Origin of the sequence: Levilactobacillus spicheri DSM 15429 (assembly GCF_001435095.1) — a bacterium.
GTDB lineage: Bacteria > Bacillota > Bacilli > Lactobacillales > Lactobacillaceae > Levilactobacillus > Levilactobacillus spicheri.
Map to the genome: position 1 here is coordinate 172,490 of NZ_AZFC01000035.1, position 57,671 is coordinate 230,160.

The following is a 57,671-nucleotide window of genomic DNA, read 5'->3' on the forward strand; positions in this document are numbered from 1 at the left end:
TCAGCCAGATCATGGCGATCAGGAGGAACGTACCGAAGACGTGGCCACTCGGAAAGCTATAGCCGTTGTCGGCTGCCAGGTGCGCCGTGGGCCGCGCGCGCTGCACCACGTTCTTGACGACGGCCGCCAAGACGTCCCCGCCGGCCAGGGTCGCCAGGCACCAGAGCGCGGGAATCTTGAACTTGAAGCCCCACAGCAGAAACGCCAGGATAAAGGTCCACACGATGATGAGCTTGGGCTCCATCAACGTGGTGATTCCCTGGTACATCAGCGTTTTCCACCCCGGTTGATTCTTCTGGATCACGTCCACGATCGACGAATCCAGAAAGGCCACATACGCATTTTGCGCTTTGACGTAGAACGCTAAAATCAAAAAGAGAATCGTGGTGAGACCGAACTTCCAGGGCCGGTCCCGATCCCGATTAAAAAGCATCATGATAGTTGTTTCCTTTCATCTTCTCTATGTCTTTAAAACTCCTCGGAATTGAGTATACCACCCCACCGCCAAATTTCTAAGGGCTCAACCGTTAACAATTTGCTAAATATGGCGGTGATGACGCCAAACCCGTTGCCGTAATCGGTTGACCAGTTCCGATAGTAAGAAACCAAACGCGATGGCCCCGGAGATCATCACGACCTGCAGGAGAAAGCTCAGCGCCAGGTTGTTCTGCCCCAGCGCGAAGTTTTTGATCATCTCGTAGGCCTGACCCCCGGGAACCAGGGGCACCAGGGCCGGGATGTTGAACAGAATCATCGGCATCTTCTTCCAGCGCGCGGCCTGAAGCGAGGCGACCCCGATCAAGACGGCGCCCAGCAGGTTGCCGATCACGTAACCGCCCCCCCACAGGACCGTGAAGCGGTAGACCAGGTATCCCAGGACCCCAATCCAGCCACCCATGTTGAGGGCCCGCCGCGGGATGTTCAGTAAAATGCCAAAGGCAATCGTGGCCACGTAGGTGCCGGCCACTTCAATGATAAATTCCAGTACGGACATCGGCAACGTCCCTCCCTAAAGAAATTGTAGGACCATCGCGATCCCGAAACCAATGGCCGCGGCACTGACCAGGGCCTCGATGCCCCGGGCCGGACCGCTGACCAGGTTGCCCGCCAGAATGTCGCGCACCGAATTGGTGATGGGCACCCCGGGAACCAGGGGCATCACGCTGCCGATGATGATGTCATCAACGTTGTTCCCCAGACCCAGGTGGTGACTGAGCACCGCCAGGACCCCGATGACGGCCGAGGCCGCAAATTCGGATAAGAAGCGGATGCGGATGTACTTGCTAAGGGCGTAGTACACCAGCCAGCCCAACATCCCCACCAGACAGGTAATCCAGAAGTCCGGCAGGTTGTGGCGAAAGACCACCTCGAGGGGGCCGCTGACCAACGCCGCGGCGAGTAGTTGGACCCAGAACGGAAAGTACTTGCTGACCGCGTCCAGGTGGTCGAGCCGGTCGGCGAACTCCTGCAGGGTGATGGCCTGTTCGGCAAACTTCCGGGACAGGTCGTTGACCACGGCGATTTTCTCCAGGTCGAAGGTCCGCCGCTTGACCGGCTGGATCTGCGCCCCCACCTCGCCGTTGATGGCCATTAGGATCCCGGTGATCATCACGAAGAGCTGACTGGTCTGGGCCCCCGCGTTGGTCGCGATACGGGTCATGGTATCCTCGACCCGTTCGATTTCCGACCCGTTCTCAATCATGATGCGCCCGGCGGTTAACGCCGTATGTAAGATGAGCTGGTCGCGCTCCTTTGACGATGGCATAGTTGGCCCCTCCTGTTCATAACATCAGTTACGCGTCGTACTGGTTGAAATTGGTGGTAGCTGGCGATTGCTTCCTGATTAGCGAGTACGCTGCATAACATATTTAATTTATTATACGCCGGGACCGGGCTGGGGAAAATAACGAATCGGTTAAAATCTCCACTTATCCACCCGCCACTGCTCACTCGCCCCATCAAAAAAGGAGCTCGGCCAGGTGCACCGAACTCCCAACCACCCAACCGGTGGCGTTATTTCACAAAAATATAGTGGGCCGCTTTATAACTCACAATCAACTGCGAGTCGTCGGTCAGGTTCTGGACCGTGACCGGACCTTCGAACGGATCATGCTTGAGAATCGTTAATTGGTCCCCAATGTCCAGCTTCAGATCACCCAGATAGGTCAGCAGGTCATGGTTATCGATAAACCGATCGACCGTGACCGTCTCGCCGTCCTTCGCGTCGTTCAAGACCGTGTGGCTATCCTCGTGGTAGTGCCCTTCCCGGTCGGGGATGACCCCACCGTGCGGACAGTGGGTCGGATGCCCCAGCATGTCGTCCAGCGCGTCGATCAGCTTGGGGCTGGTCACGTGTTCCAGGACCTCGGCTTCATCGTGCACGTCGGGGAGCGCGTAGCCAAGCTTTTCAATCAAAAAGTCTTCCCAGATCCGGTGCTTCCGGACCAGGTCTTCGGCCAAGCGAATGCCCTTCTTCGTCAGGGAAATCCCGGCGTAGGGGGTGTGTTCCGCAAGCCCTTCGGCGGCCATCTTATTGACCATTTCGGTCACCGATCCCGCCGCAATGTTTAAACTGATGGCAATCTGCTTGTTCGACACCTTTTTTTGCCGACCACCCAGTTCAAAAATAATCTTTAAATAATCCTCCTTCATCGGAGTCATACTTTGTTCACCTCATCTAAGACCTGTTTGCAACCAACGAGCTGGTAACGAGCTCAATCGTGACGCCAATCATTTTGCTTAAAGAAGAGGGCCTCATCCTTGCCCCGGTGGCACTCCGCCTGAATCGTCACGTGATTCACGTTGTACTTGTGGCACAACAAGGCTTCAATCTGCCGGTAGACCGGTTCCACCTGACTGAGCGGCAAATCATCCATGTTCACGTGGACCGAAAAGACCAGATTGTTCTCATCAATCTGCCAGGCGTGCAGATGGTGCACGCCCTTGATCTTCGGCAACGCACAGATGTCCTGGGCGATCGCGTCATAGTCCAGCTGCGGCGCCCCCTCCATCAAGATGCCGAAGGTCTGCTTCACAATGGGCCACGATTCGAACACGATGTACACTGCCACCAGAATCGTAATCAACGGATCGACCCAGCTGATGTGCCAGAAGGTAATCAGCACGGCCCCGATGATCACCCCAATCGAGGCCAACGCATCACTCAGTAGATGCAGGTACGTTGCCCGAATATTGAGGTTGTGCTTCGAGCCCCGGTTCAACAGAATGGTCGACAGGAGGTTCGCCACAAAGCTCACCACCGCCACGACCAACATGATATCCCCTTTAACCGGTTCCGGATGCAGCAAACGCCGCACCGCCTCGAAGGCCAAGCCAGCCGAAATCAGAATCAAAACGCCGGCATTCAACAACGCCGTCAGAATCTCGACCCGCCGATAACCAAAGGTGTTCTTCCGCGTCTGCCGGCGCGCCCCAATGCGGTGCGCCACGTAACTCAAAATAACGGATAAGGCATCTCCTAAATTATGGAAGGCGTCGGATAATAGTGAAAGGCTCCCCGATAACAGGCCACCCAGTAACTCGAACACGGTAATCACCACGTTCAAGATCGTTACTAATAGAAAGCGGCCCCCTGCCAAACTTTTTTTCTCCATCAATCTCGCCCCCGTTACCAAACATAGGTCTATTATGACAGAGTTTGGCGGGAAAGGAAAGTCAGGTTTAGGCCACCACAACTTTAAGACCCAGAATACCTTAAAAAAGCGACACGCCCGTTCACAGGAGTATCGCTTTTCTTCATTAATATAGTCACTTATTATGCTGGCGTGGTCTGCACCAAGTGCTCCACCTTCACGTGCGCGGTCACCCGTTCGTACGCGTAGTCCTTGACTCCCATCAATTCGGCGCCCATGTCGGACAAGTCAATCTTGCCGGTCTCGGTAAACCCGTTCTTCTTGATGATGTGTTGCATCGCCATGTTGTTCGGGTGGGTATCGATGCGGATACTCTCGATGTTTTCCGCCTGGTCGATCTGGGCGAACAGCCGTTGGAACAGCTCACCGGCTAATCCGCGACCATGATGGTGTGCCGACACGGCGACCCGATGAATCGCCAAGTACGGTGCCTGTTTGGTCAGCCACTGGCCCTCAATCTGCTTGTAGGTTGGGTCAACGCCGGGAATAATCGCCGCCGTCCCCAAGATTTCATGGTTCTCTTCCAGCACGACCGTCCATCCCTGATGAATATCGTCAACTAAGACCGCCGTGTTCGGGTACGTCCCTTGCCACTGGTCAATGGATTGGGCCGCCAGGAGTTCCCGGCCATCCCGAATAATTGCTTCAATTTGTGGTAAATCCGCCATAGTAGCTTGTCGTAACAGCATGTGTCACACCATCCTTCTTGTTTTTGAATTAAACGATTTTGTTATCTTAACACGTTCGATTCAAAAAACAACCCACCCGATTCACTTTTTTTAAGTTAGTGGTCCTCTTAGGCGTTCAAGCCAAGCCCCGCAAGGAATGCGGGCTCTCAGAGATTTCTCATTTTAAACCGTTCTCAGCATTTTAGCGTCAAAAAGAGCCCCCACCGAAGAACCTTCTAAACTTCGGTAGGGGCCTATAGGAGCGGTCCGGGGCGAGTTGAAAATCGCGTATTCACTAAATTTTCAAAAACACGTCGTTTCAGTTACGATCGCTTACGCCAGCCTGTGACTGGCGTAGTCCAAGCGCAAGTATACGCGCTACTACTATGGTTATTCGCCTAATTTCACAACACGTCAAACAACATGATTGACTGTCAATCCAGCCAGAAGATCGATTGACACCGAAGGTCTTGACTGCCCCGGAGCAAAATCCTCCTACAAGTTTAGACTACCATTCTCGTTGCCGATAAACAACGAAAAGGCCCTTTACTCTGCGGGCCCCAGCCGAAAATGCCATTGGTCGGCGCGGCGGTACGCAATCAGGTGCTGACTGGGATCGGGATCAAAGACGCCCAGGTCGATGGTCGCCTCGTGCTGGTCATCATCCACGGTGATGGCGTTGAAGCGTTCCTCAAAAAACGAGCGCAGGGCCTCCGCATAGACGCCCCGCTTCCGCGCCCGGGCCACGGCACTGACCAGCGTGTACCCCTCATCCAGGAGCATCTTGATCTGCTTGACCTGCAGGGCCGTCTTATAGGTAAACTTCCGGTTGCCTCCGTCCGCCAACTCCGACGTTTGGATGTACCCCTTCCGTTCCCAATACCGTAACTGGCTCTGGGAGACCCCGGTCACCCGGGCCACGTCCCCGATGCCCAGAACCATCTCGTCTAGAGGCATTTTCTTCATAAACTTGGCAAAATTTTCCTTTAACACGTATCTGACCTCCTCATTCACCAAAAACCCGGGATTTCCCCAATGAAAGCGTTTGTGAATTTTGTAAAATTATTTTATCTGTGTGTTCACTTTTCTCTAAACAGTATATATTTTCTAAAACGGATGTCAAGCTAGTTGACAAAGGACCCAAATCTGCGTATATTGATTCCAGAAATAATTTTTAGAATAAAAGAGGGAATTAGAATTGGGACAAGCAATTGATACCAACGGGAAATCCTATAATCGGAGTTTACTCGTTGTACTACTCTTAATCGGATCGTTCTGTACGGTCCTGAACCAAACCATCTTGTCGACCGCCTTTCCAACCTTAATGAAGGCGTTCGATGTGTCCACGTCAACCGTTCAATGGTTGACGACCGGCTTCCTGCTGGTCAACGGGATCATGATTCCCATTAGTGCCTGGCTGATCAACACGATCAGTTCCAAGTGGCTCTACATCGGGGCCATGTCCATCTTCTTGGCCGGTACCATCATCTGCTGGACGGCCCTGAACTTCCCGATGCTGTTAATCGGACGGTTGATCCAGGCCGTCGGTGTCGGGGTCTCCATGCCGTTACTGCAGACCATGATGCTGACCATCTTCCCCGCGAACAAACGGGGAACCGCCATGGGGTTAGCCGGGATCGTCATCGGCCTGGCCCCCGCCATTGGCCCGACCCTGTCCGGGTGGGTCATCGACAACTGGACCTGGCGGGACCTCTTCGGGATGATCATCCCAATCGTCGCCGTCGTGATCATCGCCAGCTTCTGGATCATGCGTAGCGTGCTGGAAACCGAAAAGTCACCATTGGATATCTGGTCCGTCCTGTTATCCACGGTCGGCTTCGGGAGCATGCTCTACGGCTTCTCCTCCGTCGGTGACGACGGCTGGGGCAGCGCCAAGGTCCTGACCACCTTAATCGTGGGGGCCATCTTCGTGGGCCTGTTCATCTGGCGTCAGCTGGTCATGGACGATCCATTCCTGAACTTCCGCGTTTACAAGTCCAAGGAGTTCACCGTGGCCGCCATCCTAAGTTCCGTGGTCATGATGGCCATGGTCGGGGTCGAAATGGTCATCCCGCTGTACCTGCAAATGGTCAAGGGCATGTCCGCTTTCCACTCCGGGTTAACCCTGTTAGCCGGCGCGCTGATGATGGGGGTCATGAGTCCGATTACCGGGCGGGCCTTCGACCGGTTCGGGGCTAAGCGGCTTTCCTTAATCGGGATGTTCCTCTTAACCGTTGGTACCCTGCCATTTGCCTGGATCACCAAGGATTCGGCCACCACGTACATCGTCATCCTGTACGCCATCCGGATGTTCGGGATCGCCATGGTCATGATGCCAGCGACGACGGCCGGGATGAACGCCCTGCCGATGAACCTGATCAGTCACGGGACCGCCGTCAACAACACCCAACGGCAAGTCGCCAGTTCGGTGGGAACGGCCATCATGGTCAGTGTCCTGACTAACGTGACCAAGAACGGGATGCCCGCTAAGCACATGTTGACCACGAACCCGTTGAGCTACGCCGACAAGGCCATCAACGCCACGTTATCGGGGTACCATGCCGCCTTCTGGATTGCCATTGGTTTCAGTGTCGTTGCGTTGATCGTGGCCATGTTCTTAAAGGGCAGCAACCACTCCACCCACGTCACTGACAGTCAATCCGCTACTCAAGGAGGTGCCGCAGAATGATTATTATCACGTTAATCCTGGCGGTCGTCCTCGCCTTCGTCTTCTACGTTTACCTGCACAACCGGGTCCTCAGCAACGTCTTGACCCTCCTGATGATCGTCGTCATGGGCATCAGCGGGGTGCTGATCGTTAAAAACGACCACGACCACTACGGGTTGCACAACGTTCGGACCACGACCACCCAAACCATCTACTCCGCTTCCCCGTCGAAGCAGTTACCCATGATGATCTACCAATCCATCGGAACGGCCGATCAACACCGGGTCTACGTTTACAAGACCAGCGCCAACGCCAAGAAGACGCAGCACACGGCGGCCAAGGTCACCACGACCAACACGGTCAAACGCACGACGGGTAAGAACCGTATCGTGACCACCAAGACCTACCGCGAATACCAGAACGGCGCTTACAAGTTCTGGTTCGGGTTGGCCGGCAACGGGCACCAATACGTGAAGGAACACAACACGATTTACCTGAACAAAAACTGGACGGTCCTGAGTACTCAACAGGCTAAGCAGCTGCAGAAGCTGGCAAGCTCCAAGACCTACCAGGCCAAGCAAAAGGCCGCTGCTAAAGCCTACATCCAAAAGCAGGTCATGGCGGCCATGACCAAGGACCCGACCATGAGTACGGCCCAACGCCAAAAGCTGATCAAGCAGGCCACCGCTGAGTACCAAGCCCAAGCGATGCAACAACTGATCAAGCAAGTCAAGCAAGCCAAGTAGAATAGAAGTTACCTAAACAGGGCCACCGGAGTTGAATCTTCCGGTGGCCCTGTTTGTTTGTCTAAAAAAATAGCGGAGGCCCCGGGCCTGCCGCTATCTCATCATCATCTTCAACTTTAGGCTAAACCTGCGTCATCTTAGCCTGTGCTTGGCGACAACGCGGCATTAAGCCGGATAAGTCACTCAAAGACGTTCCGTTGTCCTGAAAGCACTGAATCATGTCGATCCAGTACAGATCGGACTCATCGAATTCCGTGGTGGAGTGCCCGGCACCCAGTAAGCCGTTCTTGACGTATTCCTCCACACGTTGTTGGTCCACATGCGCTGACTGCGCCATTTCAGTTAAGTTCATCTTCATCGTCACTACCCCACTTTCTTCACTGCTTTTTTCTCAATGAGAGTATCATACAACCGCCATTTCAAAAAAGCAACCCTTTCTGAACGAGAGTTTTGACCATTATTTAATCGACCAATTGAATTGCCCCTTTACCCGGTTTTCGGCAAAGCGTACACTGGAAATTAATCATTTTTTCAGGAAGGAGTTCCCATTATGACCCCAGAATTAACCTTTCGGACCGGCCTCAAGGACGTGCTGCCCACGGTCTTCGGCTACATCGGCGTCGGGCTGGCCTTCGGCATCGTCGCCCACACCAGTCACCTCAGCCTGCTCATGGTCGCCGGCCTGTCGTTCGTGGTGTACGCCGGCTCCGCGCAGTTCATCATCACCAGTATGTTGCTGGCCGGCAACCCGCTTTCCGCCATCTTCTTTTCGACCTTTCTGGTCAACTCCCGGATGATCCTGATGAGCACCAGCCTGGCCCAATACTTCCGCCACGAGTCGCTGGGCAAGAACCTGCTGCTGGGAGCGTTGGTGACCGACGAGACCTTCGCGCTGGCCATGAATAAACAAAACGTCACCGGGGGCCGTCTCAGCTTTGCCTGGCAGAACGCCGCCAACCTGGTGGCCTACCTGGTCTGGGGCGTTTCGACCGTGGTCGGGGCCATCCTGGGCGGACTCATCGCCAATCCCGAGCAGTTCGGTTTCGACTTCGCCCTGACCGCCATGTTCATCGGCCTGGTCTACCTGCAACTGATCAGCGATAAGCACCTGGGCCTGACGCTACAGCTCCTGGTCATGGGCTTCGTGGCCCTACTCTATTATCTCACGTTACGGGTGCTCGACGCCAACTTAGCGCTCCTGGTCGCCACCATTGGCGGGTGTCTCTTCGGAATGGAGGTCAAGAAATGTCATTTACACTAACCGATCTGTGGGTCATTCTGGGCTGTGGGGCCGTCACCCTGCTCTCCCGGGTCTTCCCCTTCGCCCTGCTGAAGAAGTTTCAGCTGCCCGCGGGGGTCATCGACTTTCTGACCTTCGTGCCTATCGCCATCATGACCGCCCTGTGCTGCCAGAGCCTCCTGGTGGTGCACCCCGGCCACTGGGCGACCCTGAACCTGGCAAACTGCCTCGCGGCCATCCCCGCCACCTTAGCGGGCATCCTGACCAAAAGCCTGTTGGCCGTGGTGGTCGTCGGAATCATGGCCATGGCCCTGATTCGCTACTTCCAATGGGGGTAACTAACGTTCTGCTGGTTGAGTCTAATCAGTGGAAACTGGCGATTGCTTCCGCTCAGCTGGGCCGTGACGACCGTGGGCACGACTTCGAGCCACGGAAAATCACCGTGTCTTGAAGCTCGGCCTTGTGGTAAGCCAGCTGAGGGACGCTGACTAACCACAATTTCACGGTCTGGGCCCATCTGAGCTCCAGCAATCTTGACGCTGGTGGGTCTTCACCATCTACCCTTAACACCACCGCTACAAGTGACGTCTACGTGACCCCATCCAAAAGAAGCCTGACCAGACGTTTTCGCGTCCGGCCAGGCTTCTTTTGGGAGACAACTTAATGAATCAATTCCAATATCAAACTAAGCAAAGATTGTCCCAATCGTTTGTCTTGCCAACGGGCGGCGGATTATCATCCGTAAAATTCATCACCGTTGCCAGTTCTTCTTGTTTGTGATGGCCGTCATCCACTTGAGCGAAACAGAGGCGACTTGATGGTCGTGGTGAAATTGATGTTGGTCGGGGTTCTTTCCCGGCCTACATCAAGGCCGAGCTTCGGAGACTCGGGCTTTGAGGCTTCGAAGTCGTGCCCACCTCGACCATCTTGCTCGCCGGCGTGGCGCGCGGGTACCGACTATGCTGAAGAACGGCATGGGACACCTTGTTTCACTAATCGGCTTGATCCACCAAGCGCCAATCGCCTTCGTCGGCGCGGGAGATGTCGTTGAGGAACTTCAAGACCCGCTTCGCCCGGTTAGGCTGCTGGTCGTTCAACAGGTTCAGGCCGGCGCCGGTGATCATCGGCGCGCTCAACCGAAAGTCGGCCCCCGACTGGTCGCCCGTGGCGAAGGCCACGACGGTCTCGCCGGACTCAATCTGGGTCGTCAAAAAGAACATCGTAAACGCGTCATCGGCCGTCATGTAGGCGGGCATCGCCCAGATATCCGGGGCAATCTCCTGCATTTCGCCGTCCAGGAACTTGAATTCCTTGTGGTTGGCCTGCGTGACCGGTTGCTTGAGTACCAACATCATGTTGGCGAAGGCGGCATCGCCAAGTTGTAACTGATCCTTCATTGGTTAAAAATCCTCCTCAAAATACCTGATTGCTAGCCATTATACCGCGCCCGCAATCAAAAAGACACCAGCGAATCAACGCCGGTGCCCCCTAATCGTTGTTATTTGGTTGCCGAGACCGGTTGCCCGATCTCGAGTTGCATGTGGTCGTAAACGTGATCACCAATCATCTGGGTCCCGGTTACCTGGTACCCCATCCGATCGTACAACCGAAACGCCCCCGGGTTCTCCCGGTCAACGTTCAGGCCGATCACCGATTGCCGGTCACGCCGGGCATACAGCGGCAATGCTTGCAGCAATTGCCGCCCAATCCCGTGACCCTGATAGTTCGGGTCCACCGCAAGTGAATCGAGGTACCACTCGCCCGCGCTGGTCTCGGATTCCGCTTCGTACGGCTCATCAAAGGCCGCACTCTGCGCCGTCAGGTCTGCCATCACATCATCCACAATGTCTTCACGTTCCCCGGGATAGCCGAACGCTACCCCGACGACTTGGCCATTGGCCTCGGCCACCACCGTGGTTGCCGCCCCCGATAAATAAGTCGGGTTGCGGTATGCCGCCGTGATGACCTTCAGTAAGTCGGGCCCCGGAACATCCTCCAGGTCGGTCAACGCCATTTCATCGTAGATCAAGTTCATCAGTGGCGCTATCTGAGGGGCGTCCACCGGTCGAGCTTCTCGAATTATCACAAAAAATCCTCCATTTCTCTAGTTACATCACTAGATTAACGGAGGATGACTGAATTGTCAACGGATATGCCAAGCCGCGCTTAGTGCGCTAATCTACCGGCTGCTCGGTGACCAAAGACCAGGCCGACCAGAAACAGGGTACTAGCTGTTACCCAAGTACGCATCGTGGAACTCCCTTCATGTTACGGTGTCGGCGGCGTCTTCTGCTGGGCTGCACGCAGTTCGGCCAATTCGTGCCGAATCTCACCGAGGATCTCCAACTGGAAACGCTCAATTTCCATGGTATGGGGCACCTGGTTCTGCGCCAGGTGGTCCACCTTCGCGTGCAACAACCGCAGCTCATGTTCGGCCTTCAGGTTCACGTGGTAGTCGTTTTCGGCCATCATGCGGTCCCGGTCCGCCGAACGGTTCTGGCTCATCATGATGATGGGCGCCTGAATCGCCGCGACACAACTAAGTACTAAATTTAACAGAATGTAGGGGTAGTTGTCAAAGTTGACCCCGAATAGGTGCAGGCCGTTCACCAACATCCACCCTAAGAGAACGACCATGAAGATGAAAATAAAGCCCCAGGAACCCCCGAAGCGCGCCACGTCGTCCGAGACCTTCTGCCCAAACGTGAGGCTGTTGGTCAGGACCTCGTTGACGTCGATGATATCGTAATCGTCGCTTTGCAACGCCCGGGTCAATTTATGGTTGATTTTCTTAGTCTGCTTGAGGTCGGCATTGATCATCGCGTCGACCCGGTCTAGGCGGTACTTCAATAGATGGTGACCGCAGATGTAGTCGGTCGCCTGGGCCTGCGGGTAGTCCTGCTTGATGCGGTTCCGCAGGCTCGGGTCCAATTCGCTCAACTGCAGGCTCACCTCAAGCGAAATCGGCGCCCCGTCGACCAGGCACGTGAGTGGTTTTTCTTCAGACATCCTGATTGCCTCCTTGTTCCGTTGTCAGCGTGGTCACCAGCGCCTGCCAGTCCACGGGGACCGGACTGGTGAACTGCCGGTGCTCGTGGGTAAAGGGGTCCTCGAAGGCCAAGCTAGCCGCGTGTAACGCCTGCCGGTGCATCTCCCCTACGACCGGCCCCTGATACAGGGCGTCGCCGATCAGGGGGTGGCCCAGCCAGGCAAAGTGGGCGCGGATCTGGTGCGTGCGCCCCGTATGCAGCTGGACCCGGACCACCGTGGCGTTGGCAAACCGTTTTTCGACCCAGTACTCGGTCCGGGCGGGCTTACCACCCGGTGAGACCATCTGGTTATATCCCGCGGGGTCCGGCGCCAACGGTTGGTCGATCAGCCCGTGGTCCTGGGCCAACTGGCCGCTGACCACCGCCAGGTACCGTTTTTCGACCTGATGGGCCGCCTGTAGCTGACTGGCCAGGCTATTGGCCAGCCGGTGCCGGGCCACCCAGACCAGACCGCTGGTAAAGCGGTCGAGCCGGGTCACGATGTGGGGCACCTGATTCTCGGCGTGTTCGTCGATCAAATACCCCTTGATGCGGTTGACCAGCGTATCCGTCCGGTTCGCCGGGCCGGGCACCACGTTCAGGCCGGCGGGTTTGTTGATCACCAGCCAGTCCCGGTTGGTGAAGAGCACCTCGATGGGACCGTGACTAACGGCCACCGCCGGATCCGCCGTCTCGGGAGGCAGGGTCACACTGACCCGGTCCCCCACGTGGAGCGCCACGGCGGAGGTCTCGACGTGGCCGTTGACCCGAATCGTTCCCTGGTGTTTCAGGTCACTAAAGACCCGGTGGCTGACGCCCTGTTGCCCTAAAAACTTCTTTAAACTGGTTACCGGTGCGGTCACCGCCCAAGTTAACTCCATCTTGTTGCTTCCTTTCCGTTGCCCCCAGGGGGCGTTGTTCGTTTCCTTTGAAACGCGCTGTCTGCTTTTCGTTTGCGGGTGCGCCCCTCGCCAATCACGGGTCGGGACCCGGCGCACGGGCAAAACGAATTCCTCTACATTTTAACATATCGTTAAAACTGAATGGCCTATTTCCCACTTTCCCACCAAAACTGGTTATAATGGAAGAAATAAAGGGGGAGTTAGGATGTTAGCAAAGAACATGATGACGGGGACACTCATCGCGGTGATTGGTCTGTTCTTCTTGGGGTTCGTGATTGCCAAGTTACTGCCCAAAACCAAGCCGGACCACGATGGCCACGTCTTGGCCTGGATCTACCTGGCCGTCAGCGTCGGAATCATCTGCATGGGCGGCTGGATTTTCGTCTCATAATCGACCGTTCAAGGACGCGACCGTTAGTGGTTGCGTCCTTTTTTGATTGGTCCTTTTTGTGGCCATTTTCAAACCAGCCGTTGAAAAGCGCTCCACGCCGGCGAGCAAGCCGGCCGAGGTGGGCACGACTCCGAAGCCTAGAAGTGCACTAGTCTCCGGAGATCGGCCTTGATGTAAGCCGGCTGAGAAACGCCCGCTAACATCAATTTCACCACGGCCAGCAAGTCGCCTCTGTTTCGCTGACATCCTGCATCTCTCATCATCAACCAAACCAGCTGGCAACCGTTGTCGTTCCAGCACCCCAACAATCTCACTGAGCCATTAAATTCCGTCACATGAACGCCCACATTCTCAGTTAACTTAGGACAGATAGGCAAGATGGCAAGTGGTCGCATCCATAACCAGCCTCGTCACTCTCAGCCGAGAGGGAGGTCAGAATTGAGCTCAGTGGCCTCGTTTCTGTTATCCGGGTGACTTTTCCCGGATTACAGAAAGACCGAACTTTGAGATCTTCGCGGGTCGCAGCGAGGAGCTCAAAGTCGTGTCGGCCACGTTCCAGCCCAATTCTGGCCGACCGGTAGGCGCATCCCCTTGCTCGCCGGCGTGAAGCGCCCATTAACGGCCGTTGTCGCTTAATGAGCGTGCTTTTATGGCTCTAATAGACACAAAAATGGTGACTCCCCACTCACAGACGGGGAGTCACCATTTAATTAATTCAGCTTTATTACTTGATGAAGGCCTTGTTCATGTGCATCATCGTGGCGAAATCTTCCATTTGTTCTTCCGTTAAGGAGAAGGACAACATGGTGTGGTGGCCACCACCCGCTTGCATCCAAGCTAAGGCCCCGTTCTTCAAACCAACCTTTGGCGTCCAGAGTTGCTTAGCAACTGGCAGCTTAGGCGTTTCGGCTTCTGGCTTGTGCGCGTCAACGGCGTAGCTGATCATCTTGAAGTTGTCGCGGAAGTCGGAAACCGTGACGTCGATGGCGTCGCCTTCAGAACCGGTGAAGACCAACCGAGCTGGGTCGGCCTTGCCACCGATGTCCAATGGGTGCACTTCAACCCGTGGCTTGTCGCTGGCAATCGATGGGTCAACTTCCAACATGTGGGAGCCCAGGATGGCTTCGTGGCCCTTCCGCAGGTCCAACGTGTAGTCTTCCATGAAGGCCGTTTGCTTGTTGTGGGACATGATCTTCATGACCCGACCCAAGGCAGCGGTCTTCCAGTCACCTTCGGCACCGAAGCCGTAACCGTCACGAATCAAGAGTTGGGCGGCTAAACCAGGTAATTGTTCCATGCCGTAGAGGTCTTCGAAGTTGGTGGTGAAGGCCGTGTAACCGCCCTTTTCCAAGAACCGCTTGATCCCTAAGTATTGTTGTAATTGAACCCGGACGGAATGGGTGTACTTGTCGGCGTCGTTGTCGCCTTGAACCATTTCGTAACGGGATTCCAAGTCAGCGTATTCCTTGTCAACGTCGGCAGAGTCCACCGCGTTGATTTCCTTGACCAGGTCACCGATTCCGTAGTAGTCGACCGTCCAGCCCATTTGGATCTGTGCTTGGACCTTGTCGCCTTCCGTAACGGCCACGTTCCGCATGGTGTCACCGAAGCGCGCAACCTTGACCTTGAAGCTTTCGTTGTACGCAACCGCAACGTCTTCCCAACGTGCGATTTCTTCTTGCACGTCGTCATCGCCCCAGTAGCCGTAAACGATCTTGTTGTTCTTCTGTAACCGGGCGTTGATGTAGGCGTACTCACGGTCACCGTGCGCACTTTGGTTCAGGTTCATGTAATCAAAGTCGATGTCGGCGTACGGGATGTTGTTTAAGTATTGGGTTGCCAAGTGCAACAATGGCTTTTGCAGTAATTCCGTCCCGCGGATCCAGTTCTTGGCTGGGGAGAAGGTGTGCATCCAGGTGATGACCCCGGCAACCTTATCGTTGTAGTTGACTTCCTTCATGAACTTGGTGATGCCATCGGCCGTGGTCATGACGTCCTTGAAGACCACCTTGTAAGGTAGCTTGCCGCTAGCGTTTAACTTGTCGGCGATGTCTTGGGCGTCCTTGGCAACGGACTTTAATTGTTCTTCACCATATAAATGTTGACTCCCGGTAACAAACCAAAATTCGTAATCTGGTACTGATAACATAATCGAAACACTCCTTTTAATGTCGGTAATCTAATTAATCGTCTTCGCGCACCGCGTGGTCTTGCGACTTGGCGTTGTTTTGGCCGTAGTAGGCGTTGGCCCCGTGCTTCCGGTAATAGTGCTTATCCAGCAGGTATTGCGGTAACTCGGAGTTGGCCCGGGTCAGCTGCAGCGTGTGGTAATCCTCGCCGGCAACGACTTCCAGGACCTTGGCGTTGTAAACGGCCTTGGCCGGAGTAGGCCCCCAGGCAAATGGTCCGTGTTGGCTGACCAAAGCGGCCGGGGTGGCTTCGTAATCCAACCCGCGTTCCTGGAAGGTCTTCACGATGGTCTTCCCCGTGTTGCCTTCGTAGTCCTCTTCGATCTCTTCCTTCGTCAAGGCATCCGCAGCGGGCACATCCGTGAAGAAGGTGTCGGCGTGCGTGGTGTTCATGGCCGGAATGTCCATCTTGGCAGCGGCGAACGCCACGGCCCATGGTGAGTGGGTGTGCACGATGCCCCCGATGTTCGGAAAGGCGTTGTACAGCACGGTGTGGGTCGGCGTGTCACTGGACGGGTTCATGTTGCCCTCGACAACCTCGCCCTTCAGGTTCACGACCACCATGTCGCTGGGCTTCAGGTCGTTGTAATCGACCCCGGAAGGCTTGATGACGAAGAGCCCCTTGTCCCGGTCGATCCCGGAGACGTTCCCCCAGGTGAAGGTCACGAGGTCTAACTTGGGTAATTCCATGTTGGCATCGTAAACCTCTGCCTTTAATTTATCTAACATGTTCAAAAATCTCCTTTATTGATTAATCCGCTAACCGGTCCACGGCTTGACCTTCGATGGCCAGGCCCTGTTTGTAGTTGGCGATAAAGGCGTTTGAGCCCTTGACGCCGGCTGGATTTGGCTCCAGCGTCGTGCTCTCTGGATCGGCAAAAACTCGTTGATCCAGGAAGTCTTCCAACGTTTCGTTGGCGTTCTTGTTCAGCACGTAGAAGCCCAGAACGGCCATCCCCCACGGGCCACCCTCGCTGGCGGTACTCATGACGGTGATCGGCGTGTTCAACGAGTCGGCCAAGACCTGTTGCCCGACCTTAGGCGTCCGGAACAGGCCCCCCTGTGCGATCAGGGAATCCAAGTGGATGTGTTCCTCGTTGGCCAGGATGTCCATCCCAATCTTCAACGGGGCAAAGGCCGCGTAGAGCTGCGTCTTCACGAAGTTGGCCAGGTTGAAGTGACTGTTGGGCGTCCGGACGAATAATGGCCGGCCCGCCGTCATCTTGGTGATGTTTTCCCCGGACAGGTAGCTGTAGTTCAGCAGGCCCCCGGCGTCCGCATCGCCTTCCGTCGACTTATTGAACAAAGCCCCGTAGAGTTCGTCGGGCTTCAGGTCAACGCCGATCGTTTGCGCAAATTCCTTAAAGAGGTTGACCCACGCGTTGATATCGGACGAGCAGTTGTTGGTGTGGACCATGGCGACGGGTAACCCCGTCGGCGTGGTGACCAGGTCGATATCCCGGTGCACGGTCTTCATGGGTTGGTCCAAGACTACCATGGAGAAGGCCGAGGTCCCGGCGGAGATGTTCCCGGTCCGTTCGCGCACCGCGTTGGTGCCGACCATCCCGGTCCCGGCATCCCCTTCTGGCGGCGCCATAACGCTGCCAGCGGTCAGGTTGCCGTGCGGGTCCAAGAGCTTGGCCCCGTCCGTGGTCAGGTGTCCGGCTGGTTCGCCGGCCACTAAGACCTTCGGCAAGATGTCCTCGATGTTCCAGAGGTATTGCCGCACGGACTTGAGTCCCCGGAACTGGTCCAAGAAGTCCTGGTTGTAGGTCTTCGTGGCGCTGTCGATAGGGAAGATTCCGGACGCATCCCCGATACCGACGACCTTTTCACCGGACAGTTGCCAGTGAACGTAGCCGGCCAGCGTGGTCAGGAAGCTGACGTCCTTGACGTGATCTTCCTGGTTCAGGATGGCCTGGTACAAGTGCGCGATGCTCCAGCGTTGCGGAATGTTGAAGTCGAACAACTTGGTCAGGTCGTCAGCGGCCTGTTCCGTGATGTTGTTCCGCCAAGTTCTAAAGGGAACCAACAATTGGTCGTCCTTGTTGAAGGCCATGTAGCCGTGCATCATGGCACTGACTCCCACAGCCCCGATCTTGGTCAACGTGACGCCATATTTCGTTTGAACTTCGGCAGCCATGTCCTGGTAACTCGCTTGGATGCCGGCCCAGACCTTTTCCAATGAATAGGTCCAAACGCCGTCCTTCAGTTCGTTTTCCCAAACATAGCTTCCCGCAGCGATGGTTTTAAAATCAGGTGTTACCAAAACGGCCTTGATTCGCGTGGATCCTAACTCGATCCCCAGCGAGATGTTACCGCTTTCAACATCCTGAGCAATTTTTTCGGTGCTCATCTGCGTACCCTCCATATCACCTAGTCGTGATTTAAATATCTAACTCTCAATGACCTAAGTGTATATTTTTTATTCGCATAAATCAAGCCATTTTTATATTTGTACGTATTATTTTTCGATGAATTCGTTTGCTTATTTTAGCTGAATCCGCTGTCTTTCAACGATTAGTCACATCATTATCGCCGATTAATTTAAATATATAAGATAACTTAAAGGCCGATTCATAGGCCTTATCCCCTTAAATTCGGTGAAGCATTGCCAGCCACCACCCCCAATTATCCGTACAAATAAAAAGAACCCTTTCCTTGCGAAAAGAGTCCTGAATCCTTAATCTTTCGTCAAAAAGCCTTGTTCCGTATCGTAAATCACGGTCGGCGCGGTGGTCTGACAACTCTGGTGCCGATGAACGAACTTCACGGCGTGCGGGTATGGCGCCGCACTGGTGACCTCGTACCGGGTCGGCGACAGCTGATTGAGCCGGCCGTTCACAACGGCTAACTCGCCGGTCGCCGTCTCGTACAGGTACGCCGTCTGGCCAAAGCCAGTCAGGTATGCCGCTAGTTCCTCACCCATGTCCCAGTCGGCCTGGCCGGTATCCCCGTCCGGGAACAGGCGGCTATAGATGCCGCCATCCTGAGCAAAGGTTGACTGGCCAAAGCGGTTCCGGGACAGGTCCGGCCGGTTCAGGTTCGGCCCGGCGATGCTGTAGGTCGAGGCGGCCTCCCCCGCGGCCAACGGATTCGCGATGGTCGTGGCGTGACTGTCGTACATGTACAGCACCCCGACGAAGGCCCGGTAGGCCCCCAGTAACAGGTCGGTATCGTCCAAGACCTCGTAGGCGTCGAGGGCCGAGGCCGCAGTAATCCCGCCCCACAGCGAATGGATCATGTAGGACTGAGCCTCCCACCAGCGATCGGGTGCCTGGCTCCGGAAGTCGTTGCTGTAACCAATGTTGGCCTTCAACAACTCGGCATACCGCCGCGCTTCGTCCACGTACCCCGCGTTGGCCAGGGCCCCGGTGGCGGGACCAAAGCCGGCGTTGTCGTAGAAGTGCTCCGTAATCGCGGCCTGATAGTCGGCGCTGTGCGCGGCGACCCGTTTAGTCGCGTCCTGCCAGCACTGCTTGATCTGCTGATACTCATCGGTCAGTCCGTGCGTCTGTAAGGCCCGCAACAGGTCGTTGATGTAGAGGAAGTAGACCCCTAACATGTGAGCCTCTTCCTTGGCCCGGGGCGAGTCGTGCAGGGCGGCGTTGACCCGCAGGTTAAAGACCTGTGCGGCCCACTTCAGGTAGGTGGCCGGGGTGTTCAACGCCAGCGTGTGCTCATCGAACTGGGCCAGGAGGTAATACACGTGGCCGATGTACTCGAAGTCCATGTCCCGGTAAAAGTCGCCGTACAGGTTGACCGGGTGTCGGAAGTCGCCATCGGTGAACCACTTGGTCTTCACGTAGTTTACGGCGCTGGCCTCGACCTTTTGGACCTGTTCCGGCGTCTTGGCCGTGCGGTTCAACAGGTTAGCCTGCAGGATCAGGCTCAGCTTCCCCAGAGATTCCCCCTGGTTTGAGATGGGCGTGAAGGCGTCCTGCGGCGTCTGGTCCTTGCCGTTATAGGCGTGGGTCGTCAACCAGTCGACCCGGGTCTCAATCAGGTCGCGGACCGAGTCCATCACGTTAAAGACGACCAGGTCGGTCCGACCATCGGTTAGCTCGAGGCGCAGGCAGTGTTCCCCCACCCCACTGATCAGGGTCTTGAGGATGCTGTCACGATAATCATCCGTGACGTCCCGGCGGACCAGTTCCCCGTTGGCCTGGTGCTCCAGTACCAACCGTTCTAAGTGGTGTCCCGTTGGCAGCTGAATGGTGATATTGGTCATTTGACCGGTAAAGAGCAGCGGGTCGTAGCTGATCTGCGGGTGACCGTTCGTCCCGGCGACCCGTTGGAAGTCCGTCGGGGTCGTAAAGGCCTGGAGGGCAAACGCCCAGTGGACCGTCTCCTGCGCGGCCACCGTCAGGGGTGCCGCCTCGTAGATCCAGTCGTTCTTCGGCGCCATCCCCGGCGCGTATCCCCCGGCGAGGATCAGCTGATGGAACAGCAGGCCGTCCAACGACGGCGAGACGTTCTCGAAGAAGCGGTTGGTCCATTCGTTATAGGTGCCGACCGACTGCAGGTGGCCCGCCGTCTGGTACAGCCCCAGGTTCGGCCCCTGGTTGTCCCGGCGGACCCCCGCCAGCTTCGTGAAGTTGGCCGAGATGCTGGGGAAGACCGCGGCCGAATCGGCCATGTTGCGGTGAACGTTCTTGTCCCGAAACATCACGTAGGCCAAGGACGCCCAGACACCCAGGTTGGTGATGGTCACGGCATGCTGCTGGGGATTGCGAAGATCAACGTCCCAGGTGACCTGGTCAGCGACCAACCGGTACGTTTCCGTCAGTGTCAGGTCGGCGACGGTGTAGGTCACCGTCACCCGGTCCGCCGTTTCAGCGACCGTCGGGGTCACGTCGGCACTGCGGTAGGTCTGGCCATCGACGGTCAGGGTAAACTCCCCAAAGAGCTTATCCTGGTCGGCGTACCCGACCTGTTCCAGGTAAGCCGGGTCGACCACCCAGTTCATCCGGTGATCATCCGCGAGATTTTGTAGGTTCACGATGTCCCCGCGACGATTGACATCGAGTTTAAATGCTGTTGATTCCAATTACGTCAACTCCTCATGGTTGGTGGCAATCTGTCGGGCCTGCGCCTGGCGGTACTGCGTCGGCGCCAAGCCAGTGTATTGTTTGAAGACCGTCGAGAAATAGTAAATGTTCTGAAAGCCCACGGCCGCGGCGATTTCGGTTTCCGTCATGGCCGTGTTCAGCAGCCGCTTACTGGCCTCTTCCATCCGGTACTGCCGCAGATATTCGGTCGGCGTCAGGCCGGTCGTGGCCTTCAGGGTGCGAATCAGGTGGTTCGGGTGGAAGTGGAACTCCCGACTCAACGTGGCACTGGTGATCTTTTCGTTAAAGTGATCCCGCAGGTACCGCTGAAGCTGGTTCGACAGTTGGACCATGGCCGATTCCTGCTGCGACTGGACCTGAATCTCCTGCAGAATATCGATGAACAGCTGCTGCGCCTGCCAGAAGCCGTACGACTCGGTGGCCTCACTGTTCTTGAAGATCTGCCGGGTCATCTGGGCCAGGCGGTGGGGATGCTGAATCTTGGCGTGTTTTGCCAGATACAACGTCTCGACCGGCGTGTAGTGGTGCAGCGTCGGCACGTTGATCACTGAGCCCATCGACACCAGGTTCGGCGCCTGCTCCCACCGACCGGTCACGTAGAAGTGCAACCAGTAGTAGGCCGTGTCTTCGGTCATGACGTGCCAAGAATAGTGGTGATGCAGGGGTTGGAGGATGAACATCTCCCCGGCCTTGACCGTGTAATTGTGACCGTCCTCGGCAATGTACAGTTGTCCCTTTTCCATCAACATCAGGATAAAGAACTGCAAGTTGTTCCGATTCGGATGACGATCACCCGCATGAAAGGTCACGTACCCGCCTTCGATAAACGTTGGAAGTGGTAAACACGAGATTGAGAGGTATTCCGGTTGTGACATCCACTCATCCCCCTATTCTTTCAAGAATTAGTCAGCGACTTCTTCCCGGTTGGCAGCCAAGGTTGCCCGAATTTCCGTTTCCTTCTTTTCGTAACGACCGTAGAAGATCATGATGGCGGCACCAATCACGAAGAAGATGGCTGGTAAGTAGCTAATGCAGAAGCGAATGGCGCTTAAGGCGGCGTCGGTCTGGGTCGCACCGGCTTTGTACCCGGCATTGCTCAGAATCATGGATGGCGCCCAACCACCGAAGCCGGACCCCATCTTGATGGCGAACGAACTCCCGATGGCGGTCAAGAACCCACTGGCCCGGATGCCGTTCTTCCATTCCCCGTAATCAACGGTGTCGGATAACATGGCAAACGGCATGGAAACGGAGATCCCGGTCCCGACGGAGGCAATGGCCCAGGCAACCCCTAAGGCGACCAGGGACTTGCCGGTAAAGGAAATCATGACCTGTCCCACGGCGGCCAGGCACAGCCCGAACATCAAGACGTGGGTCTTAGTAAACTTCTTAACGAGGAATGGAATCAACAACATCCCGATGATCTGGAACATCACCAGCCCGTTCAGAACGGAGGCAAAGCCCTTCACGCCCAGGTTGTACTGCGTGTAGTACACGACCACGGCGGACCGGGACGCGTTTCCTAACCAGTAGAAGATGAAGGCGATGACCAGGATGAACCACGGCCAGTTGCTCTTAGCGGCCCGGATACTGTCCATGATCGGTAAGGATTTCTGACGTTCGGTGTTGATTTCCTTGGTGTCGAAGAAGGCGAACATCAACAGGGCTAACCCGACGATGGCCAGGGCAATCGCCGTGTTCCGCCAACCAGCGGTTTCGTTGTTGCCACCCAAGACGGCGACGAAGGTCAACGTGAAGCTGGCGGTGATGAAGTACCCAATGTTCCCCCCGATCATCCGGACACTGTTTAACTTGATCCGTTCGTCGGAATCATTACTCAGGTTCGGCAGGATCGAACTAATCGGCGTCCCGACCCCGGTATAGGAAATCCCGAAGAGCAGGTACGTGACTAACGCCCACCAGAACTTGCCGCTCTGGCTCAGGTCCGGACTCAGAAACATCAGAACGAAGAAGATGGCGAACGGAAAGGCCATCCACAGGAAGTACGGGCGACTCTGCCCCCACCGCGTGTGGGTGTGGTCGATGATGAACCCCCAGACGGGCGCATCGAAGGCATCCAGTACCCGGGCGGCCAGCAGGATGGTCCCGGCAGCGGCCACCGTCAGTCCGAAGACGTCGGTGTAGTAGTACAGAATAAAGGTCGTGACCGTCGTGTACAGTAAGTTCCCGGCGGTATCGGTGCTGGCGAAGGCGAGCATCCGGTGAAACGGCACTTTTTCGTCAGATTTAATTGCTTCAGCCATTTGACTTTTCACAATAAGTTCCTCCTCAAAATATGATATTTATAAAAACAGACTCCAAGGAAGGTTTGACCCGGTAAATTTGAAACCGATTACATTTAAGATAGCGAAAACTCGTGACTAGGTCAAATCGTTCTTACACCCGCTTTTATCTGCCCTTAATTTACCTTGAATTGAAACCGTTGCCAATCTGATTGTTAATCATGTGTTTATAAAATCTCACACTCACTGGTTAGACCATTTATCCATTTGTTCACGAAATCACTTGTGGTTCTAGGGACGTACGCGCCCCGATCCGCTCGGGGGCAGCCAAAAAAATTCCGCCCAATCAATCGACTGGACGGAACCCTTGGTTAAGTGACCTAATTTTTTTGAATGGCGGAGTGACGTTTGACGATCTCCGGCTCGTAGGTGATGGACTCGACCTTCTCGCGGTTCAGCAACTTGATCAGCATGCCCGCCGCGTCGGCGCCCATCCGTTCCTTCTCGTGGTTGACCGTGGTCAGGCTCGGTGTGAAGTACTCACCCATCTTGTAGTTATCGAAGCCCACGACCGAGATGTCATCCGGCACCCGCAGCTGTTGCGATTTCAAAAAGTCGATGACCTCGATGGCCAGTTGATCGTTGTAACAGGCAATTGCGGTCGGCGCATCGGCCTGCTTCAGGTAGCTGGTGATGCGTTCGAAGAGCTTCTGGGAGTCTTCGCCGGACTGGTACATGATGATGTTACTCATGTAGGACAGTTCCGGCCGTTGCTGGTAGGCCCGTACGAACCCGTTCATCCGGTTGACCCCCTGGATATCGTCGACCTGGAAGATCCCCAGGATACTCTGGTGACCCAGGTCGAACAGATAATCGACCAAGTTCTGTTCGGAAATCAGGTCGTTGGTGTCCACGTAGGGGAAATCATAGGACGGATAGTGTGCGTTGATGAACAACGTCGGCAACTCATCGTCCCGAATTTCCTGATACAGATCCTGATTAGGATTGGGCAAAGCACTTTGGGTCGGTTCGATGATCAAACCGGCCACCTTGCTGTCCAGCATGCTGATCAGGCTCTTGCGCTCCTTGGCGTGGGTGTTGTGGGTGTTGCTCAGCAGGATTGAGTACCCTGCCTGGGACAACACCTGGTCAATCCCCGAGATAATGTTGGGAAAGATGTAGTCGGCGATGTGAGTGGTGATGACCCCAATCAGCTTGGTATCCGTCGGGGTCGACCAATCCTTGTGCCAATCCTGAACGAACATCCCGCCCCCTTGAATCCGGTAGATGAAGTGGTCGCTCTCGAGGTCACCGACCGCCCGCCGTACCGTATAACGGCTGACCGCATACTGTTGCATGAGTTCGGACTCCGTCGGTAACTTATCGTTGACCTTGAACTTCCCGGAAATGATGTCTTCTTTTAACCCGTCTTTAACTTTTTGATATTTATTCTCCATAGCGTGCACCTCATTAGTTGCTTTTAAGTCTACCGGTTTTATTGACCCATTTCAAATAAATATTCTTATAGTTAAAATTGGTCACATAATTATCTCATCATTTTTCGATAAATCATTCGATGAAAATAGCGCCACGCCAATTCCTGGCCGGCGCCACTCGTTTAGTAAATTTATCGAAAAATGATGCTTAATACTTAAGCGTTAGAACGTTCCACGAATAAGCCGCCAGCGTAGCCGATTGCTGAGCCTGTCCCGCCGCAATATCGAAGTCACTGACCGCTTTCAGTGTCAGCGTATCAGGACGTTCCCGCGTATTCTGGTCGTCCAACTGGCCCGTTAATTGCTGCTGAGTCCCTTGCCGAACCGCTTGTGGCAGGTCAATCGTGACGGATTGCGGCTTAGCGCCGCGGTTCACCGCGTAGACCACGTAAGCCGTGCCCGTATCCAGAACAACTTGGTCGACCACCGGGACATCCTGATAACGTGGCGTCGAATATTGTTCACCATCAGAAAGTGTCGACGCCAATACCTTAGACCGGTCGGAGAGGTTTGCAATCAGGGATTGAATGACATAGTACGTTGGGTTCGCCCAAGCGTGACCCCCCTCATCCGTCAAGATCAGCGGAATCGTGTTAACGAGCAATGCCTGACAGGACAGCTTGACCCGATCCCCATGACGCAAGATTGCCAAAGCCATGGAGCCAAATAACAAGGTATCTGCTAAATTAAAGTAGCACCAATCAACCGGGTTGTGCTGTGACCACGGTTGCGTTGGTTTCAGCGACGGTCGATGAACGTTCCATTCATCGAAGGAAATCTTCATGACCTTGTCGCTTCGCTTTAACGCCTTAACGGCATCCGCAATCGTTTCAATTTCATCAATTTGCTTATCGAACTCCCGTGAGCGTGCCAAGTACGTTGGCAAGTCATCCTCATCACGCCGGTCATCCTGATCCAACGTTTCCGATTGCCCACGGTCTACATAATCGTGCATGGCAATGTAGTCCACGTTTTCGTAGGCTTCCATTAACACCTTAAAGTCCCAAGAAGGATAGGTATTTAACCGGGGCGTCGAACTTCCCACGAGAATCGTCTGAATGGATGGATCCATCAGCTTCATGGCCTTCGAGGTTTCGTTGGCAAGTGCACCATAGGCTTCCGGTGTCTTCTTGGCCACTTGCCATGGGCCATCCAGTTCATTTCCAAGGCACCAATACTTCACGTGATAGGGCTCCGCATGACCATTTTTCCGTCGTAAATTGGCCCAATCAGTGTCTAACTGGCCATTCACGTACTCTAATTCGTGGAGCGCATCGTCAATCCCACGAGTTCCTAAGTTCACCGTTAATATCGGATTATCAATTTGCGCCTGTTCACACCATTGAAAGAACTCATCTAACCCAAATTGATTGGTCTCTAGTGCCTGCCAGGCCAAGTTCATCCGTTTAGGCCGAGCCGCTTTCGGTCCAATGGTATCTTCCCAATGATAACTCGACGTATAGTTGCCACCGGGATAGCGAACCGTTTTTAAGCCTAGATTTTGAACGAGTTTCAACACGTCCCCGCGGAATCCTTCGGTGGTTGCTGTCGGGTGTTGGGGTTCATAAATCCCCGTATAGATAACGGTTCCCATGTGTTCCAAGAATGAGCCAAAAAGTTGTGGGCGAACATCGAAGTGCTGCTCTTGATAGATATGTAACGTCGTCATTCCGTTAAGTCCTCCTTAGTCAGTTGTTTATCTACATTTAAACTGAGACCGTTCCCCATTTTAGCCGGTATTTTCCGCGCTCAACCGCAGACGAACCTATCACCGTGGGCAAGCAACCTCAATTTATTCCAAAGTTTAACGCGTTTTGGTAGCGTTTTCAAACAAATAATTAAAAAGAACAATCATTTATTGAACAACTAACTATAGTAGGCAGATAATTCGATGTTCTGATTATAATTGCCAAATCCTTTACCGAAAATCGTGCAACCACCGGACTGCTGAGCGTCTTGTTTCACCTCAAACCGGACCGTCCAAACGTCTTCGTCGATTGGCAAATCGTTGAGACAAACGTTGGTAAAGGGTTGGCCATCTAAGTAAGTTCCGTGATCCGTTACCCGTAAAATTTTAAGAATACCGTACTGGTTCACGTTATCCGGCACCCAATCCGGTGTGTACTTTCCCCGAATATCCGAGAAATCGCCAGGACTCCGCCAGGTCCCCAGTTCATGCCCGTTGATGGAAAAGGTAATATCGGACGGCCACGTATTGTTGGAAAACGGAAATTCTGATCCGAGTTCCATCGATAGGTCTAACATCTCAAGTTGCTCGCGTTCCCCCACAAAGTTAGGCGTCTGGTATTCGACAAACCCCTTATTGAACCAAATCATACCGGCATTCATCCGGTCGGCAAACATAAAGTACTTGGGATTATCGACCTTGCCAATATAGCCCTCAGGCCCTGCCAAACCGCAGGATGGCTCGACATGATATTCCGTGTAGTGTCCCACGGGAATCATATTCTTATGAACCTTAAACTTGGGGTAGATTTGCCGGGGAAACTTAACGGCAATGGTATCAACCCGCAACGAAGAAACTTTTTTATGCCCTACTCGTTCACTCGTGATGAGTTCCGCCGCCTGGAGTTTATTAAGATGTTTCGTCACGATGGGACTACTTAGCTGGAGGGCTTCGGCCAATTCTTGGACGCTCATGGGCTCCTTAGACAACAGCCGGATGATGCGTAATCGTACCGAACTGGCCAGCGCTTCATAAACATTGAGCGAGTCGTCTGAAATATCTAGTTGCATTTTCACCATTCCTTCCCAACTTTAAATGGCTTACATTTACAAAATCATTAATCAAAGTATCGTATCGTACGATATCGTTTCGATACAGTTAATCATATCATTAATCCAGTCGTTTTTCTGGCTATTTTAAGTAAAAAGATTAACAAAAAGGTTGACAACGTTTTCATACGGTCGTATATTGCAATTGTACTTATTTATTAGGATTTATTGGAATTAGCAATTTTTAAGTCCTTACAAATTATTTTCATTTTTGACAAAGGAGAGACGACATTTATGGTACAAGCAACTGATTACGTCAACCCATTGATTGTCCAACGGGCTGACCCTTACATCTACAAACACACCGATGGTTACTACTACTTTACTGCCTCGGTCCCCGCTTACAACTTAATTGAGATTCGGCGGGCTAAAACCTTAAACGGCTTAGCCAACGCAGCTCCCCGGACCATCTGGCGCAAACATCCAGATGGTAGCGGTGCCATGAGTCAATTGATCTGGGCGCCCGAACTGCACTACATCGATGGCAAGTGGTTCATCTACTTTGCCGCTTCCCACACCAAGGAATTCGACCACAACGGAATGTTCCAACACCGGATGTACTGCATCGAGTGCGACAATCCTGATCCGATGCGTGACGAAGCAGACTGGATCGAACACGGGCAGATTGAAACACCGCTAGACACCTTCGCGTTGGATGCCACGGTCTTTGAGGCCCAAAACAAGTTATACTACGTTTGGGCCCAAAAGGATCCCGCTATCAAAGGGAACTCCAACATCTACATCGCCGAAATGGAAAACCCTTGGACGCTTAAGACCAAGCCGGTTATGTTGACCAAGCCAGAATACGATTGGGAAACCAAGATTTTCTGGGTCAACGAAGGTCCTGCCGTCTTACACCGGAACGGTCGCTTCTTCCTGACCTATTCTGCAAGCGCTACCGATGAGAACTACGCGATGGGGATGTTAACGGTCGACGAGAACGCTGACCTGTTGGACCCCGCTAACTGGAGCAAGTCCAAGACCCCCGTCTTCCAAAGCAACATGCCAATTCACCAATACGGTCCCGGTCACAACTCCTTTACGGTGGCCGAAGACGACAAGACCGACATCTTGGTCTACCACTGCCGGAACTACACCGACATCAAGGGTGACCCACTGTACGATCCAAACCGTCACACGATGGTTCAACCTTTCACCTGGAACGATGATGGCACGCCAAACTTTGGCAAACCAGTACCTTACAACTATAAATAATCGGCTTGGCAAGTCGAAATATCATATTGCATGATAGGAGAGATTAGAATTGAATACTGCAAAAACGGAGTCAAAGCACTTCTGGGGTTTCCCCGTCACCCACTTTAGTTACTTCTTTATCTGGGCGGTCGTTAACGGTTATCTGACGCTTTGGATGGAGCAAGTTGCTCACCTGAACGGAACCGAATCCGGGGCTGTCTTCTCCATGATGGCCGGGATTTCCTTGATCTTCCAACCCATCTTCGGGGTGGTTTCCGATAAGTTACTGTTCAAGAAGACCCTGATTTTAACCATTGCCATTGTCGGCATCTTCATCGGCCCGTACTTCCAGTGGGTCTTCATGCCAATCTTACACGTAAACGCCTTTCTGGTTGCCATCGTCACTGGGACTTTCCTGAGTTTCATCTTAAACGGTGGGGTTTCCGTTATTGAACAATACGTTCAACGGGCCAGTCTGGCGAACGGCTTCGAATACGCCCACTCTCGGGTTGGTGGTTCCGTTGCCGGGGTTGTCGCATCCTTAGTTGCCGGCCGGATCTTCCTCTGGAAGCCAAATTCCATTTTCTGGGCTTGCACGATTGCTGCCATTATCTTAACTGGTTTATTGATCTTCAGTGATAAGGTTGACCTGGACAACGCCGCCGCTGCCGGTGACACGTCCAACTCCCTGGACATGAAGACTGTGATGTCCGTGTTCAAGATCAAGAACTTATGGGTTTTGGCCATCTTCTACATGGGTGCTTCCGCACTGTTCGACGTGTTTGACCAACAATTCATCATCTTCTTCAAGACGTTCTTCGACACGGCTGCCCAAGGGACGTTGGTTTACAGTTACATGAGTTCCGCTCAAACCGCTATCGAATTCTGCCTGATGTTCCCAATGCCATGGATCATCAACAAGATTGGTTCACGGAACGGGTTACTGATTTATGGGTTCATCACCTGCATCCGGATCTTAGGGTCTGCTTTGTCCCCTAACTGGATCTGGGTTGTCGGCTTCCGTCTGTTAGCCGGACTCGAAATGCCACTGCTGTTGACTTCCATCATGAAGTACATCGCCGGGGCCTTCGATATTCGTCTGTACGCGACGGTTTACGCCCTCGCTTCGAACTTCGCTAAGCAGATTTCCGTCTTTATCTTCTCGTCCGTTGCCGGGAAGATGTACGATGTGATTGGTTACCAACACACTTACATCATCATGGGAATCGTCGTCTTCTTCATCACCCTGTTTGCCGTCTTCTTCCTGAAGAAGGAAGACCCTGTCCAAGCCGGTGAAGTGGAAGCACCTGATGCCCAAGCAGCGACAGCAACTGATTCATCAACCACGAATACCCGTGATTAATAACGCTTCATTAGGTCGTTAATGACTCACGAATGGGGGAACCAATCCTAATGGTTCCCCCATTTTTCTATCTAAAATCAACATGGAGGTTATCACATGCAAGGAAAATTAACCATTGACCCTAGTAACCAAATCGCTAAGGTTGACGATCGACTCTACAGCTCCCTTATTGAACACCTCGGTCGTGCCGTTTATGACGGTCTTTACGATCCGGACAATGCTAAATCCGATGAGAACGGCTTTCGCCAAGACGTGGTCAAGGCAATCAAGGACCTGAACATTGACCTCGTTCGTTACCCCGGTGGGAACTTCGTCTCCGGCTTCAACTGGGAGGACAGTATCGGCCCCAAGGACCAACGTCCCACGCGGCTTGACCTGGCTTGGCGCAGCATCGAGACCAACCAATTCGGCCTCCACGAGTTCATGAAGTGGACCCAACAGACCGGAACCCGACCCGACATGGCCGTCAACCTGGGGAGCCGCGGCATCGATGCCGCCCGGAACCTCATTGAATACTGCAACTTCCCGGGGGGCACCTACTGGAGCGACCTGCGGAAGAAGAACGGGGCCGAGCAGCCCTTCAACATCAAGACCTGGTGCCTGGGCAACGAAATGGACGGCGACTGGCAGATCGGTCATAAGACGGCCGAAGAATACGGTCGGTTAGCCCACGAAACTGCCAAGGTCATGCGCCTCGTCGATCCCGACATCGACCTGGTCGTCAGCGGCAGTTCCACCCGGGAAATGGCCACCTTTGGCAGCTGGGAAGAAACCGTCCTCGACCACACCTACGATGACGTCGACTACCTCTCGTTACACCGGTACTACGACAACGAGGAGAACGACCTGCACAACTTCTTGGCCAAGTCGATTGACTTTGACGAGTTCATCAGCGGCATCGTGGCCGTCTGCGACGCCGTTAAGGCCCGCAAACACAGCGATAAGACGCTCAACCTGGCCCTAGACGAATGGAACGTCTGGTACCACTCCCACAAGCAAGACGACGAGACGGCGCCGTGGCAGAACGCCCCGCACTTGCTGGAAGACCACTACAACTTCGAAGACGCCTTGATGGTCGGGACCATGCTGATCACCCTGCTCAAGCACAGTGACCGGGTCAAGATTGCTTGTCTCGCGCAATTGGTCAACGTGATTGCCCCAATCATGACGGATGACCAGGGAATCTGGCTCCAATCCATCTTCTTCCCGTTCATGCAGGTCTCCAAGTACGGTCGCGGCATCGCCTTACAGCCTAAGCAGGAATCCGCTACCTACGACAGCAAGGACTTCAAGGACGTCCCTTACCTCGACAGTATGGCCGTCTACAACCCCGATACCCATGAGGTAGTCATCTTCGCCGAGAACAAAGGCGAGGAGGCCATGGACTTCACCACGACTCTCACTAGCTTAACCACCACCGATCTGATTGAGGCCACCCAATTCTACGGCTACGACATCAAGCAGACCAACGAAGATCAACGCATGCAGATTCAACCAAATGACCATGTATCCTTGGACCAAGGGACGTTAACCACCACCCTTGAGCCCCTTTCATGGAACATGTTCCGTATTAAAGTCGCTGACTAAGTCGTCATCTAAGCGCTTCGGGCACCCGGAGCGCTTTTTCTATGTCACTCGAAAAGAGAGCGCACCAAAAAGGACCTGAGATTTTTATCCCAGGTCCTTTCATTTGGCTTAGTCGCCATCATTACTATAGTAGATTTTACACTTGATTCCCTGATCATGGTTCCCAAATTGGCGCCCGTAAATCGTACAGCCTCCCACGTAGTTCGCATTAGGCTTGACCCCAATCCGCAACGTCCATGAGTCCCCCGACAAATCTAAGTCGGAGATGAGCGTGTCGCTTGCGTAGTGACCATCAATGAAGGAACCGTGTCTTGAGACCCGAAAGAGCTTCAAGATACCATATTGGTTCATATCATCGTAAACCCAGCTGGGGGTTAACCGTCCCCGGGTATCGGAGAAGTCTCCGGGACTCTCCCAGGCGCCGATTTCCTTACCATTTAGGGTCAGAAACAGATCCGATTTCCAATTGTTATTGGAGAACGGGAATTCGGATCCTAACTCCAAGGAAATCTCAATCATCTCAATGTTTTGATTATCCTCAATGTAATTCGGAATCTGATACTCCACGTACCCCTTTGAGAACCACACCATCCCCGCTTTATCCCGTTCTGGTGTCATAAAATACTTCGGATCGTCCACCTTCCCAATAAAACCGTGTTGTCCGGCAAGTCCACAAGACGGGGTCACGTCGTAATCGGTATACTGACCAACGGGCACCTCAATATCCTTGGAATCATACGGGACATACAGTTGTTTAGGGAAACTTACGTTGATGTTATCCACCTGTAAGCTCGAAATTCGCCGAGTGCCTTGCTTTTCCGTCCGAATAATATTCGCCGCTTCCAGCTTATTTAAATGCATGATCGTAATCGTGCTACTCAGGTCCAGTGCTTGCGAAATTTCCTTCACATTCATTTTATTCTTCGACAATAAATTAATGATTTTCAGTCGCACTGGACTATCGAGTGCTGTAAAGACTGGAATTGATTTCTCAGATATATCTACGTCCATTGCAAAAATCCCCTTACCATCATTTTTTCACGGCTCATTGGTAGCCCTTCCAATTGAAGGCCAATAAAACTAGGTTCTTCACTCCCGATAAATACCGAAAATAAATCACCTAGTTTTGTTTTTGGCTTTTACCTATTTCCAAAATCTTCCATGCGTAAACTTATAATACCATTATTTCACGCTATCGACTAATTATCTATTGATTGCGTGATCACCTGTCTAGCGTGCTGAATGTACGGCCGGGCAGATCCCAGATAACGTTTCCAAACAAAATCTAGTAGGATTAAGTCAACTGGAAAGCTGAGGGGGAAGACCGCCAAAACATAGCACAGACCAACCGTGAGGATTAACATCCCCAAATTCTTAGGGAGGTTTAGAACAAAGAAGACTAAGGCTGTTTTTAAACTTTCAACTGGTTTGGTATGTTCGTACACGCCAATGACCTGAATACAGAACCAAATGCCGGCTACTAGAATGGCAAGAATCAGCATCAGACTGCCCAGAACAACGTTCACCAGGCTAGTAGAGGCCAGGTTTTTTAAGTTAATCAAGCTTGTCGATACGGACATCACTCCCACTACAAAGGTCACCGTGTACCAGAGCCACTGTTCTCGCAAATATCGAAAGAACATCGGACTCACATTTTCACTGTGTCCCGTCACGCGAAACTTATTGATCACGCGTAACGTGGCATGGAAGGTACACCCAATCGTGACGATGGGCAGGCTGATAATGATCAGCATCGCCGTCAAAACGACATAATCCCACAAGACACCGAGGGACGTTGCAATGGGACCGTCTGAATACTTCATCATAAGCTATTCCTTCATTCCTGACATGGCCGACCCTTGAATAAAGTACTTCTGGGCGAACATGTAAATGACAAACAGTGGCAGCATCGAAATAATGGTTCCGGCCATCACTGGCCCGTAGTACGTAATGTGTTGCCCACCGATTAAGGCTAACCCAGCTGCCAAAGTCCGCATGCTTTGGTCAGTCGTCATTAACATCGGGTAGAGCAAGTCGTTCCAACTACCCATCAGGCTAAAGATCGTCAACGTAATCAGTTGTGGCTTCGCCAACGGTAACATGATTCTGAAGTAGATCTGGAATTCGTTTAACCCATCCAAACGGGCGGCTTCCGCTAGGTCTTCTGGTAATCCCACGAAGAATGACCGCATCATGAAAATCCCGAAGGCCGTTGTCGCGTGTGGAATAATGAGCCCTGCGTAGGTGTTGATCATCCCAAACTTACTTAATTCCATGAATAATGGGATCATCGTAATGGCAAATGGGATAAACATCGTGACCATGATGACGTAGTAGAAGAACGTCCGACCACGGAACCGCATCCGAGCAAGTGCATACCCCGTAAAGGAGTCAAACGTAACGGAGATGGCACAAACCCCCACCGCGTAAATCACCGTGTTGATGATGTAACGCGTCATAGGAATGGTCTTCCAAATGTCCGTGTAGTTACTAAACGTATAGTGACTCGCAAACAATTTCGGTGGGTAGTTGATAATATCCGCCTCGTTCTTAAAGGAACTTAACAGAACCCATAGGAATGGGAAGACAACCGAAATTAAGACGATAATCAAAAGAATATCTGATAAAACTGAGTGCTTATTCGTTCGTTTCATAATTTATTGTCCTCCTTCCTACCGCATTTGTTGTTCTTTATGGCTCATGTATAAGTTAGAACCAACCGCTAAGATAGCAATGATAATGAACAGAACCGTCGCAACGGTCGAGGCGTACCCTAATTCGTAAGGTGCCGCGAACCCACGGTTATAAATGTACTGAACCGTCGATTCGGTCTTAAAGTTAGGACCACCACCGGTCGTAACGAAGATTTGGTCAAAGACTTGCATGGATCCAGTCAGGTTCGTCAAAACACAGAATCCTAAGGCTGGGATACATTGTGGAATCGTGACGTGGAAGAACTGTTGTGCCCGACTGGCACCGTCCATTTCAGCAGATTCATACAAACTTGGCGAAATTGCTTGGACCGCCGTCAGCATAATGATCATCGTGACCCCGAAGCTCTTCCATACAGTCAGGAAGGCAATCGTCGGCATGGCCCAGTGGGCGTTACCAAAGAAGTCCGGTGCCGTCATACCAATCCGCGTTAACAAGTGCGGGAACCAACCAATGTTGGGGTCGAGTAACATGTTGAAAACCAACCCAATCGCGGTCAGTGAGCAGACAACGGGAATGTAGAAGGTCGACCGGCAAAAGCGGTTGAACCGCGTGTTCCGGGACAATGCAGCCGCACAGAGAACCCCCACCAACACTTGAACTGGCGTTTCCAAGACCGTGAAGTAAACGGTGTGCCAGATCGAGTTAATGGCCCGAGAGTCCGATAAGAAACGGACGAAGTTTTGTAGGCCAACGAATTTCGTTCCATTAAAGAAAATATTAACGTTGAAGAAACTCATCCCTAGACCGATGACGACCGGGATAAACGCGAACAGAAGCAACGCAATCAATGAAGGTAAGATGAAAATGTACGCAACATGATTAGGGCGATTCCAATACGATTTAATCCGGGACCATCTGGATGTATTTTCCATAGTAATGACTTCCCTCCAAAATAGTTCGGTATAATTTTATACACTGATAACCAGGTAACGGCATCAGTGTATAAAATTGGTCAATTCAACTAGCTAGACTTAAATCTCAGTAAGTCTAATTGTCACCCTTCAGAATCTTGTTAATCTTCTGATCGGCTAACTTCAATTGCGTGTTCACATCACTACCGGTCACAACCTTGTTGCACATTGGCGTAATGACGTTCGTAGTAATATCGGAAGCATGCACGTTACCAGGCCACATAACCTTGGAGTAGCTAGTTTGCTTAGCTAATTCAGAAATGACTGGGTCATTCTTGATCTGCTTATCAGCCGCAACGTCCTTCAGGTATGGAGCACATTTGTTTTCTTGACTCCACTTCTTGCTGGTCTTCTTAGTGTTCCAGTACTTAACAAAGGAGTAAATAGCCTTCGTCTTGCTGTCATCAGTACTCGTTGGAATACCGAACCCAACACCGGCTAACCAAGCTTGCTTCTTGCCGTTCTTCGTCAAGGATGGGAATTGCGTTACACCGTAGTTGATGTGGTTCTTGATCATCCCTTCGTTCAGCCATGGACCACTGACTTCGAGGCCTAACTTGCCGGCGAACATTAAGTTATCAACGGCAACCCCTTGGGTACTTGGGTTCCCCAACTTATCAACGTACATCATCTGACGGAATTGGTTCAAGACCTTCCGGTTAGCAGCACTGTTAATGGTGGACTTGGTTTCAGCCTTGTTCAAGATTGACCCACCGTAAACCAGTGACCATTGCGCAAAGTCGGACCAGTAAGTCCCTTGAACACCGTTCCCGAGGGCCTTAATCTTCTTAGCAATCTTCATGTATTGATCCATGGTTTGAATCTTAGTGTTTGGATCAATGCCGGCCTTCTTGAAGAGGTCCTTGTTCCAGTAGAGGTAGTTCCCTTGAACTTGCATTGGGATAAAGTAATCTTTCCCTTTAATCTTCCCCATGTTGATGGCTGATTGTTGGAAGTTCGACTTGTCGACACCCTTGTAGTTGTAGAAGTCGGACATGTCCTTCATGGTTCCGTTATGTACGTAGCCAGCCATATCACCATAGTTCATTGCGACAAAGTCAGGTGCTTTCTTGGCCGTAATCGCCGTTGGCAACTTTTCGTTGAAGTTGTCCCAGCTCATCTGGTCCATCTTGACCTTAACGTGATCCTTGTTGGTTTTGTTGTATTCCGCAACGATTTTCTTCAGGTTCGTCCCATCGGACGCCGTGAACCCATTCCAGAAAGTAATGGTCGTCGTCTTTGAGGAACTGCTGCTAGCACTCTTACTGCCACATGCGGCAAGAGAAAGCGCTGCCAATCCTGTCAAAGCTAAAACGGATAACTTTTTCCAACTATGTTTATTCATAATGTTGTTTCTCCCCTTCGATTTATTTAAGGACTAATTCAGTTGTTGGATCAAAGAAATGCACTGTATCTAAATCTAGACTAGCTGTTTTTTTAGTGCCCGGGGCCTCATGATCGCGGGCATTGACCTTCGCAATATAACTGTGGTTCTTAACCTTGCAGTAAAGTTGTGATTCGTTCCCTAATAATTCAGAAACCACAATTTCACCATCTAAAACCGTATCGGGATGTGCCTGAACAAAGGCTTCATCCACATGGATGTTTTCTGGACGAATTCCCAGAATGATTTGCTTGCCATCGTAGCCTGCCTCATCAAGCTTCGTGGCCTGCTCCGGCTTCAGCAGTAAACTGATGCCGTTGTCCGCATCCGTGAGATACTTCCCGTCAAAGTCCAACGTAAAGAAGTTCATTGGCGGTGCACCGATGAATCCACCGACGAAGACGTTCGCTGGCTTATCATAAACCTCGGCTGGCGTCCCAATCTGTTGAACCTCACCATCTTTCATGACCACGATTCGGTCAGCCATGGTCATGGCTTCCGTTTGGTCATGCGTGACGTAGATGGTCGTGGTGTCCAGGGAACGGTGCAACCGTGCAATTTCGGTCCGCATGGAAACCCGCAACTTGGCATCCAAGTTAGATAACGGTTCATCCATCAAGAAGATTGGTGCATCCCGGACAATCGCCCGTCCTAACGCAACCCGTTGCCGTTGCCCACCAGATAAAGCACTGGGCCGCTTAGGCAAGAATTCGGTCAGGCCTAAGATCTTAGCGGCGTGCTTCACCCGTTTGTCGATCTCGTCCTTATCATACTTCCGCATCTTCAACCCAAAAGCCATGTTTTGGTACACGGTCATATGCGGGTACAGGGCGTAGTTTTGGAAAACCATCGCAATGTCCCGATCCTTAGGGGCTTTATTGTTTGCAACCTCACCGTTGATCTTCAGGGTTCCTTTAGTGATTTCTTCCAACCCGGAAATCATCCGTAACGTCGTAGACTTCCCACATCCGGAAGGACCAACGAAGACGATAAATTCCTTATCCTTAACTTCCAAGTTGAAGTCGGTCACACTATATTCATCACTACCGTCGTATTGTTTATAAATGTGTTCTAGCGATACACTTGACATGTCTGACCACCTTTTCGCAATTTTTTCTGAAGCTTACTTCTTCTCAAACTTCAACGTAACAACACTCATCTTTGGAACTTGCAACCGCACCGCTGGGCCTTCCGCCTGTGCTTGGGTGAAGTCTTTCAATTGAACCCGTTCCGGATCATCAAAGGTATTGTGCGCATTGGCTTGATCCTCGTGAAGAATCTTGGCATACGTTGCCTTGCCCACAGCCGTTGGTAAGGTAATCTCAACGGGTTCATCAGCCGTTAAGCTGGCGTTACAGAAGGAAAGAATGTATTCCCCATCTTTTTCGGAGACCGTGTAAGAAAGGTCGCTTCCCTGACTGCAGTACGCCGCCAAACGATTAGCATCTTGATGGAACTGGTACATGAGAAAGACGAAGTAAGTTGGTGTCAACAACATCTTGCTACCATCAGTTAAGACCATTGATTGTAAGACGTTGACCATCTGAGCAATGTTCGCCATGTGGACCCGTTCGGCGTGCTTATTAAAGATGTTTAACGTGGTGGCTGCCACCATCGCGTCCCGCAAGGTGTTTTGCTGGTACAGGAATGCTGGGTTCGTTCCGGCTTGTTCCTTCAACCAAGAACCCCATTCATCAACGATCAGGTCTACTCGGTGTTCTGGATCGTAACGGTCCATCCGTAAGGCGTGCTCGTGAATGAAGTAATCCATCTTCTTGGCACTGTTCAGTAATGACCGCCACTCATCATCCGTGAAGTCAACGGCATCACCCTTGTGCTCCCACAAATCGGTCAAAGCATAATGGTGTAAACTCAAGCCATCCATGTAAGGACCGGCACTTTGCATCACAACACTGGTCCAGTTAAAGTCATCGATGTTGGGACCACAAGCAATTTTATAGAGAGGCTCTTTACCGTACTGACGGACAAAGGTTTGATACTGACGGTAAACATCCGCGTAATATTCGGGACGCATGTTACCGCCGCCACCCCAGGTCTCATTGCCGATTCCCAAGAACTTAACGTCCCAAGGTTCCGGATGTCCATTGGCTGCTCTCAGGTTAGCCATCGTGGAGTCTCCGGAAGCAGTCATGTACTCGACCCAGTCGGCCATTTCCTGAACAGTTCCGCTACCAACGTTACAATTTATGTAGGCTTCACTTCCGAGTTGTCGACAGAGCTCAAAGAATTCATGAGTTCCAAATGAATTGTCCTCGGTCGTACCGCCCCAGTTGTTATTAACGATCTTTCGACGCTTAGCAGGATCGCCAATACCATCACGCCAATGATATTCATCAGCGAAACAGCCGCCAGGCCAGCGTAGGACAGGAACATGAATTTTCTTAAGGGCATCAATCACATCTGAACGTAATCCGTTGACGTTCGGAATTTCGCTATCTTTGCCAACCCAGAGTCCACCATAGATTCCCCGACCAAGATGTTCAGAGAACTGGCCCTGCAAATATTTACTCAATTTTACAGGTGATTCCAAATCAGTACTAAGATTGATTTTCATGTTGTTCCTCCTTAGTAGGTTACTTAACAATATTAAAGATAGCGCTTACATTGACATTCGTCAATAGCCTTTTGGTTACTTTTTGACCTTTTTTATCCGTATATAAACATAAAACAGGTGGTTTAATCCGTAAAAATGCCGTTTTTACCCCCTAAATCAATATAAACGTTACGAACAAGTTGGATTTTCGTCCAGATGAATTTTCCAAATAAAAAAGTGTCGGAACAAATCAATTCAACCAATACGTTTCCTATCATCAGCGATTGTGAATTATATCTTATGCAAGTATACAGTTACTTTAAATAAGGCCCGACAGAATTGATACCTTTCTGTCGGGCCTTATTTAAAGTTTATCGTTTTACGTTATCCGTACTTTATTCTTTGCTTTGTTGAATAATGTTCATAAATGCCTCACCATACTTATCCAACTTACTCTGCCCCACTCCGCGGACCTCGAGGAAGCTCGCGGGAGTCGTGGGTTGGACGGCGCACATGTCGTGCAGCGTCCGGTCGTTGAAGATGACAAAGGGTGGCACGTGCTGCTCCTCGGCCAATTGGTGGCGGAGTTCCCGCAACTGGCCAAAGAGTTCGTCGTCCTCGGGCGCCAGCCGCTGGGCCTGGCGCGCCATCTTCCGAAAGACCTGCTGCTCGCCCTTGAGCACCGTGACGCCCAGCGCCGTCACCTGCAACGTGGGGTACTGGCCGCCCACGCTTTGCAGATACCCCGCGGCCGTCAAGAAGTCGATCAACTCGCCAACGCTCTTTTGCCGTTGGTTGCGCATGATGCCGTAGGTCGGCAACTGGTCGAGCTGCTGGTCAAGGACCCGTTTATTGTGGGCCCCGGTCAGGACCTGGGCCACGATGCCCTTGCCGTAGCGGGCCCGCAGCCGGACCACGCACGACAAGACCTTTTGAACGTCGGTCGTGACGTCCTGGGCCTCCCGGTCATCCCGACAATTGCTGCACCGGCCACACGGCTCCGACTGCTCGCCAAAGTAGTTCAGGATAAACTGCTGAAGACAGCCCTGCGTATTGGCGTATTGGTTCATCACCTGCAATTTCTGATAAGCGTGTTGCTTATGGGCCTCGTCCATCTCCGATTGGTCGATAAAGAAGTGCTGAATCTGCAGGTCCTGGGACCGGTAAAGCAGGATGGCCTCACTGGGCAAGCCATCCCGGCCGGCCCGCCCCGCCTCCTGGTAGTAGGCCTCGAGGGTCCCCGGCACCTGGGCGTGGATCACGAACCGCACGTTGCTCTTATCGATGCCCATCCCAAACGCGTTGGTCGCGACCATCACCTGTACCCGGTCATACAGAAAGTCCTCTTGATTCTGGCGCCGCTGCTCGTCCGGAAGCCCGGCGTGGTACGGGGCGGCGTTAATGTGGTGCTTGGTCAGCAGCTCCGTCAGCCGGTTGACTTCCTTGCGCGTGCTAGCATAAATGATGCCCGCCGCTTCCGCGTTGACCTTTAGGTAGTCCAACACGTATCGGTCGGTATCCTGATCCTTCACCACCGTCAGATTAAGGTTATCCCGGGCAAACCCGGTATTGACCTCGTCATCGGCGGGAATCTGGAGCCGGTCACGGATGTCACGCGCCACCTGTTGGGTCGCGGTGGCCGTCAGGGCTAAGACTCGGGGATGAGTCGGCAACTGCTCGATGGCCGTGCTCAGTTCGAGATAGCTCGGTCGAAAGTCGTGGCCCCATTGCGAGATACAGTGCGCTTCGTCGACGGCCAGCAGATCGATCGGCAGCTGGCCCAGGGCGTGGACAAAGGCCTCCGAGTCCAACCGTTCCGGGGCCACGTACAGGAGTTTGTAGACCCCCTGGTGCAGCGCCGCTAGCCGGTCCTGAATCTCGGGCCACTCCAGGCTACTATTAATGTAGGTAGCGGGGATTCCGCTGTCGTTGAGGGCGTCCACCTGATCCTTCATTAGAGAGATCAGTGGGGAGACCACGACCGTGATGCCATCAAACAACAACGCCGGAATCTGGTAACACAGGGACTTCCCCCCACCGGTCGGCATGATGGCCAACGTGTTGTCGCCGGACAGCACGTGTTCGATGACCGAACGCTGACCGGGCCGAAAGTCGTCGTACCCGAAGGTCGTTTTTAAAACTTGTTGTGCCGCCGTTAAATCCATTCCGCTTGGCTCCTTCTTCTTAAGCTTAATGCCTCTATTTTACCGGCATTGTTCCGGGAGTACAACCGAACACCCACTCCCCGCGCAAAAGTTGCGTCAGCAAATTTTGCGTGCTAAGCACGTCTTTTTCAAAAATCAACCAGCTGACCAACCTTTCAGCGACTATGGAAATTAACATTGTAAACGCTTGCAAAATCACCGTTCATTCGGCATACTGAGGGTGTTGTTGGTTACTTAGGTTTGTGAAGGGAGCTTACTTGTATGAGTGAAGAAAAACGAGTTGCTGTCGTAACCGGTTCTGGCCGAGGCATTGGGAAAGGAATCGCCGAACGGTTAGCGAAGGACGGATACAGCCTGGTCATCGCCGACTTTGACGCAAAGACCGCTGCCGAGACTGCCGAAGAGCTCAAGAGTAAGGGATTTGACGCGGTTAGTGCCGTGGGCGACGTTTCCGACCCCGAAGCCCACAAGACCTTCGTGAAGACCGCGGTCGATAACTTCGGCCGACTCGATACTTACGTGAACAACGCCGGAATCGCCCAAATCAAGCTGCTGCAAGACGAAACGCCGGAAGACATGCAAAAGATCTTCGGCATCAACGTCTTCGGTGACCTGTACGGGATTCAAGCCGCCACCGCCCAATTCAAAAAGCAAGACGATGGCGACAAGATTCGCAAGATCATCAACGCCTCCAGTATCGCCGGCCACATCGCCTTCGACCTGTTAGGCGCCTACTCCGCGACTAAGTTTGCCGTTCGGGGGCTGACTCAAGCCGCCGCCAAGGAACTGGGCAAGAAGCACATTACCGTCAACGCCTACTGCCCCGGTATCGTTGGAACCAGTATGTGGAGCCTAATTGACGAAGAAATGGTCAAGCAACTGGGTGGTACCAAGGGTGAATACCTGAAGAAGTACTCCGAATCCATCACCCTGGGCCGGGTCGAAACCCCAGAAGACGTGGCCAACTACGTCTCCTACTTAGGGTCCCACGACTCCGACTACATGACCGGTCAAGCCGTTCAAATCGACGGTGGGATTCAATTTATTTAACTGTTTAAACCAGTATCGTCACTTGAAACCTCATGACCCCCGGTAGGCTTATCGGGGGCCTTTTTGGGTGGTTAACATAATTTAAAATTCACAATTAATCGAATGACAAATTAATCGCATCCATCTAATTTTTTTATTTTACTTGCGAAGTGACGCAAAACGCCGTGGTACTCCCCTTTTATTTTATTAATTTTCATAAAAATTAGCCGTTCATCAAAAATTTAATTGTGAATTTTCTTGCAAATTCAACCGAACTATCGGTATACTGAAAACATCAAAAAATAATGAAGTCGTACGGAAGGGGTATTTATCAATGAGTGAAGAAGCACGTGTCGCAGTTGTTACGGGATCAGGTCGAGGTATCGGTAAAGGAATTGCTGAGCAATTAGCTTCAGATGGTTACAGCTTGGTCATCGCCGATTACGATGGCACCACCGCCGCTGCAACTGCCCAAGAATTAAACGACAAGGGGTACCATGCTGTCAGTGTTGCGGGCGATGTTTCCGAACCTGCCGCTCATAAGGCTTTCGTTCAGGCAGCTGTCGACAACTTTGGCCGCTTAGACACCTACGTCAACAATGCCGGAATCGCCCAAATCAAGCTGCTGCAAGACGAAACCCCCGAAGACATGCAAAAGATCTTTAGTGTGAACGTCTTCGGTGACCTTTACGGGATCCAGGCCGCTACCGCCCAATTCGAAAAACAAGACGATGGCGACAAGATTCGCAAGATCATCAACGCCTCCAGTATCGCCGGCCACATCGCCTTTGACCTGTTAGGGGCTTACTCAGCCACCAAGTTTGCGGTGCGTGGTTTGACCCAGGCTGCTGCTAAGGAACTGGGCAAGAAACACATCACGGTCAACGCCTACTGCCCTGGCATCGTTGGGACCAGTATGTGGAGCCTGATCGACGAAGAAATGGTCAAGCAACTTGGCGGTACCAAGGGTGAATACCTGAAGAAGTATTCCGAATCCATCACTCTGGGCCGCGTTGAAACCCCAGAAGACGTTGCCAACTACGTCTCCTTCTTAGGATCCACTAAGTCTGATTACATGACCGGCCAAGCCGTTCAAATCGACGGTGGGATTCAATTCATCTAGAACCATCAGTCGTAAAAGTGCCACTGAGCATCCAATTGGATGGCCAGTGGCACTTTTTCTTTCTTATAAGTCAAAGGCATATGCGGTGACAATGGGTTCACGATTCGTGGTGATATCCCGGAAATACTCATATTCACACAGCGCATTAAAGGAACCAGCAACGTTGTAAACATTGGTGTAGCCTAAGTTGCCTAGCGCCCGCGTCACGTTATAACTTCGTTTGGCCGTTGCGCAGTGCAGATAGACGGGATGGTCGTGCGAAATCTCAGCTAAGCGGCGCCGGAACTGACTCATCGGAATATTGCGTGCCGTGGTAATGTGTCCGCGGGCATACTCGCCGGGTTCCCGAACGTCAATGATATCGGCGTTCTTAGAAACCAGATCACGGACCGTCGTAACGGGCACCTGGCGATACTCCCCGTTTAGCAGGTTCGTGGCGACCAGCCCCGCAAAGTTAACGGCATTCTTCGTCGTACTAAACATTGGTTGATAACATAACTCCAAATCGCCTAAATCTTCAACGGTCCCGTGTTGTTGCATCACCGTGGCAATGATATCGATCTGCTTGTCGACGTCCCCTTTGCCCACGGCTTGCGCACCATAAAGGGCCCCCGTTACGGCATCAAAAACAACTTTAAGGTAAATTGGATGAGCTCCCGGCATCAGGCCCACCTTATCCGTAGGAATCACCAACGCACTCTGGACGGACCAGCCCTGTTGCCGCCCCATGGCTTCCGTGTACCCGACCGAGGCCACGTTCAGCTCAAAGACCGGCAAGCACTGCGCCCCGTAAAATCCCCGGTTGCGGATTGGGCGGCCATACACGTGGTCGACCGCACGGCGGGCTTCCATTTGTGCCGGCCAAGCCAAGCCTAATCGCTTGGCCTGATGGGTCAACGCATCCTGGCTCTCGATGGCATCCCCTACTGCGTAAACATGCGGTAAATTCGTCTGGTAATGCTGGTTGACCTGGATGCCACCGGTCTGCCCCAACTGAATGCCCGCCAACTGTGCCAAGCGGACGTCGGGTGTGCCCCCCACAGCCATGACCACCGCAGTCGCTGGAATCGTCTCACCGGAAGCCAAGGTCACGGCCGACTTCGATATCCCCGTCACCTGTTGGTTAACGAGAACGTTGACGTGGTGGTCGTGCAACTGCTTATGCACGATTTGTACCAAGTCATCATCCAGTGTCGACAGGACTTGGGACCGCTGCTCAATCAACGTGACCCGGTACCCGGCGTGGGTCAAATTTTCGGCGGTCTCGATACCGATGAAGCCGCCACCGATGACCGCCACGTGGGTTGCTTGGTGGTCGTGTAAGTAGTCATCTAAAGCCACCACGTCCGTCACGTTTCGCAACGTAAAAACCTGTTCTCCCTGAACCCCATCGATGGCTTGTGGCCGGTTCGCCACGGTTCCGGGGGCCAAGAATAGCTCGTCGTAGTGGTCCGTCGTGAGGTCGCCGGTCTGACAGTTTTTGACCTGCACCGTCTGGTTCGCCGCGTTGATCTGCACGACCTCGTGGTTGACCACGGCCTCGATATTGTATTGCGCTTTAAACTGCGCCGGTGTCATCATGACCAGTTGCTGCGCCTGCCGGACCGTTCGCGATAAATAGTAGGGAAGCGAACAGTTGGAGAACCCCACATCCGGCCCTTTTTCATACATGGTAATCTGCGCCTGTTCATCCAGTCGCCGGGCTCGTGCGGCCACGGAAGCCCCGCCCGCGACGCCACCGACTATCACGATTTTTTTACTCACGGTTACCCACTCCTTCTGATTTATGAAACCGATTACTAGATACCCCTAGTGTACCCGATAACGCTTAGTGAGGCCAACCATGACCATTCGATCAGCAAAAAAGCAGCCGAAATTATCGACTGCTCTTGCTGATTCATGCAACTTTAAAACTCACGGTTCAACCAAACTCGCATTTGTCCCTCCTCCCGGTTGGCCCAGGCGTAGTAAGGAATCAGTTTCAACGCCGCCGGTTGCCGGTTCCCATCACTCGTTGAATAGAGCGGCTGATCCGGATCATCGGGGACGGCGCGTTGGGCCGCAATCGAAATACTCCCGACCCCATTTAAGAGGTGCGCATCAAACTGATAGGTCGTCGCATCCTTCGGTGACACTTCGTAGCCAGCCAACGGCACGGGATTATCCGCTGCTTCTGCCGCATAAACAATGGGCCCCCGTTGAATGGCGACCTTACCGAAGTCTGCGCTGACGCGATTATTGGCCCGCATAAACTTCACGGCCATGTCGAGCGACAGCTCAATCGTGGTATCAGCGGACACGTTCAGGTAGATAAACCCGTCTACAACGTCTGCCGTCTGCTGCTGGCCATTAACGGTCAAGCCAAAGTTAGGTGACCAGGCCGGAATCCGCAGGCCCAGTTTGAAGGTCACCTGGTCTGGGTCCTTCACAGCATAGTGAATCTCACCACTCCAGGGGAAATTATTCGTCTGCGTAATCGCCACGTCGTTGTCAAAACTAGCTTGATTAGAAATAAATTGGTGCGAAAGAATCGTGTGCTCCTTGACCGTATACAGGTACTGATCGACTGACGTAATCAAGCGGGCTAGATTAGCAGGACAGCAGGCACAGCCAAACCAGTCGGCCCGGTGGGTCAAGACGTGTGACTTCCCGGGATTCAGTTTGCTAGCGGTTGGATCGGCCTCCAGTGGGTTCACGTAGAAGAAGTGTTTGCCATCCAGTGACATCCCACTTAACGCCCCGTTAAAGAGTTCTTTTTCCAAAACGTCGGCATACTCACCCTTCGCATCCAAATTCAACATTTGCCGGGCAAAGAAGGCCATCCCCACCGAGGCACAGGTTTCCCCGTACATGGTGTCGTTGGGCAGATCATAATCGTAGGTCAAGGCTTCGCCGCTGGTTGTTGACCCAATATTTCCCGTGATGTACATTTGCCGCTTAACTAAGTCATTCCAGAAGCGGTGGCAGGCCGCTAGCAAGTCCTTATCACCCGTATAGCGGGCAACGTAGGCCATTCCCGTACACAGGTAAACGACCCGCACAGCGTGGCCTTGGGGAACTTTCTGGTCCTTGATGGGTTCTGCCGCCAAAAAGTAGGTCAAATCAGGTTCTTGCATCCCCCGAATGATGTCCCGGTCAGTCGATTCGCCGTCAACGGCCAGCTGTTTATCAAAGAAGTGCGGATCCTGGCCCCGCTGGTTCAGGAAATAGTGGGCCAAGTCCAGATACTTTTCGTTTTGCGTCACTTCGTATAAGCGGGCTAACGCTAATTCGATTTCGGGGTGCCCATCAAATCCTGGAATCTGACCATCTCCTAGACCGAAGTTCCGGTCGATACAATCGGCCATTCGCGTCGCAATATCGAGGGATTTTTGATTCCCCGTTGCCTGATAATAAGCGACCCCCGCTTCAATGTAATGGCCCATGGTATACAGTTCATGGGACTGCTGTAGGCGTTTAAACTTCCGTTCGGGCGCATCGATTTGGAAGTAAGTCGACAGGTACCCATCGTCCTCCTGCGCATCCGCAATCAGGTCGATCAGGTTATCGGTGATTTTTCGTAAATCGGCGTTCGGCTGGTACCCAAAGGAATAGGCCGCCGCTTCTAACCACTTGTAGACGTCGGTGTCCTGAAATGGAAACCCATAATGATGCCCCGTTTGTTGTCCGGCCGCAATCTTTAAGTTGGCAACCGCGTGGCTGCTCTTATCGTGACCGTTATTCTGGGGATCAACCGAAATGGCGATACCGGCTTCATCGTTCATAACTTCCCATTGATAAGGAAGGACTTCCTTAACCACTAATTCGCGGTAACGTTTCCAAAAATCAGATGTAATTTCAACGTGGTTTACTTTCAGTTCAGGCATTTTATGAACACTCCTTTTATTTAACTCACTACTTGACGGTCTCGGCTTCCTCTTGAGCTCGCCGTTCTGCTAATTCTTCAGTCACCACTGGCTCGTGCTTTTCCCACTTGCGGTAGAAGACCATACAGAGCGCACTTAATGCATAAATAATAACGGGAACCCAGATAAACGTGAAACTAATGGCGGTGAGACTCTCAGCCGCCTGAACGGCTTTAGCGGCCGTAAACCCAAACGCCGCTAAAATTCTGGCAGCAATAAAGGAACCAATCCCAGACCCCATCTGGATACAGAACGACGCCCCCATGGCGGTTAAGAATCCGTTGGCTCGAATGCCATTTTTCCATTCACCAAAGTCAACCGTGTCACCGACCATCGAGAAGAACATGGTCATCGCTGAACCAGAACCGATGCAGGCGAGGCACCAGCCAACTAATGCCGAGGTGACGTTCGTCCCAGCGAATCCAATCCAAATCTGACCAATCATGGTCAACGACAACATCAGAATCGTGGTCCCCCACTTATGTAAGTATTTAACGACAAACGGTACCGACGCCATCCCCAAGATTTGAATGATGGAGAATCCGTTAAAGATTGAAATCAGGCTCTTATTATCTAAATTGTATTGGAAATAGTAGGGTAAAGCCGCATTTCGGGCGGAATAGGCCGTCCACAAGAGCAGGTTCGCCAGGACAATCAAGACCCATGGCCAGTTGTTCTTAGTGGCCTTCACACTTTCTCGAATCGTAATGATTTTTTCTTCACCGATATTCTTTTCCCGCATATCTAAGAAGGCAATCATCAAAACGATAAACGCAATGACCGCATACAGACCAACGGCCAAGGACCAACCACGCCGCTCGTTACCATTGCCCAGTGCCGATGCTAATGGCATCACAAACGTCACGGCAAAGAAGTTCCCAACGTTTCCTAAAACCATTCGAATTGAGTTGGCAGAAGTCCGTTCGTCCGAATTAGCCGAAAGGTTCGGTAAAACGGACGTGATAGGCGTCGACAACGCCGTGTACGTTAGTTCGGCAATGATGTACATCGCGCCGGCATAGATGATCTTTGCCGTGCTTCCCAACGCTGGCGTCGTAAAGAGTAACCAGACCGAAATCGTAAATGGTAGCGCCATCCATAGGAACCATGGCCGGTTCTTTCCGTATTTACTATGGGTGTGGTCAACCAAGACCCCCATGACGGGTGCTCCCAAGGCATCGATAAATCGCCCCAATAAGAGCAAGGCCCCAGCGGTCCCGACATCCAGGCCGAAGACGTTGGTAAAGAAATACAACATGTAAGACCCAATCAAGGTATACAGAAGATTCCCGGCCATATCAGTGAACCCATACGTTAATTTTCGATGAAACGGTAATTTATCGCTAGCCAGCATCGCCTGCGCGGCAGCAACATTTTGATCAGTACTGTTCGAACTCATTTTAAAACCCTCCATCCATCAGCTGTTCGTAACCTAAAGACTTAGATGATGTTCCGTTACTTATTTGAAATTCTTTTTTGACTATCGTGGGCCAAGCTCACATAAATGATGAGCATCAGGACGGTACCCCCGATGATTGTGGTGAGATTATTGGGAATCGTATGGTCCGCAACCTTCCAGGCCAGCCCAATAAAAATAAGCTGTAAAATCCACGAAATAATCGATTGACTGGCAAATAATTTCCCAAATAGTTTCATTTTAAAGTTTCCTTTCGCCCAACGCTGGAACGGATTCCTCCGTTTCAGCCATCATGACCAACTTGTAAATAAGGTTTTGTGCGCACCCGGGAACTTCATCCCCCAACGAAGCTACCCAGTCTATTTATTTACGTTTTCATAGTAAGCGTTTCCACAATCAGTTAAAAGGTCTATAATAGCAAAAGAAGTGTTGATATCCGACTTTTCGAGGGCTATCAACTGGCTTGATCACTTAATTTCAAGGCTGATATACCGCTTTTAATACATTTGGTAACTGTATCCGACTTATTACTTTGGATTTATCTTGAATCACTGGTGTGTATTTCCGATATTAGACGGGAGGGCTAAACTCATGTTATTTACCACGTTTTCCGTGGGGAAACCGCTGCTCTACTATAAGGGCGGTGAATTTTCTGCCCACGGGACCTGGCGTCATCGCCAGGTTTATCATAAAGGGGATTACGAACTCATTCTGTGTCTCAAGGGGCCCATCTACCTTCAGGTGGGGGACCATCGCGTCGTCCTGCACCCCAACGATATCCTGTTAATCCCCCCGTTTACCCCGATGTTCGGTTATCAGGATTCCACCGATCCGGTCGATTTTTACTGGTTGCACTTCTTCTCACAACATAAAGAAACCATCTTTGACACCGAAGTGGCCGCCGTCTTATCGGAAATCAAAACGAATAAGAACTCTAAACACCAGCTATCCTTGCCCTTACACTTTCCTTTGCCAGACTACGAGAGTGCCACCATCCTGATTCATCAGATTCTTTCAATCCATAACGAGTTATCCTCGATTGAGGAACGGGATTACCTCGTCTCGGCCTTATTGATTCAACTCTATAAGTCCTACTTCAATCGATTAGACGTTCCCAGCAATCGTTCCAAAATCAACGATATGAAGGAGTGGATTCGGGCCAATATGTCGAGTACCTTGACCGTGGCCGAGATTGCCGACAACGTGCACCTGAACGTGGACTACCTGACACGCCTCTTCAAAAAATGGACGGGCATGACCACGCTGCAATACCTCAATCACGTCAAAATCGAAGTTGCGACGCTCCTGCTGATTCGAACCGAAATGTCTGTTAAACAAATTGCGGACGCCGCCTACTTTAACGACCCCAAGGTTTTCATGCGGCGATTCAAAAGTTCTACGGGCCTGTCACCGAGTGAGTACCGGAAAGCCTATAATCTGATTCACCTCAACAACCCGCACGTTGACCCGCAGATTCCCATCCCTAAGCGAATTGCCGACTCAATCGACTATATTCCTGAAAATGGGGACATCCCGGAATAACCGTTCACCAAACTGTGAGCATTTAAAACAACCGGCGTGCCCATTAAGTTCATCCAAGAATTTAATGGGCACACCGGTTGTTTGAACACCACTTAGTCCCTCCCCCCATTGAGCGGTCATTTTCATCCCACCCCGTTCTAATGGTATAATACAGATTAACTTAGCAAAGGAGTGTCGGTATTCTATGACGAAACGAATTAAAGGTTCATGTACCACGATTTTAGTGGGGAAAAAGGCCTCCATCGACGGTTCCACGATTATTTCCCGGAACGACGACGGTCACGAAGCCCTCGACCCAGAACGGTTTGTGGTGGTTAATCCCGAAGATCAACCCCGCGATTACCAATCCGTGATCAGCAAAGTGCAAATCAAATTACCCGATAACCCATTACGCTACACGTCCATTCCTAATTCCATCCTGACCAACGGAATCTGGCCAGCCGCCGGCATCAACAGCGAAAACATTGCGATGTCCGCGACCGAAACCATCACCACCAACTCCCGCGTCCTGGGCATCGACCCGTACGTTGACGGTGGCATCGGTGAAGAGGACCTGGTCACCCTGGTACTGCCGTACATCCACAGCGCCAAGGAAGGGGTCCAACGTTTGGGCGCCCTGCTCGAAGAGTTCGGGACCTACGAACCCAACGGTATCGCCTTCTCCGACAACAACGAGATCTGGTGGTTAGAAACCATCGGTGGTCACCACTGGGCCGCTAAGCGCATCCCGGATGACGCCTACGTGGTCGCACCGAACCGGATGAACATCGACGACTTCGACTTTGCCGCCGACGACACCCTGAGTTCCGCCGACCTCGAAGACCTGATCGCCCAGTACCACCTGAACCCCGACTTTGATCAGGTCAACCTGCGCCACATTTTCGGCAGTGCCTCCATCAAGGACACGGTCTACAACAACCCGCGGGCCTGGTTCGGTCAGAAGTACTTCAACCCCGAGATCGACCACGATCCGATGGAACAGGACCTGCCGTTTATCTGCCACGCCAACCGGAAGATTTCCATCGAAGACGTGAAGTTCGTCTTGAGCTCCCACTTTGAAAACACCAAGTACGACCCTTACGGCAGCGGCTCCGAAGCCGACAAGACCCTCTTCCGGCCTATCGGGATCAACCGGAACCACGACGTGCACATCCTGCAGATTCGCAACGACGTGCCCGCCGCCATCGCCGGGATCCACTGGATGGCCTTTGGCGCCAACACCTTCAACACGGTGGTGCCCTTCTACGCCAACGTCAACGACACCCCGGCCGTTTACAAGGACGCCAACGGTGAGTTCAACATGAACCACATGTACTGGTTGAGCTGCACCACCGCCCTGCTGGGGGACACGGACTACGACCTGTACGTCGACCTGCGGAACACCTACGCGCTGGAAGCCATGGGTGCCTACCACAAGATTCAAAACGACACCGACGCCGCCATCGCGAGTCAACAGGACGTCACCGCCTTCTTACAGGCAGCGAACGAAAAGCTGGCTAACGAGGCCTTCAAGCGCCAGACCAAGTTATTAGGGGACATGGTCATCATGGGCTCCGAACACATGAAGTTACGCTACAACTTAAACGACTAGGCGTTGAGCGCCCGGTCAAGAGCCTGAAAGTGTCCTCTCAGGCTCTTTTTGTTCCTCCAATTATCTGGCCCCAAGGCAGCCGGTTTCGCTCAACCCCGTCAGGAAGCTAATCTCCGTTCGAAATTAGCCGCCTGACGCACCGTCGTTCATGCTCGTCAGCTAACCGCCCTTTGGCGCACTCTCTTTTGGTTTGCCGCCACATTTGGTAGACTGGAGCTAATCATCCATGGGAGGCATTCGATGCAAACACGACAACTCGGTGGACTGGTCCTGGCCAGTCTACTCCTCAGCAGCTTAATCGCCTTGGTCTCGGGCGGCTTCATCGTCCTGGAGGGCCACCTGATCACCCTGATCTGGGAGGTCCTCCCGCAAGCCCTGACTCACGCCTGGTGGTATGACCTGGCGGTGTGCCTGATAGGCGGGCTCTTACTGGCCTGGCTCAAGGGACAGTGGGGCCCGTTACCGGCCACGGCCCACCAGGCCATGGCCGAGCTCAAGCAGACCCAGACCGTCGACTACCGCGCCACCTTCAAAAACCTGGCCGTGGCCCTGGTCAGCCTGGCCTTTGGCGCCGGGGTCGGCCCGGAAGCCGCGCTCCTGGGGGCCGTGGTCAGCCTCTCGGTCTGGCAGGCCGACCGCCTGCGCTACTTTTACTTTCAGCACGCGACCCTCAAGACCGTGGCCTGGCCCCGGCGGCTCTGGTGGTTGGTCGCGCCGACCGGGCACCTGCAACGCTACCGGTCGGAACGGGCACTGCCCGCCGCCCAGCTAGGCGCGAAAAAGAAGTTCTACGCGTTGTTCATCGTCAACGGTCTGGTGACCTTCACGATCCTGATGCGGCTCATCGGCCACCCGTCCTTCATCACCAAGATGGGGGCCTCCCACTGGCACTGGTCGCAACTCTGGATCATCCTGCCGGTCCTCTTGGTCGCACCCTTGGCCGGTTGGCTTTACCACCAGGGCAGTCGCGGCATCCATCGGCTGGCCCAACGCCTCCCCCAGTACCTGCCGCAGACGCTGGTCGGCGCGGGGGTCATCTTCCTCTTTGCGGTCCTGCTGCCCCGCCTCCTCTTCTCCGGGCAAACGGTAATGGCCTTGATTCCGCAGGTCAGCGACCACCAGAGCGGGTACCTGCTGATGACGGCGGCCGTGCTCAAGCTGGTCTTCCTGCAGCTCTGCCTGGGGACCGGTTGGATCGGTGGGGACATCTTCCCCATCGCCTTCTCCACGATTCTCTTCGGCTTCGGGGTCGCTCAGCTGTTGCCCCAGCTCGACGGCCTGTTGGTGGTCGCCGTGGTCGCCACGGGACTGGCCATCAACCTGCTCAACAATCTCTGGGTCGCGGGGATCTTCATCGCCCTGTTTTTCCCGCTCAACCTCTGGCCGGTGATTCTGCTGGTCCTGGTCCTGCAGTGGTTGGGACAGCGGGCGAGCCGCCATTTTCAAAAAACCGCCTAAAAAAGCCTGGGATCCAGTCCCAGGCTTTTTTGCTCTCTGAATATCTGATGGCGCAACGTGTGCCAACCGGCAGCTGGTTCCACTCTTTTTACAGCCAGCTAAACGCCACCAGGACGCCCACGAGGTTATTCAACATGTGGACCGTCCAGCTGAAGGCGATGTTCTCGCCGCACCACAGGTAGATTCCCGTGAAGATGATGGCCAACGGCGCGTACGCCACGAAGTCCTGCGGGGCGTTGACGTGGATCAGCAAGAAGCCCAGGCACGACACCCCGATGGCCAGCCACCGGGGAATCACGGTCGCGAGTTTGGTGAGCAGAATCTTGCGAAAGATGGTCTCCTCCAGCAGTGGGCCGAGGATAACGAACAACAAGATTGCCGCCCAAAGCGCCGTGGTCGTCGTGGCGTTATCGACCCCCGTTTGGTTGGCCGATTGCTTCCCGACCAGCAGCCCCGAGATTAGGTTGCCCAGGAGCAATAAAACTAACGAGAGCCCAATCTGCCCCAGCTTCTGCCAGGGCCGGTCCCGAAAGATGCGGAAGTTCCCCAGGTTTTCCCGACCGAAGAAGACCAGCATCAGGATGATGGGGATGGCGTACAGGCTCGCATTCAACGCGAAGCCGCTTTGCCAGGTCCGCGGCAACAGTCGTCCCAGCAATGTTTGGGTCGGTGAAAAAGCGATAAAGATAAAGTAGACGGCGACGAGGCTCCCCGATTTTAGCCAAGTCGTCCGTGATTCCGGTGATGTCATGGTAACGTCCTCCCTTAATGGTTCAATGCTACCACAAAGGGCCATCCCGGTCAGCCCGGCATGGCCCCATTTTTCATTATATTAAATCACCAGCCGCCCCATCAGGACGAAGACGATGGCCAACAAGCCACAGGTCAGGATGGCCGACATGGAGACCCACTCCTTGCGGGAGAGGTCCACCTGGTCGCCGACCTCCCGCCGCGCCATCAGGTACAGGATGGTCCCGGGGATGTAGGCAATCGTGCAGAGAATCAGGTACTTGATGCCCGAGAAGTAGACCGCCGTGCACTCGAACGTCAGGGCTAAGAGCCCCACGGTCAGCTGAAAACCACTGCCCTTTTCCCGGAAGTGCTGGATGGAATACTTGATCTGGTAGGCCGCCACCAGGATGTAGCAGATGGTGACCGCGACCGTACACATCGAGTAGGCAATCTGGTAGGCCCGGTCGGTGATCAGTAACGACAACAGGAAGAACTGGATCAAGACGCTGCTGAGGACCAGCGAGAAACTCGCGACCCCGTAGCGGTTGGCCTTGCCAAAGATGGCCGGTAACAGGTGGCGCTTCGCCATCAGCCGGGTCGTCTCGGCCGGCAACATGGTCCAGGAGATCCAGGAACCCAGCGTGGAGATGATCAGGCCCCCGCTAATCAGGGCCCCGCCCCACGATCCGACCATTTCCCGGAAGATGTAGACCATGCCGGGCTGGTGAATCGTGGCCAAGGCGTTTCGGCTCAGGTAGCCGTATGGCAGGATGGAGGCCAACATGTACAGCCCCAGGATGCAGAACAGGCCAATCAGCGTGGCCTTACCGGCGTCGGACTTCTTCTTGGCCCGGGACGCCAACATGGTCGCCCCTTCGATGCCGACGAACACCCACATCATGATGATGAAGCAGCGTTTGATCTGCGCGGAAATCGAGCCGGCCCCGCTCAGGTTATCCCCGACGTTGTACCAGAAGTGCGCCGTGAAGACGTTCACCTTGAACAGCAACAGGGCGACCACGATGAAGGTAAAGAGCGGAATCAACTTACAAATGGTGATAATCGCGTTCACGAACGACGCGCTTTCGATGCCGCGGTTCACCAGCAGCGTCACCAGCCAGAGCACGATGCTGGCGAAGATGACCGTGGGGAACTTGTTGGCGCCGTTAAAAATCGGGAAGAAGTACCCCATCGCGTTCATCATCACCGTCGCGAAGGCCACGGTCCCCATCCACGCGGAGATCCAGTAGCCCCACCCGCTGATAAAGCCGGTGTACTTGCCGAACCCCTCCTCGGCGTACGAGAAGATGCCGTCCAGGTCGGGACGCTTCAGGACCAGGTTGTTCAGGCACAGGGCCAACATCAAGATTCCAAAGCCGACCAGGCCCCAGGCAATCAAGGCGGGACCGGGCGACGCGGCGATGGCTAGGTCAGACGCGAGGGCGAAGATCCCCCCACCGACACACGAGGTGACCACGGTGGAAATCAACGCGCCCATGCCAAGCCCTTGGTGGGTGGCTGGGTCAGGGGTTGCGGATTCTGCTGCGGAGAGCGTTTTCATCATTCAGATTCCTTTCAGGTTAAATCGCTAGGATACTCACGAAAACAATCGACCGGTCCGTCACCTTTCATGCCCTTTAGTGTACTGAATCCGGGAAGAAAATGACAGCCAACCGGGTTACAAATTTGGCAATGCCAGGCGCTTCTTGTAAAGCGCTTACATAAAATCATTAAAAACAACGACTCCCAAAGAGCCTTCGGTAGTCATTATGCCAGAAAATATGCAGTTTGAACACCTGTATATGCAAATTAATTGTGAAAGTTTTTGCATTGAAAACCGTTGGGCGCGGTTTCGTTCAACTATTTACAGTGAATTGTATAAATATAAAATGTATTGGGAATATCCCCCGAGCTTATGCAAAATGAAAGCATACGCCGTTTTTCCAGAAAAGAGCGCGGAACCAGCTGCCTTCTGGCGCACGTTTCGGCACCATAAAAAGGTACCTGAAACTGTTGCCCAACCAAAAACCATCCGTTCAGTCAGCTGAACAGATGGTCCATGATTACTTGGTTAGATACAATTGCTTTAGCTGCGCCTGCTTCTTCGGTGTGAGCCCCAAGCGCTTCAAGAAGTTCGCCATCGAGCCATACCGTTGGTCGATTCGCTGGTAGACCGCGTCCAGGTTCGCGCGCTTGACCCGCTGCACGTGATGCAGGTCCTGCTTCGCCTTGCCCTTAGGCACCGGTTGCCCCACGAAGGTGATGTGCGGGTCCTGAGCCAGGTTGACGTTCGAATACAGGTAATTCTTCATGATAGTCTGCTTGCTGACGCCCAGCGCCGACAGGACCAGCATGGCCCCGACACCGGTGCGGTCCTTGCCGTAGGTGCAGTGGAAGTCGGTGGCCCCCGTCTTCTGCTTCAGAAGTTGCTTGAAGAAGGCTGAGTAGCCCCGTAGCGCCACCCGGTCGGTCACCAATCCCTGATAGAAGGCCTTGGTCGTCCGGGTCCCGTAGTCGTTGCCCACCACGCTGTCTTGGTGGTAGGTCACGTTGGCGATTTTAATGTCGGGCGTCGCCTGAATCTCGCGACCGGACCGAAAATCGACCACGGACTTCAGTCGGTAGGTCACGGTCAGTTTCCGGGCATCGTTGGTGGTCAGCTTCCCCAGTTGATCCGAGCGAATCAGTCGCCGGGCCTTTAACCGATGGCCGTCTTGGGTCTTGATGCCGCCAAGGTCCTGGGCGTTGCTGGCTCCCGTCAACTTAATGTGACTGCCATACACCGCCCGGTCGGTCTTGGGCTTCGCCGGTGCGGGCACCGTTTTGGCGTCCACCGTGCAACCGCCCAGTCCCAGGGTCAGGGTCGCCCCCAGAATGGCCAGGACCCCTAATTTGAATCGTTGCTTCATCTCGTCTCCGCTCCCCCTATCGTCATGTCTGGCTTAACGCTAGCATATTCACCGGGCCATGTACAGCGAGAGTCTCAATTACCGGGATTCACTATCTTTATTGCGTCGCCATTGGCGATAGGCCGCAACGTAGAAATCGTCGATGAGCCGCCCGTTAGCCCGGTAGAAGGCGGCGTTGGTCACCATGATGTACCCGATCAACGCGTGCGGATCGGTGGGTAACGCCGGCCGTGCGGTGAGCGGCGCCGGCCCCGACCGAGCCACCTTGGTGGGCCGCTGCAGGCGAAAGTCTTGGAGGCGGTGGTCCCACCGGCCCTTCTGGTAGCTACCGACCCGAGCAAAGAAAGTGACCTGGTCGCCGGCCAAGAGCTCACCCAGCCGCAAGAAGCCCTTGGTGTAGTTGAACCAAAGGTGATTCGTGAGGGGCTGATGGTCCTCGTGCCAAACGTCCCCCAGCAGCAACGTCGGTTGGTAATGCGTCTGAAACCGTTTGTACCCCGTGCGTAAAAAGGTGCCATGAAAGAGATGTCGTTGCGCCGCTCCGAGTTTTGCCAGTTGTTGCCGTACCATGTGACTGATACCCCCCCACCCGTTTGATTTAAAGCCAGGATACCACGTCAGTCAGATAGTTCATAGCATGTTGCATTATAACCTTTTCAATTTAAAATCATCAGGATTTTTATTCGCCGGCAACGCCAAAAGGGACGCCCCGGCCAAACTAGCCGGAAGCGTCCCTTGCGAAACAATCTTACATTAAGTGTTACTTCGTTGCATCCTTGACCGCCGCGTTCACGGCGTCCTTTTCGGCTTCGATCAGGTCCACGCGACTCTCGATGACCTTGGTGTCCATCTTGATTTCCCGGGTTAACCCTGGCGTGTTGATCTTCGGTTCGAAGAAGGCCTTGAACTCAGCCAACCGTTCCGGCGTGTGGAAGATGTTGGTCGTGACGGTGATGTAGGTGGTGAATTCCATGTCGCCACCGACCGTCTTTTCCAACC

The 57,671-nt window shown here is 53.1% G+C and carries 51 protein-coding genes (2 of these 51 running past the window's edge); 13 read left to right on the forward strand and 38 right to left on the reverse strand.

Features of this window, described 5'->3' with window-relative positions; genetic code table 11:
* From FD37_RS09685 to FD37_RS09715, 7 genes are all read right to left on the reverse strand, one after another.
* Window positions 1-436, reverse strand: the 5' portion of a protein-coding gene (locus tag FD37_RS09685) for a phosphatase PAP2 family protein (RefSeq protein ID WP_056964997.1). 233 nt of this gene lie to the left of the window's left edge; the window shows 436 of its 669 coding nt (coding positions 1-436); it begins with the start codon at window positions 434-436; its stop codon lies off the left edge, out of view.
* A 102-nt stretch (window positions 437-538) separates the two neighbouring features.
* Entirely contained in the window at window positions 539-994 is a 456-nt protein-coding gene (locus FD37_RS09690; protein ID WP_045808198.1) for a threonine/serine exporter family protein, read from the reverse strand.
* Between the two features lie 15 nt (window positions 995-1,009).
* Window positions 1,010-1,765, reverse strand: coding sequence for a threonine/serine exporter family protein (locus FD37_RS09695; protein WP_045808197.1), 756 nt, complete (start codon window positions 1,763-1,765; stop codon window positions 1,010-1,012).
* Between the two features lie 248 nt (window positions 1,766-2,013).
* The gene (locus tag FD37_RS09700; RefSeq protein WP_056964999.1) at window positions 2,014-2,661 is read right to left on the reverse strand and encodes a metal-dependent transcriptional regulator; all 648 of its coding nucleotides are present in this window, start codon (window positions 2,659-2,661) and stop codon (window positions 2,014-2,016) included.
* A gap of 53 nt (window positions 2,662-2,714) precedes the next feature.
* Window positions 2,715-3,614, reverse strand: a complete 900-nt coding sequence (locus FD37_RS09705; RefSeq protein WP_045808195.1) for a cation diffusion facilitator family transporter — start codon at window positions 3,612-3,614, stop codon at window positions 2,715-2,717.
* Between the two features lie 161 nt (window positions 3,615-3,775).
* Complete coding sequence (locus FD37_RS09710; RefSeq protein ID WP_056965001.1) at window positions 3,776-4,342, reverse strand: GNAT family N-acetyltransferase; 567 nt, start codon at window positions 4,340-4,342, stop codon at window positions 3,776-3,778.
* Between the two features lie 525 nt (window positions 4,343-4,867).
* Window positions 4,868-5,314, reverse strand: coding sequence for a MerR family transcriptional regulator (locus FD37_RS09715; protein ID WP_225436337.1), 447 nt, complete (start codon window positions 5,312-5,314; stop codon window positions 4,868-4,870).
* Window positions 5,315-5,519: 205 nt separating this feature from the next.
* Here FD37_RS09715 and FD37_RS09720 point away from each other — a divergent pair, with 205 nt between their 5' ends.
* Both FD37_RS09720 and FD37_RS09725 read left to right on the forward strand, forming a co-directional pair.
* Window positions 5,520-7,010: an MDR family MFS transporter gene (locus FD37_RS09720; RefSeq protein ID WP_056965004.1), complete on the forward strand. Its 1,491-nt coding sequence runs from the start codon at window positions 5,520-5,522 to the stop codon at window positions 7,008-7,010.
* Window positions 7,007-7,735: a DUF4811 domain-containing protein gene (locus FD37_RS09725; protein WP_056965006.1), complete on the forward strand. Its 729-nt coding sequence runs from the start codon at window positions 7,007-7,009 to the stop codon at window positions 7,733-7,735. Before FD37_RS09720 ends, FD37_RS09725 begins: the two co-directional genes overlap by 4 nt.
* A gap of 121 nt (window positions 7,736-7,856) precedes the next feature.
* On the opposite strand, the gene FD37_RS09730 is transcribed toward FD37_RS09725, so the two are convergent.
* Complete coding sequence (locus FD37_RS09730) at window positions 7,857-8,093, reverse strand: MerR family transcriptional regulator (RefSeq protein WP_045808354.1); 237 nt, start codon at window positions 8,091-8,093, stop codon at window positions 7,857-7,859.
* A gap of 192 nt (window positions 8,094-8,285) precedes the next feature.
* On the opposite strand from FD37_RS09730, the gene FD37_RS09735 reads away from it, so the two are divergent.
* Both FD37_RS09735 and FD37_RS09740 read left to right on the forward strand, forming a co-directional pair.
* On the forward strand, window positions 8,286-8,996 hold the full coding sequence (locus FD37_RS09735; protein ID WP_056965008.1) for an AzlC family ABC transporter permease: 711 nt from the start codon (window positions 8,286-8,288) through the stop codon (window positions 8,994-8,996).
* Window positions 8,981-9,313, forward strand: coding sequence for an AzlD domain-containing protein (locus FD37_RS09740; RefSeq protein WP_045808190.1), 333 nt, complete (start codon window positions 8,981-8,983; stop codon window positions 9,311-9,313). Before FD37_RS09735 ends, FD37_RS09740 begins: the two co-directional genes overlap by 16 nt.
* A 654-nt stretch (window positions 9,314-9,967) precedes the next feature.
* On the opposite strand, the gene FD37_RS09745 is transcribed toward FD37_RS09740, so the two are convergent.
* From FD37_RS09745 to FD37_RS09760, 4 genes are all read right to left on the reverse strand, one after another.
* Window positions 9,968-10,372: a hypothetical protein gene (locus tag FD37_RS09745; RefSeq protein WP_045808189.1), complete on the reverse strand. Its 405-nt coding sequence runs from the start codon at window positions 10,370-10,372 to the stop codon at window positions 9,968-9,970.
* Window positions 10,373-10,473: 101 nt separating this feature from the next.
* Window positions 10,474-11,010, reverse strand: coding sequence for a GNAT family N-acetyltransferase (locus tag FD37_RS09750; protein WP_045808188.1), 537 nt, complete (start codon window positions 11,008-11,010; stop codon window positions 10,474-10,476).
* Between the two features lie 233 nt (window positions 11,011-11,243).
* On the reverse strand, window positions 11,244-11,984 hold the full coding sequence (locus FD37_RS09755) for a DUF1003 domain-containing protein (RefSeq protein ID WP_045808187.1): 741 nt from the start codon (window positions 11,982-11,984) through the stop codon (window positions 11,244-11,246).
* Entirely contained in the window at window positions 11,977-12,885 is a 909-nt protein-coding gene (locus FD37_RS09760) for an RluA family pseudouridine synthase (RefSeq protein ID WP_056965010.1), read from the reverse strand. The genes FD37_RS09755 and FD37_RS09760 overlap by 8 nt, the downstream gene beginning before the upstream one ends.
* 226 nt (window positions 12,886-13,111) lie before the next feature.
* Here FD37_RS09760 and FD37_RS09765 point away from each other — a divergent pair, with 226 nt between their 5' ends.
* A complete protein-coding gene (locus FD37_RS09765) occupies window positions 13,112-13,297 on the forward strand; it encodes a hypothetical protein (RefSeq protein WP_045808185.1) in 186 nt (61 codons plus the stop codon).
* Between the two features lie 724 nt (window positions 13,298-14,021).
* Here the strand turns inward: FD37_RS09765 and araA are convergent.
* From araA to FD37_RS09815, 9 genes are all read right to left on the reverse strand, one after another.
* Complete coding sequence (gene araA / locus FD37_RS09775) at window positions 14,022-15,446, reverse strand: L-arabinose isomerase (protein WP_056965014.1); 1,425 nt, start codon at window positions 15,444-15,446, stop codon at window positions 14,022-14,024.
* Between the two features lie 34 nt (window positions 15,447-15,480).
* On the reverse strand, window positions 15,481-16,215 hold the full coding sequence (locus FD37_RS09780; RefSeq protein WP_056965016.1) for an L-ribulose-5-phosphate 4-epimerase: 735 nt from the start codon (window positions 16,213-16,215) through the stop codon (window positions 15,481-15,483).
* A gap of 22 nt (window positions 16,216-16,237) precedes the next feature.
* Window positions 16,238-17,842 carry a xylulokinase gene (locus FD37_RS09785; RefSeq protein WP_056965018.1) on the reverse strand — a complete coding sequence of 535 codons (1,605 nt, stop codon included), beginning with the start codon at window positions 17,840-17,842 and terminating at the stop codon, window positions 16,238-16,240.
* A 327-nt stretch (window positions 17,843-18,169) separates the two neighbouring features.
* Window positions 18,170-20,536: a hypothetical protein gene (locus FD37_RS09790; RefSeq protein WP_056965020.1), complete on the reverse strand. Its 2,367-nt coding sequence runs from the start codon at window positions 20,534-20,536 to the stop codon at window positions 18,170-18,172.
* On the reverse strand, window positions 20,537-21,433 hold the full coding sequence (locus tag FD37_RS09795) for an AraC family transcriptional regulator (protein WP_056965022.1): 897 nt from the start codon (window positions 21,431-21,433) through the stop codon (window positions 20,537-20,539).
* Window positions 21,434-21,460: 27 nt separating this feature from the next.
* Window positions 21,461-22,834, reverse strand: coding sequence for an MFS transporter (locus FD37_RS09800; RefSeq protein WP_056965023.1), 1,374 nt, complete (start codon window positions 22,832-22,834; stop codon window positions 21,461-21,463).
* Between the two features lie 347 nt (window positions 22,835-23,181).
* Window positions 23,182-24,258, reverse strand: coding sequence for a GntR family transcriptional regulator (locus FD37_RS09805; RefSeq protein ID WP_045808178.1), 1,077 nt, complete (start codon window positions 24,256-24,258; stop codon window positions 23,182-23,184).
* 187 nt (window positions 24,259-24,445) lie between these two features.
* The gene (locus FD37_RS09810) at window positions 24,446-25,966 is read right to left on the reverse strand and encodes an alpha-L-arabinofuranosidase C-terminal domain-containing protein (protein ID WP_056965025.1); all 1,521 of its coding nucleotides are present in this window, start codon (window positions 25,964-25,966) and stop codon (window positions 24,446-24,448) included.
* Window positions 25,967-26,163: 197 nt separating this feature from the next.
* Window positions 26,164-27,054, reverse strand: coding sequence for an ArsR/SmtB family transcription factor (locus FD37_RS09815; protein WP_045808176.1), 891 nt, complete (start codon window positions 27,052-27,054; stop codon window positions 26,164-26,166).
* Between the two features lie 273 nt (window positions 27,055-27,327).
* Between FD37_RS09815 and FD37_RS09820 the strand changes: the two genes are divergently transcribed.
* From FD37_RS09820 to arfA, 3 genes are all read left to right on the forward strand, one after another.
* Window positions 27,328-28,308, forward strand: coding sequence for a glycoside hydrolase family 43 protein (locus FD37_RS09820; RefSeq protein WP_045808175.1), 981 nt, complete (start codon window positions 27,328-27,330; stop codon window positions 28,306-28,308).
* A gap of 49 nt (window positions 28,309-28,357) precedes the next feature.
* On the forward strand, window positions 28,358-29,650 hold the full coding sequence (locus FD37_RS09825) for an oligosaccharide MFS transporter (RefSeq protein ID WP_045808174.1): 1,293 nt from the start codon (window positions 28,358-28,360) through the stop codon (window positions 29,648-29,650).
* 96 nt (window positions 29,651-29,746) lie between these two features.
* Window positions 29,747-31,237 (forward strand): arabinosylfuranosidase ArfA, encoded by a 1,491-nt coding sequence (gene arfA / locus FD37_RS09830; RefSeq protein WP_056965027.1) that lies wholly within the window; start codon window positions 29,747-29,749, stop codon window positions 31,235-31,237.
* A gap of 108 nt (window positions 31,238-31,345) precedes the next feature.
* On the opposite strand, the gene FD37_RS09835 is transcribed toward arfA, so the two are convergent.
* The 8 genes from FD37_RS09835 to recQ all read right to left on the reverse strand — a co-directional run bounded on the left by FD37_RS09835 (window position 31,346) and on the right by recQ (window position 40,966).
* Window positions 31,346-32,248, reverse strand: a complete 903-nt coding sequence (locus FD37_RS09835) for an ArsR/SmtB family transcription factor (RefSeq protein ID WP_045808172.1) — start codon at window positions 32,246-32,248, stop codon at window positions 31,346-31,348.
* A 188-nt stretch (window positions 32,249-32,436) separates the two neighbouring features.
* Window positions 32,437-33,063 carry a hypothetical protein gene (locus FD37_RS09840; RefSeq protein ID WP_045808171.1) on the reverse strand — a complete coding sequence of 209 codons (627 nt, stop codon included), beginning with the start codon at window positions 33,061-33,063 and terminating at the stop codon, window positions 32,437-32,439.
* A 3-nt stretch (window positions 33,064-33,066) separates the two neighbouring features.
* Window positions 33,067-33,891, reverse strand: a complete 825-nt coding sequence (locus FD37_RS09845; RefSeq protein ID WP_056965029.1) for a carbohydrate ABC transporter permease — start codon at window positions 33,889-33,891, stop codon at window positions 33,067-33,069.
* 18 nt (window positions 33,892-33,909) lie between these two features.
* A complete protein-coding gene (locus FD37_RS09850) occupies window positions 33,910-34,824 on the reverse strand; it encodes a carbohydrate ABC transporter permease (RefSeq protein WP_045808169.1) in 915 nt (304 codons plus the stop codon).
* A 115-nt stretch (window positions 34,825-34,939) separates the two neighbouring features.
* Entirely contained in the window at window positions 34,940-36,208 is a 1,269-nt protein-coding gene (locus tag FD37_RS09855; RefSeq protein WP_056965031.1) for an extracellular solute-binding protein, read from the reverse strand.
* A gap of 22 nt (window positions 36,209-36,230) precedes the next feature.
* Window positions 36,231-37,337 carry an ABC transporter ATP-binding protein gene (locus tag FD37_RS09860; RefSeq protein ID WP_045808167.1) on the reverse strand — a complete coding sequence of 369 codons (1,107 nt, stop codon included), beginning with the start codon at window positions 37,335-37,337 and terminating at the stop codon, window positions 36,231-36,233.
* A 33-nt stretch (window positions 37,338-37,370) separates the two neighbouring features.
* On the reverse strand, window positions 37,371-38,822 hold the full coding sequence (locus tag FD37_RS09865; RefSeq protein WP_056965034.1) for an alpha-N-arabinofuranosidase: 1,452 nt from the start codon (window positions 38,820-38,822) through the stop codon (window positions 37,371-37,373).
* A gap of 374 nt (window positions 38,823-39,196) precedes the next feature.
* Window positions 39,197-40,966 carry a DNA helicase RecQ gene (gene recQ, locus FD37_RS09870; RefSeq protein WP_056965036.1) on the reverse strand — a complete coding sequence of 590 codons (1,770 nt, stop codon included), beginning with the start codon at window positions 40,964-40,966 and terminating at the stop codon, window positions 39,197-39,199.
* A gap of 261 nt (window positions 40,967-41,227) precedes the next feature.
* Between recQ and FD37_RS09875 the strand changes: the two genes are divergently transcribed.
* Both FD37_RS09875 and FD37_RS09880 read left to right on the forward strand, forming a co-directional pair.
* On the forward strand, window positions 41,228-42,016 hold the full coding sequence (locus FD37_RS09875) for an acetoin reductase (RefSeq protein WP_056965038.1): 789 nt from the start codon (window positions 41,228-41,230) through the stop codon (window positions 42,014-42,016).
* A 313-nt stretch (window positions 42,017-42,329) separates the two neighbouring features.
* The gene (locus FD37_RS09880; protein WP_056965039.1) at window positions 42,330-43,118 is read left to right on the forward strand and encodes an acetoin reductase; all 789 of its coding nucleotides are present in this window, start codon (window positions 42,330-42,332) and stop codon (window positions 43,116-43,118) included.
* Window positions 43,119-43,181: 63 nt separating this feature from the next.
* Here FD37_RS09880 and FD37_RS09885 read toward each other — a convergent pair whose 3' ends face one another.
* The 4 genes from FD37_RS09885 to FD37_RS09900 form a co-directional block, all read right to left on the reverse strand.
* Entirely contained in the window at window positions 43,182-44,882 is a 1,701-nt protein-coding gene (locus tag FD37_RS09885; RefSeq protein ID WP_056965041.1) for an FAD-dependent oxidoreductase, read from the reverse strand.
* 143 nt (window positions 44,883-45,025) lie between these two features.
* Window positions 45,026-46,984 carry a glycoside hydrolase family 127 protein gene (locus FD37_RS09890; RefSeq protein WP_056965043.1) on the reverse strand — a complete coding sequence of 653 codons (1,959 nt, stop codon included), beginning with the start codon at window positions 46,982-46,984 and terminating at the stop codon, window positions 45,026-45,028.
* A gap of 28 nt (window positions 46,985-47,012) precedes the next feature.
* Window positions 47,013-48,422: an MFS transporter gene (locus FD37_RS09895; RefSeq protein WP_056965045.1), complete on the reverse strand. Its 1,410-nt coding sequence runs from the start codon at window positions 48,420-48,422 to the stop codon at window positions 47,013-47,015.
* Window positions 48,423-48,478: 56 nt separating this feature from the next.
* Window positions 48,479-48,679 (reverse strand): hypothetical protein, encoded by a 201-nt coding sequence (locus tag FD37_RS09900; protein WP_056965047.1) that lies wholly within the window; start codon window positions 48,677-48,679, stop codon window positions 48,479-48,481.
* A gap of 352 nt (window positions 48,680-49,031) precedes the next feature.
* Between FD37_RS09900 and FD37_RS09905 the strand changes: the two genes are divergently transcribed.
* The 3 genes from FD37_RS09905 to FD37_RS09915 all read left to right on the forward strand — a co-directional run bounded on the left by FD37_RS09905 (window position 49,032) and on the right by FD37_RS09915 (window position 53,031).
* Window positions 49,032-49,982: an AraC family transcriptional regulator gene (locus FD37_RS09905; RefSeq protein WP_056965049.1), complete on the forward strand. Its 951-nt coding sequence runs from the start codon at window positions 49,032-49,034 to the stop codon at window positions 49,980-49,982.
* Window positions 49,983-50,166: 184 nt separating this feature from the next.
* On the forward strand, window positions 50,167-51,573 hold the full coding sequence (locus tag FD37_RS09910; protein WP_045808160.1) for a C69 family dipeptidase: 1,407 nt from the start codon (window positions 50,167-50,169) through the stop codon (window positions 51,571-51,573).
* A gap of 240 nt (window positions 51,574-51,813) precedes the next feature.
* Complete coding sequence (locus FD37_RS09915) at window positions 51,814-53,031, forward strand: chloride channel protein (protein WP_056965051.1); 1,218 nt, start codon at window positions 51,814-51,816, stop codon at window positions 53,029-53,031.
* An 88-nt stretch (window positions 53,032-53,119) separates the two neighbouring features.
* Here the strand turns inward: FD37_RS09915 and FD37_RS09920 are convergent, their stop codons facing one another.
* The 5 genes from FD37_RS09920 to FD37_RS09940 all read right to left on the reverse strand — a co-directional run.
* Complete coding sequence (locus FD37_RS09920) at window positions 53,120-53,782, reverse strand: CPBP family intramembrane glutamic endopeptidase (protein WP_056965052.1); 663 nt, start codon at window positions 53,780-53,782, stop codon at window positions 53,120-53,122.
* A gap of 81 nt (window positions 53,783-53,863) precedes the next feature.
* Window positions 53,864-55,327 carry an arginine-ornithine antiporter gene (arcD, locus tag FD37_RS09925; RefSeq protein WP_225436309.1) on the reverse strand — a complete coding sequence of 488 codons (1,464 nt, stop codon included), beginning with the start codon at window positions 55,325-55,327 and terminating at the stop codon, window positions 53,864-53,866.
* A gap of 499 nt (window positions 55,328-55,826) precedes the next feature.
* Window positions 55,827-56,672 carry a tyrosine-protein phosphatase gene (locus tag FD37_RS09930; protein WP_056965057.1) on the reverse strand — a complete coding sequence of 282 codons (846 nt, stop codon included), beginning with the start codon at window positions 56,670-56,672 and terminating at the stop codon, window positions 55,827-55,829.
* A gap of 78 nt (window positions 56,673-56,750) precedes the next feature.
* Entirely contained in the window at window positions 56,751-57,242 is a 492-nt protein-coding gene (locus tag FD37_RS09935; RefSeq protein WP_056965058.1) for a hypothetical protein, read from the reverse strand.
* Window positions 57,243-57,432: 190 nt separating this feature from the next.
* A protein-coding gene (locus FD37_RS09940) for a M1 family metallopeptidase (RefSeq protein WP_056965060.1) crosses the window boundary here: on the reverse strand, window positions 57,433-57,671 show its final stretch. 2,296 nt of this gene lie beyond the right edge of the window; the window shows 239 of its 2,535 coding nt (coding positions 2,297-2,535); its start codon lies beyond the right edge, outside the window; its stop codon occupies window positions 57,433-57,435.

Coding starts and splice junctions, on each gene's coding strand:
- FD37_RS09690 (WP_045808198.1), bottom strand. CDS start 994: ATGTCCGTACTGGAATTTATCATTGAAGTGGCCGGCACCTACGTGGCC.
- FD37_RS09695 (WP_045808197.1), bottom strand. CDS start 1,765: ATGCCATCGTCAAAGGAGCGCGACCAGCTCATCTTACATACGGCGTTA.
- FD37_RS09700 (WP_056964999.1), bottom strand. CDS start 2,661: ATGACTCCGATGAAGGAGGATTATTTAAAGATTATTTTTGAACTGGGT.
- FD37_RS09705 (WP_045808195.1), bottom strand. CDS start 3,614: ATGGAGAAAAAAAGTTTGGCAGGGGGCCGCTTTCTATTAGTAACGATC.
- FD37_RS09710 (WP_056965001.1), bottom strand. CDS start 4,342: ATGCTGTTACGACAAGCTACTATGGCGGATTTACCACAAATTGAAGCA.
- FD37_RS09725 (WP_056965006.1), top strand. CDS start 7,007: ATGATTATTATCACGTTAATCCTGGCGGTCGTCCTCGCCTTCGTCTTC.
- FD37_RS09730 (WP_045808354.1), bottom strand. CDS start 8,093: ATGAAGATGAACTTAACTGAAATGGCGCAGTCAGCGCATGTGGACCAA.
- FD37_RS09735 (WP_056965008.1), top strand. CDS start 8,286: ATGACCCCAGAATTAACCTTTCGGACCGGCCTCAAGGACGTGCTGCCC.
- FD37_RS09740 (WP_045808190.1), top strand. CDS start 8,981: ATGTCATTTACACTAACCGATCTGTGGGTCATTCTGGGCTGTGGGGCC.
- FD37_RS09745 (WP_045808189.1), bottom strand. CDS start 10,372: ATGAAGGATCAGTTACAACTTGGCGATGCCGCCTTCGCCAACATGATG.
- FD37_RS09750 (WP_045808188.1), bottom strand. CDS start 11,010: ATGAACTTGATCTACGATGAAATGGCGTTGACCGACCTGGAGGATGTT.
- FD37_RS09755 (WP_045808187.1), bottom strand. CDS start 11,984: ATGTCTGAAGAAAAACCACTCACGTGCCTGGTCGACGGGGCGCCGATT.
- FD37_RS09760 (WP_056965010.1), bottom strand. CDS start 12,885: ATGGAGTTAACTTGGGCGGTGACCGCACCGGTAACCAGTTTAAAGAAG.
- FD37_RS09765 (WP_045808185.1), top strand. CDS start 13,112: ATGTTAGCAAAGAACATGATGACGGGGACACTCATCGCGGTGATTGGT.
- araA (WP_056965014.1), bottom strand. CDS start 15,446: ATGTTATCAGTACCAGATTACGAATTTTGGTTTGTTACCGGGAGTCAA.
- FD37_RS09780 (WP_056965016.1), bottom strand. CDS start 16,215: ATGTTAGATAAATTAAAGGCAGAGGTTTACGATGCCAACATGGAATTA.
- FD37_RS09785 (WP_056965018.1), bottom strand. CDS start 17,842: ATGAGCACCGAAAAAATTGCTCAGGATGTTGAAAGCGGTAACATCTCG.
- FD37_RS09795 (WP_056965022.1), bottom strand. CDS start 21,433: ATGTCACAACCGGAATACCTCTCAATCTCGTGTTTACCACTTCCAACG.
- FD37_RS09805 (WP_045808178.1), bottom strand. CDS start 24,258: ATGGAGAATAAATATCAAAAAGTTAAAGACGGGTTAAAAGAAGACATC.
- FD37_RS09810 (WP_056965025.1), bottom strand. CDS start 25,966: ATGACGACGTTACATATCTATCAAGAGCAGCACTTCGATGTTCGCCCA.
- FD37_RS09815 (WP_045808176.1), bottom strand. CDS start 27,054: ATGCAACTAGATATTTCAGACGACTCGCTCAATGTTTATGAAGCGCTG.
- FD37_RS09820 (WP_045808175.1), top strand. CDS start 27,328: ATGGTACAAGCAACTGATTACGTCAACCCATTGATTGTCCAACGGGCT.
- arfA (WP_056965027.1), top strand. CDS start 29,747: ATGCAAGGAAAATTAACCATTGACCCTAGTAACCAAATCGCTAAGGTT.
- FD37_RS09835 (WP_045808172.1), bottom strand. CDS start 32,248: ATGGACGTAGATATATCTGAGAAATCAATTCCAGTCTTTACAGCACTC.
- FD37_RS09840 (WP_045808171.1), bottom strand. CDS start 33,063: ATGATGAAGTATTCAGACGGTCCCATTGCAACGTCCCTCGGTGTCTTG.
- FD37_RS09845 (WP_056965029.1), bottom strand. CDS start 33,891: ATGAAACGAACGAATAAGCACTCAGTTTTATCAGATATTCTTTTGATT.
- FD37_RS09850 (WP_045808169.1), bottom strand. CDS start 34,824: ATGGAAAATACATCCAGATGGTCCCGGATTAAATCGTATTGGAATCGC.
- FD37_RS09855 (WP_056965031.1), bottom strand. CDS start 36,208: ATGAATAAACATAGTTGGAAAAAGTTATCCGTTTTAGCTTTGACAGGA.
- FD37_RS09860 (WP_045808167.1), bottom strand. CDS start 37,337: ATGTCAAGTGTATCGCTAGAACACATTTATAAACAATACGACGGTAGT.
- FD37_RS09865 (WP_056965034.1), bottom strand. CDS start 38,822: ATGAAAATCAATCTTAGTACTGATTTGGAATCACCTGTAAAATTGAGT.
- recQ (WP_056965036.1), bottom strand. CDS start 40,966: ATGGATTTAACGGCGGCACAACAAGTTTTAAAAACGACCTTCGGGTAC.
- FD37_RS09875 (WP_056965038.1), top strand. CDS start 41,228: ATGAGTGAAGAAAAACGAGTTGCTGTCGTAACCGGTTCTGGCCGAGGC.
- FD37_RS09880 (WP_056965039.1), top strand. CDS start 42,330: ATGAGTGAAGAAGCACGTGTCGCAGTTGTTACGGGATCAGGTCGAGGT.
- FD37_RS09890 (WP_056965043.1), bottom strand. CDS start 46,984: ATGCCTGAACTGAAAGTAAACCACGTTGAAATTACATCTGATTTTTGG.
- FD37_RS09895 (WP_056965045.1), bottom strand. CDS start 48,422: ATGAGTTCGAACAGTACTGATCAAAATGTTGCTGCCGCGCAGGCGATG.
- FD37_RS09900 (WP_056965047.1), bottom strand. CDS start 48,679: ATGAAACTATTTGGGAAATTATTTGCCAGTCAATCGATTATTTCGTGG.
- FD37_RS09905 (WP_056965049.1), top strand. CDS start 49,032: ATGTTATTTACCACGTTTTCCGTGGGGAAACCGCTGCTCTACTATAAG.
- FD37_RS09910 (WP_045808160.1), top strand. CDS start 50,167: ATGACGAAACGAATTAAAGGTTCATGTACCACGATTTTAGTGGGGAAA.
- FD37_RS09915 (WP_056965051.1), top strand. CDS start 51,814: ATGCAAACACGACAACTCGGTGGACTGGTCCTGGCCAGTCTACTCCTC.
- FD37_RS09920 (WP_056965052.1), bottom strand. CDS start 53,782: ATGACATCACCGGAATCACGGACGACTTGGCTAAAATCGGGGAGCCTC.
- arcD (WP_225436309.1), bottom strand. CDS start 55,327: ATGATGAAAACGCTCTCCGCAGCAGAATCCGCAACCCCTGACCCAGCC.
- FD37_RS09930 (WP_056965057.1), bottom strand. CDS start 56,672: ATGAAGCAACGATTCAAATTAGGGGTCCTGGCCATTCTGGGGGCGACC.
- FD37_RS09935 (WP_056965058.1), bottom strand. CDS start 57,242: ATGGTACGGCAACAACTGGCAAAACTCGGAGCGGCGCAACGACATCTC.